Genomic DNA, 57671 nt, shown 5'->3' on the forward strand with positions numbered 1-57671 from the left:
ATTGATATTTTGACATATTTTTTCAATTTTTTTGACTGATTTAGCTATTGATTTAGCATACCAAGTAAGGAAGAACCAAAATGGGACTCAATGGTTGAAAAAAAATGTCAATCAAATGCTAAAACTTCGTTGTGCCTACCTCAACGACCTCTTAGCCATTTGAGGCTTTTGCAAAACCGGGATGTTCCCGTTGCAAAAGCCCTCGTCGAGCTCACGTTTACTATGAGTAAAAGCGTGTATCTAAAAAAAAATAGGCTAGCTATATTTCACAGCGCCTATCTCAATCAAAATTTTAATGGCTCCCCGCAACGCCGTCTTACCTCAGCTTTTGACCTGGTATTTTACCAGGTGGGTACCGTTGGCTCGGACTTAAAGTTTCTGGGTACAAGCCCAGTTTACTGCTGTCCAAACATCTTGATTCCCGAGAGTTAAGAGTTATAGATCAAAAAAACATTATTGGCAGTCACCAACGTCGCAGTAGAACCTTTATTTAATATATACCAACTAACCCGATTTTGGCAAGCTTCGAGCAATTTAACTTGCATACCAGATAGATTCAACGGTTTGAGCGATCGCCTCCGCTGACGATCGCCCCTGAGCCACCAAGTCCGCGTCGAGCACAACTGTAACGTGACCGAGTTTGCGGCCGGGACGCGATACTTTCTTACCATACCAATGGACAAAAGCACCGCTAATTTGTGCCAGTTGTTTTCGTTTGGCTAAATAATCGGACTCAGCCGACTCGTAGCCTAGCAAATTTACCATGACAGCGCCTGCACATTTCAGAGCCGAATTACCTAAAGGCAGTTGACAAACAGCACGCAAATGCTGTTCAAATTGTGAAGTTTCACAGGCATCGATCGTAAAATGTCCCGAGTTGTGGGTACGGGGTGCAATTTCATTGACTAACAGCTTATTATCGGCGGTTAAAAATAATTCAATGCCGAATACGCCGACAGCTTGCAAACTGTTGAGGAGAGTGCGGGCGATCGCACAAGCTTCAGTTTTCACATCTACACTAATATCAGCAGGTGCAATCACCAGGCGGCAAACTTGATTTTGCTGTTGGGTTTCTACGATCGGATAAATCGCAATTTCGCCAGTTGCCGATCGAGCCGCAATCACTGCCAATTCGCGATCGAAAGGCACAAACTCTTCCACCAGCAAAGACTGACCTTGGAGTTTAGCACGAATTGACTCAAAACTCCCCCGATCCTTAACAATAAAAGTACCTTGGCCGTCATAACCGTGGCGGCGAACTTTGACGACAAAGGGAAAGTCGATCGATCCAGCATCCGAGTCTCCTGCCATTTGCACGCTGTCGGAAACAGAAATTGCCGGAAAGTCGATCGCAACTTCCTTAAACAATTCTGGGGGCAAATCTGCGCTGCAATCCCATTCCCAAAACCTCGGAGTTGGCAAACCCAAACCTTGTAAATAACAGCGCTGAACGTACTTATCCAACAAAGGAGAAAGCGACGACAAACTCGGCTGAAATAACACACCTTGCTCTTCTAGCGGCTGCAAACCATCCAAATCCACAAACTCATTTTCAAAAGTAATAACATCGCAGCCAGCCGCCAATTGAGCCGTACCCAAAACATCATCAACAGCAGCCCCAATAGCACCAGCAGCAACAGAAACTGCTGGATCGGTAGCATTAGGAGTTTGTACTACCAATTCAATACCTAGCGCCCTAGCAGCATCCCCCATCATCGAAGCTAGCTGGCCGCCGCCGACAACGCCCACCCGCTTAAATTTGGCAGACGAACTCGCAGCGGTTTGATTAGATTTCATGTGAGTAAAATTTCGCAGAGTCAACCTGCCTATCTTATCGCTATTTGCCCCCGGATGAATTACAGTAATTGCAGAGTTAAAAGCCAAAAAATAGTTTTAATTGCCTGATTAAATCGAGGCAGAACCTAGAAAAATTGGGCAGCTAAAGTCTTTAATTATTGCACGCTCCCAGCCATTGAGAAACAGCCGTCGAACGCCACTCCTCCAGAAAAGTGCCACATCTAGCAATTCCCTAGCGCCAAGCATGGCATAATTGACAGCACTGCAAAAAGCAGATAGACAGATGCCAACACTGAAAATCAGACATTCAGGAAACAAAATTGATAGGTGAGGATACTGTGAAAGTTTTAGTTGTGGGAAACGGAGGGCGCGAACACGCGATCGCAAAAAAACTGCTAGAATCTACGCGGATTAAACAAGTATTCTGCGTGCCTGGGAACGGCGGCACAGCTACCACCCCAGGCTGTCAAAATCTGTCGCTCAACATCGACGACTTCCAAGGCATCGAACGCTTTGTGATGGTCAACAACATCGGATTAGTCATCGTCGGCCCCGAATTGCCCCTATCGCTAGGCATCGCCGACTATTTCCAACAGCGAAAAATGATGATTTTCGGCCCCACCAAAGCCGGCGCCCAAATTGAATCCAGCAAATCCTGGGCCAAAGAATTGATGCTCGAAGCAGGCATCCCCACACCCAAAGCTGCCGTATTTACAGACGCAGAAGCAGCAAAAGCATACGTTCTAGAACAAGGAACCCCGATAGTCATCAAAGCAGACGGACTCGCATCAGGCAAAGGAGTCACCGTTGCCACCACCGTCAAAATGGCTCACAGCGCCATCAACACCATTTTCCGAGGCGAATTCGGCACCGACAACATCCGAGTCGTCGTCGAAGAATTCTTAACAGGTCAAGAAGTCTCGATTCTCGCCCTCACCGACGGCATCACAGTGGAACCGTTGCTGCCGGCCCAAGACCACAAAGCTATCGGCGAAGGCGACAAGGGAGCCAACACCGGCGGTATGGGAGCCTACGCCCCAGCGCCCCTTGTCACCCCGGAACTAATGGAAAGGATTCAAGAAGAAATTCTCGAACCCACCCTCGCAGCACTGCAAAAACGCAAAATCGACTACCGGGGTGTACTCTACGCAGGTTTAATGATTACCCCCGACGGAGAACCCAAAGTCTTAGAATTCAACTGCCGTTTCGGAGACCCCGAAACTCAAGCGGTTTTGTCACTGCTGGAAACTCCTTTGGAAGATTTGGTGCTGGCCTGCTGTCAGCAGCGTCTCGGTGAAAATTCTATTCGCTGGAAGTCGGGGGCCTCGGTTTGCGTAGTTTTGGCTTCTGGGGGCTATCCTGGAAGTTATCAAAAAGGCAAAGTTATTACAGGTATCGAGGAAGCTGAAGCCAAAGGAGCAGAAGTGTTTCACGCCGGCACCCAGTTGAAGCAGCAGCAGTTGGTGAGCGACGGCGGTCGGGTTTTGGGCGTCACCGCGGCGGGAGAAACTTTGGAACAAGCTATCTCCAAAGCTTATGCAGCAGTTGATTGTATCCAATTTGAAGGGGTCTACTGCCGTCGGGACATCGGTCGCCGTGCTCTGGGCGATAAAAATTAGGAGTTGCGACATCGGCCGCCATCCGAAAGCCAAGCAATCTCAATGTAGAAATGTAACAATGAAGTTTGGTATCTCTGCGGTGGCGGTAGCGGACAAGTCGCATCAGAAAAGTCGATCGGGAGCCAACGGAATTGATCTTGCTTTTAATATTGAACGGGTGAACTGGTGAAATGCTGGCCATACTAAACAAAATCGGAGAAATTATTGCCCGCTGGTGGTCGGATTTTACCCTCCAGACCCGCCTGATGGCCGGTGCTACCCTCGTAGTGTCGTTAATTATGAGCGGCCTGACATTCTGGGCCGTGAATACTATCCAGCAAGACGCCCGACTTAACGATACTCGCTACGGCCGCGACCTCGGCCTGCTGTTGGCGGCAAATGTGGCGCCGCTGATTGCCAAAAACGATCGCTCCGAAGTCGCCCGCTTTTCCCGCCAATTTTACAGCAGCACCTCCAGCGTCCGCTATATGCTTTATGCAGACGAAGCGGGGGATATTTTCCTGGGGATACCCTTTTCGGAATCCGAGGTGGAGACTTCCCTGACGCTGCGCCGCCAGATCAAACTTCCGGATAATTTTCTCGCCGATATTGAGGCCAGAAATTTAACTTCTTTGCCTTTGGTGCGGCAGCATTTGACGCCAGATGGAGAAGTTACCGATGTATTTGTGCCGTTAATTCATGAAGACAAATATTTGGGAGTTTTGGCGATCGGCATTAACCCCAATCCTGCAGCAGTTATCTCTTCCAATCTGACTAGGGATGTCACTTTAGCAGTATTTGTCACTATTTGGGTGATGGTAATTTTGGGAGCTGTATTTAATGCCCTGACAATTACTCAGCCGATCAAACAATTAGTCTTCGGGGTTAAAAATATCGCCAGCGGGAATTTTAAGCAGCGAGTTGACCTGCCTTTAGGGGGAGAATTGGGCGAGTTGATTGGGAGTTTTAACGAGATGGCCCAGAAACTCGAAAGTTATGAAGAACAAAATATTGAAGAGCTGACAGCGGAAAAAGCTAAGTTAGAAACTTTGGTATCAACGATTGCTGATGGCGCGCTTTTATTAGACGCAAATTTGCAGGTAATTTTAGTTAATCCGACGGGGATGCGGATTTTTGGATGGGAAGGCAAAAATGCGCTCGGAGTAAATGTTCTCAACATTTTGCCTTCGGAAGTGCAGCAGGAGTTGGGGAGACCTTTGCAGGAAATAGCTGCGGGCGATCGCGAAGGCGGCGAATTTCGCATCTCTATGAGCGAACCAGTTAACCGTACAATTCGGATTGTTTTAACTACTGTCATTCTGCACAAAGCGCCCGGTGCTGAACCGCTGTGCAGAAGCTGCATCCGCCATGAGGAAGATACCTGTACAGAGCCACAACGCCCGGTAGCTGTAGAGTGTACTTTCTACGAGCAAACCTCCAAGCATCAAGGTTCCGGAAATTACCGAGAAAGTCTCAAAGGCATTGCAATGACAGTGCAGGATATTACTCGCGAAGTAGAACTCAATGAGGCTAAAAGCAATTTTATCAGCAATGTTTCTCACGAATTGAGAACACCTTTATTTAATATCAAATCTTTTATCGAGACTCTCCACGAGTACGGAGAAGACCTTCTAGAAAGCGAGCGCAGGGAATTCCTAGAAATTGCCAATCGAGAAACCGATCGACTAACTCGTTTAGTTAACGACGTGTTAGACTTATCGCGACTGGAATCCTGCCGAGTTTATCACTTGGAAGCTGTTGACCTCCCGCAAGCTGTGGAACAAACCCTGCGGACTTATCAGTTAAATGCTAAGGATAAAGGCATTGAATTAGAGCAAGAAGTTGACCCGTATTTGCCACCTGCTTTAGGTCATTACGATTTACTGCTGCAAGTATTTGCAAATTTAGTAGGAAATGCCTTAAAATTTACGCAGTCCGGCGGCAAGGTGGCAATTCGAGCGTATTTGCTAGAGCCGGAGGCGCCCACCCACAAAGACGGTCAATCCGTCAACCACAACTTGTCACCGGATGCCAAACATTTTCCAGTAGTGCGGATCGAAATTTCTGATACGGGAATTGGCATTGATCCTGAAGACCAACAAGCAATTTTCGATCGCTTTTTCCGGGTAGAAAACCGAGTACACACTTTAGAAGGAACGGGATTAGGTCTTTCTATTGTCAGAAACATTATTGACAAGCACCACACTAAAATTAATTTAGTTAGCGAAGTTAATGTGGGTACGACTTTCTGGTTCGACTTGGCAGTTTATCAGCCGAAACAAACAGTAGAGATGGAAAATTCTTGGCCAGTGGAAGCAACTGTGGAGAGCGAAACAAGTTCGAGTCATATTAGATCGATTCCGGTTGCACCCGAATGATTGTTTCCGGTGGATGGGGAATCAGGAAGAGAGCAGATTAGTTATATGGGGATTTTTTAACCGCAGATTTCAGCCGATGAACACAGATGAACGCGGATGGGATTTTATCTGTGTCTATGGGGGTTTATCTGCGGTTAAAATTAGATTCCTATTGTTTTCCGGGAGATGGGGTTCTAATTATGTCAAGACTTAAGAAAGAGTCTTTCTAGCACGTTCCGATCGCTCTTCTGCGGTATCCATAACATCCGCCATTTTATCCACCATTTCCCCTGGGTAATTTTCCAGTACCCGAGTAGAAAGCGAAATCCGGCCGCGACTTTCATCGAGGTCAACCACGATCGCTTTCAGGGGTTGACCGGGAGCAAACACCTTTCCAAGGTTATCAATATATTTTTGGCTCACTTGCTTGATGTGCAGCAAACCGCTAACTCCTTCCAAGTCCACAAACACGCCAAAAGGCTTGATGCTGCTGACTTTTCCTTCCACCAACTGACCAATTTGCAAATCCTTGAAGGCATTCGATTGAGTGGCCATCCGCTGGGAAAGTACGAGTTTTTCTCGCTCGCGATCGACCTCCAAAAAATTAACGCTCAAAGATTGACCGATCAGCGATTCTAGGTTATCGCGATCGACTAAGTGCGATCTGGGAATAAAGCCGCGCATTCCCTGAACATCTACTGTCACGCCGCCCTTATTCGCCCCAGTAACCCGCACCTGAAGAACTTTACCGGTTTCCTGCAATTCAACTAAATCTTCCCAAGCTTGCTGAATTTGTAACTGCCGCAGGGACAAAGTAACTTGGCCATCGGCATCTTGTTCGCGGATAATCAAAAAGTCCCGTTCCTCGTCCAGCGGAACCACTTCCGACAAATCCGTTACTGTTCTCAAAGCAGCCTCTTCGATCGGCAAAAAAGCCGAAGACTTGCCGCCGATATCAACATACGCGCCGTTTGAGTCGTACTCGAACACTTTGCCGCGCACTACTTGTCCCTTCTGGAACTCGTAATTGTGCTGTTCGAGGGCTTTAGCAAAATCATCCATTGAAAAGGATGCTTTTGCGCTTTGAGAACCTGTAGATTTGGAATTCATGTCAGTTTAGTTGTCAGTTGTCAGTAATTTAGTTGGCAGTCGTCAGTAGAAAAAATTTTCCCACTCTCCCCATCTCCCTATCTCCCCATCTCCCACTCTCTAAGCTGGTTGAAGTTGCTGATGAAATAGCTGCTTTACCTGCACCCACGAGTCGGCTGCTGCCGTAGCGTCGTAACTGCCGCGGTGGTCGCAGAAGAAGCCGTGATCGGCATTGTAGCGGAAAATTTGGTGAGAAATACTGTGTTTTTGCAATTCTGCGGCGATTTGGTCAACTTGTTCTAAGGGAATGCTGGCGTCTTGGGTGCCAAAAAAGGCGTAGAGAGTGCCTTTAATGTCTGCTGTGCGGGCGATCGTGGGGGTGCCGCCGCCGGGGGTTTGGGTGGCGATACCGGCGCCGTAGAACGACGCTGTAGCCTTGATTTCGGGCAAAGTAGCGGCAAGGTAGGCGACGTGTCCTCCAAAGCAGAAACCGATGCAGCCAAAACCTTCTTGTTTGACAGAGGGTAGAGTTTTGAGGTAATCGATGGTGGCTTGGATATCGCTGAGAAGTTCGGAAGCCGTGGTTTTTTCTTTGTATTCTCTGCCGATTTGGATAGCTTCGGGTGTGTAGCCGGTTTCAAAGCCGGGGGCTTGACGCTGGTAAATGGCTGGGGCGATCGCCACATATCCTTCTTTTGCTATTCTTTCTGTAACTTCGCGGATGTGCGAGTTGACGCCAAAGATTTCTTGAATTACGATAACTGCGGGAAATTGCCCTGGGGAGGCTGGCTGGGCTAGGTATGCAGCTATTTGCAAATCCCCGTTAGGAACTGTGACGTTTTTGGTGCTAATTTCGGCTTTTGTCATAGGTAGTTTTAAGGTAAATGCCACTCTACTGATTTTAAGTTAATTTGGGGATTTTTTAGGCAATTCGCCAATAATATTTTTCGGAACCGCGAAGCGCAAATACCTCAAATATAGCAAGTAAAAATTCGATAATTATTGAAGGTTTAGATTTTGCTGAACAAGTGGGAGAAAATGACTCCTAGCAATTAATTGGGAATTCAATTTCGGTAAAATATAAGTTATGGTCTGTGATTTTCTAAAGCATAGATTTTGATAAGTCTACGACTTGGCAGCTTTTATATGGCTTTTTCGTGAGGTTTTAGAGATAAGTGTCTAAGTCGTTAGCTGTTGAATATGAGCTAATTTTTTTTGATATATCGGAGTTGTGTTTTAATCGCTTTGCTTTCTGGCTGGCGGAATCGTTTGAGGAGATTGATGGAGGCTAGGACTCAAGTCTAAGTTACGATCGCCACGCCGAACAAAGTCATCGAACCAGTTGAGGAGATTGATGGAGGCTAGGACTCAAGTCTAAGTTACGATCGCCCTGCCGAACAAAGTTATCGAACCCAAGGAAGACTGTATTTTGTTTTTTCCGCTGTGCGCTGGCTGTCAGGCTAAGATCGAAGGTATTGGTGGCGTAGAGCCCGTTGAGCGCAGAATATTTTTTCCTTAGTTTGCGTCCATCGGTAGGTGTTAAAATCGGAGTATCAAATTTTTCGGCTCAAACTCATGTGCAGCAAGAGTTTGATGCCCCTAGGGTGAAAAAAAGACTGACGCAAAGTCTGAAAGCTTTACAGGATAGGGTTTTGGAGTGGGTATGGAAAGTCGGGTATTGACAAGCCGAAGGCTGGAATGGTACTTTTATCTTAGCTGGACGCAACTGCACCTTGAAAACCAAATACACCCTGGCTTCTGGAACGGGCGGCCGGAAAAAACCTAAAACCCTATCAGGGATTGAAACTTTAAATTGATATTATTAGTTTGTTATCCCACTTGCCGGAAAAAACCTAAAACCCTATCAGGGATTGAAACTTTGCCGTCAATATTAGTCTGCGAACGAATTGCCTTTAGCCGGAAAAAACCTAAAACCCTATCAGGGATTGAAACCGATGACCGTCCTCGCTAAATACAGATGCCAATGCCAGCCGGAAAAAACCTAAAACCCTATCAGGGATTGAAACATCGATTTCACAACCTTTAGCAGATTTAAAAATCAAGGCCGGAAAAAACCTAAAACCCTATCAGGGATTGAAACTTTTGGGAAACATTCGGCGATTAATCGCTGCGCTGCCGGAAAAAACCTAAAACCCTATCAGGGATTGAAACACGCCTCAACCGGCAAAACTGCCACTCAAAACAGCGCCGGAAAAAACCTAAAACCCTATCAGGGATTGAAACATACTGGAAGAAGTACCCGCAGGCGGTGGATTACCAAGCCGGAAAAAACCTAAAACCCTATCAGGGATTGAAACAAATAAATAAAATCACCGGGTTGAAGACCGAAGGCCTTACAGCCGGAAAAAACCTAAAACCCTATCAGGGATTGAAACGATTTATCGCAGCTTTTAGCTTATTCGCTAGCATGCCGGAAAAAACCTAAAACCCTATCAGGGATTGAAACTTTTTAGTGGCGGTCGGTGGATGAGAAGGCATTGAGCCGGAAAAAACCTAAAACCCTATCAGGGATTGAAACACGACTTTTTGGTGGCGGTCAGACCGCTGCTGGCGCCGGAAAAAACCTAAAACCCTATCAGGGATTGAAACTTTATTATAGTGCAATACACTGCAATAATGCAACATGCCGGAAAAAACCTAAAACCCTATCAGGGATTGAAACACCCCGTCGTACCCGAACCCCGATATTTCGATCGGGGCCGGAAAAAACCTAAAACCCTATCAGGGATTGAAACTACTTGGACTCTGCCACGACCGCACTCTGTTGTAGCTACCGAGCCGGAAAAAACCTAAAACCCTATCAGGGATTGAAACAATCACTTTGTACATAATAACTGTCACAGTGCCAGCCGGAAAAAACCTAAAACCCTATCAGGGATTGAAACGGATTGTACGGAGCGCTGTACGACCCAACGCATGCCGGAAAAAACCTAAAACCCTATCAGGGATTGAAACCCCTCGGACAAGATTCGCTATCAGCGATGCTGAGGCCGGAAAAAACCTAAAACCCTATCAGGGATTGAAACGAAAAGGACAAAGGAGCCTACGAATCTCCCAAAAGCAGCCGGAAAAAACCTAAAACCCTATCAGGGATTGAAACTGATTATGGCTGCCTTAACTTTGGGTTTAAATTTTAGCCGGAAAAAACCTAAAACCCTATCAGGGATTGAAACTTATCAAATACGGCTCGCACATCATTAAATTGAGCCGGAAAAAACCTAAAACCCTATCAGGGATTGAAACCACGAACGCCGACCTATTTTACTTTCGGCAGATTGGGCCGGAAAAAACCTAAAACCCTATCAGGGATTGAAACAATACCCTTATTCCCGATGGATGCAACCTGATATATATAAGCCGGAAAAAACCTAAAACCCTATCAGGGATTGAAACGCTTCCAAGTAATACCGCTATCTAAGTCGCCAAAAGCCGGAAAAAACCTAAAACCCTATCAGGGATTGAAACAAAAGCACTAATAAATGAGCCCACAAAAACTCAATAAGCCGGAAAAAACCTAAAACCCTATCAGGGATTGAAACTAAAGGGGATGGCTCTTTGGAATATGCACAGTTAGCCGGAAAAAACCTAAAACCCTATCAGGGATTGAAACCAAGCAAGGACAAGAATATGAGCACAGTAGATGTAGCCGGAAAAAACCTAAAACCCTATCAGGGATTGAAACTGATTTTAAGAATCAAAAAGATAAACGTACAATGCCGGAAAAAACCTAAAACCCTATCAGGGATTGAAACCCGCACTCGCCCTACCAGCAATATTCGGCCGAGCCGGAAAAAACCTAAAACCCTATCAGGGATTGAAACGTCAGAATTGCGATCGCAACTTGCAACAGCAGAGCCGGAAAAAACCTAAAACCCTATCAGGGATTGAAACGGAGGAAGCGGCCGGCGACAAACAAGTCGCTCGATTGCGCCGGAAAAAACCTAAAACCCTATCAGGGATTGAAACATCAACCTTGGGTAACTCCGCAGAATTACCCGCGCCGGAAAAAACCTAAAACCCTATCAGGGATTGAAACGGGTAATTCTCTGCTGGCAGTGGCTGATTTTTGTGCCGGAAAAAACCTAAAACCCTATCAGGGATTGAAACATTTGCTCACAAGGCCTAATGCCTTGTGAAATCGCCGGAAAAAACCTAAAACCCTATCAGGGATTGAAACTGGGTTTGCTTGCTGTTTTGAAGGTCGCCGCTGCGCTCTGAGCCGGAAAAAACCTAAAACCCTATCAGGGATTGAAACTCTAAACTTGAGTTTGTTTAGCACTTTAGTAAATAGCGCCGGAAAAAACCTAAAACCCTATCAGGGATTGAAACTTCGAGTTCTTGGCGCCTGTGTTCGTCAATATCCTGCCGGAAAAAACCTAAAACCCTATCAGGGATTGAAACTACGGCGCGCCATCTGCCAACCTTCCCGGTTCAAGCCGGAAAAAACCTAAAACCCTATCAGGGATTGAAACCCCGTCGTTCCCGCCCCGCGCTACTTTGACCGCGGCCGGAAAAAACCTAAAACCCTATCAGGGATTGAAACTCGCAGTTTTCAAAGTGTCCGAAATTTCGGACACTTTTTTGCCGGAAAAAACCTAAAACCCTATCAGGGATTGAAACTCGCACGTTTACAATGGTGTTGATAAATTCTGTACGCCGGAAAAAACCTAAAACCCTATCAGGGATTGAAACGGGAATTCGCATTGAGACGTACTGATTGAGCAAGGCCGGAAAAAACCTAAAACCCTATCAGGGATTGAAACGTCGCAGCAGGTCGATCGGCACAAATTTCCACTGCCGGAAAAAACCTAAAACCCTATCAGGGATTGAAACCACGGCACACTCTCTATTGATAACACTTTTGCATATATTGCCGGAAAAAACCTAAAACCCTATCAGGGATTGAAACCTAAAGCCTGATTTCTGAGAGTATCCTTGGGCATATCGCCGGAAAAAACCTAAAACCCTATCAGGGATTGAAACTATGCCGGCCAGTGGCTACCCGGTCAGGGATTTCAGGCCGGAAAAAACCTAAAACCCTATCAGGGATTGAAACTCTATGTGTTTCCATTGCAAGCCGATGGCCTCAGCCGGAAAAAACCTAAAACCCTATCAGGGATTGAAACGGAGCAAATAATTATGCTGCCGTAGAAGTGCGCGCTTGCGCCGGAAAAAACCTAAAACCCTATCAGGGATTGAAACAAAAGCGATTCAGGCAAGTCCGCAACAGGCGATCGCCGGAAAAAACCTAAAACCCTATCAGGGATTGAAACGCTGTGTGGGGTGTCTAGTTTGGCAACTTTGAGCCGGAAAAAACCTAAAACCCTATCAGGGATTGAAACTTGTTGGGCGATCGGCACAATCTAGAATCTAAAGCCGGAAAAAACCTAAAACCCTATCAGGGATTGAAACGAAACAAAAGAGCAGATGGCGCGCGATCGATTTAAGCCGGAAAAAACCTAAAACCCTATCAGGGATTGAAACATGATTTCAGTTAGACTGACACCCTTGCTAAGCGTGCCGGAAAAAACCTAAAACCCTATCAGGGATTGAAACACGAATTGTAAGAGTTAAAAACGCATAATTTTTCGCCGGAAAAAACCTAAAACCCTATCAGGGATTGAAACTACTGGACTCATAGCACTACGGGTTCTACTTACTGCGCCGGAAAAAACCTAAAACCCTATCAGGGATTGAAACGTAAGCTTTTGTAGTTCATTGATAGTGAAAGAAAGTTCGGCCGGAAAAAACCTAAAACCCTATCAGGGATTGAAACTTAATAGCCCAAGGGAAACTGGCTAAGCAATTAGAAAAGCCGGAAAAAACCTAAAACCCTATCAGGGATTGAAACATGGTCTAACTGGCAGCAGAATCCATTAGGAAGAGCCGGAAAAAACCTAAAACCCTATCAGGGATTGAAACGCCGGGTGCATCGCTTCCTCCCTTCTGGGATGGATTGCGCCGGAAAAAACCTAAAACCCTATCAGGGATTGAAACTCAAATTGAGCAGGATCGCCTAGAACTTCACTTGCCGGAAAAAACCTAAAACCCTATCAGGGATTGAAACTTCGCGGGTGACGCTTGCAGATGTTGAAGCAATATTGCCGGAAAAAACCTAAAACCCTATCAGGGATTGAAACAATAGTAGGCTGATCCAAATAAGTAGTAATGCACAGAGCCGGAAAAAACCTAAAACCCTATCAGGGATTGAAACCCCAGAATTCTTGTGACAAAAGGAGTTGTTGTTAAAGCCGGAAAAAACCTAAAACCCTATCAGGGATTGAAACCACGATGACCCCAGCGGCCAGACTTGGCGGCCTTCGCCGGAAAAAACCTAAAACCCTATCAGGGATTGAAACCTCTCGCAATTAGAGGCGAGAATCTCCGAGCATTATGGGCCGGAAAAAACCTAAAACCCTATCAGGGATTGAAACTTATGGTTACAGGGGTAGTCATACTAACGGAGTATGCCGGAAAAAACCTAAAACCCTATCAGGGATTGAAACTATTGATTGATTGAGGGCTTTAATGGATGCCGATAGAGCCGGAAAAAACCTAAAACCCTATCAGGGATTGAAACCTACCCTTGCACCCGCTCAAATGATTGTAGATGCTCAAGCCGGAAAAAACCTAAAACCCTATCAGGGATTGAAACTAAGGGAAAAAATGCTAGTAAAAATAAAAGCAAAGCCGGAAAAAACCTAAAACCCTATCAGGGATTGAAACGTAAAATCACTTCAATATAATCAGGAGACAACTCGCCGGAAAAAACCTAAAACCCTATCAGGGATTGAAACAAGAGAGGCACAGCAAAAATTCAATAATTAGTAAGCCGGAAAAAACCTAAAACCCTATCAGGGATTGAAACTGACAGTGTGAAAAACTATCGCAGCATACCAGCCGCCGGAAAAAACCTAAAACCCTATCAGGGATTGAAACACGCTTATATCACGCTTGTATCATGCTTTTGTTATTGCCGGAAAAAACCTAAAACCCTATCAGGGATTGAAACGTGACAGACTCATTGCAAGAGGCAGAAGCTTTAGCCAGCCGGAAAAAACCTAAAACCCTATCAGGGATTGAAACCACTGATGAACTCGCTCATGCTTCCCGCTGTCGAGCCGGAAAAAACCTAAAACCCTATCAGGGATTGAAACTAGTTACAACTTAGGTGTATTTTTATAATTAGTTAAAGCCGGAAAAAACCTAAAACCCTATCAGGGATTGAAACGGATATGTAGGTAGCGGCCGATTTGTCTTTAAGGGCGAGCCGGAAAAAACCTAAAACCCTATCAGGGATTGAAACAATAACACAACACCACCCAAACCACCGAGAGACAGCGCCGGAAAAAACCTAAAACCCTATCAGGGATTGAAACCTAGTTCTGCCAGTGCCTGAGTGTTGGCTGAGTGAGCCGGAAAAAACCTAAAACCCTATCAGGGATTGAAACGAATCCCAAGCTTTCATCACGGCCCAAAATGCAGGGCCGGAAAAAACCTAAAACCCTATCAGGGATTGAAACTTTTGCTGCATTAACTCCAACTGCTGCTGCATTAACGCCGGAAAAAACCTAAAACCCTATCAGGGATTGAAACTGGGTATTGATAAAGCCGAGAATGATGCGCGAGTAAGCCGGAAAAAACCTAAAACCCTATCAGGGATTGAAACGAGTGACGTACCCGATAGCGTATAGAAGGTAGATTGCCGGAAAAAACCTAAAACCCTATCAGGGATTGAAACTCCAGCAATTTATCTCACTTGGTTTGGCTTCTCTAAGCCGGAAAAAACCTAAAACCCTATCAGGGATTGAAACTCGTGTATAGTGGTAGCGGCCCCTTGAAAAAGGGTGCCGGAAAAAACCTAAAACCCTATCAGGGATTGAAACATACTTGGGGTGATTTTTGCTTCAGACTTTCTGCCGAGCCGGAAAAAACCTAAAACCCTATCAGGGATTGAAACGCTGATATTGATTCTGTATCAAAAGCAATTTCTAGCCGGAAAAAACCTAAAACCCTATCAGGGATTGAAACCATCTATAGCCGTGTATTTGCGCGTTTAACCAGCCTCACGCCGGAAAAAACCTAAAACCCTATCAGGGATTGAAACATAGGATGCGTCTGCTTGTGATTTAGGAAGCGTTCTGCCGGAAAAAACCTAAAACCCTATCAGGGATTGAAACTGATGAAGACTTTTACCCCGGCAAAACATTTTCGCCGGAAAAAACCTAAAACCCTATCAGGGATTGAAACCGTTGTTGTGAAGTTGTCCACTCTTTGTATTTAGGCCGGAAAAAACCTAAAACCCTATCAGGGATTGAAACAAAATGCTTATTGGTGTATTAGCTGGGAGGTTGTGATAGCCGGAAAAAACCTAAAACCCTATCAGGGATTGAAACTGTCAGGTCTAACCCGTCTTCTTCATTTTTAGCGCCGGAAAAAACCTAAAACCCTATCAGGGATTGAAACGGATCAGAACACTTGAAGCAAAATTAATCATGACGCCGGAAAAAACCTAAAACCCTATCAGGGATTGAAACACATATTGGCTGGGGTTCCACTGCCGAAGTACCAGGGCCGGAAAAAACCTAAAACCCTATCAGGGATTGAAACGGACGGTCGCCGCTGCATAAATTTGTACTCAATCCGCCGGAAAAAACCTAAAACCCTATCAGGGATTGAAACCTTAATTCTTTTAGCTTGATAATCATTTTGGTTCCCTGCCGGAAAAAACCTAAAACCCTATCAGGGATTGAAACAAGAAAGAGCGTAATCTGATATCGAGCTTGCAAGCCGGAAAAAACCTAAAACCCTATCAGGGATTGAAACGCACTTGCTAAATATTTTGGCTTATCAGGTAAGAAATGGCCGGAAAAAACCTAAAACCCTATCAGGGATTGAAACAACCTAAATGTTCCATGACGATTCTTAAGTTCTCTAAGCCGGAAAAAACCTAAAACCCTATCAGGGATTGAAACAACCCTCAAAACCACTAATCAACATGACCACAAAGCCGGAAAAAACCTAAAACCCTATCAGGGATTGAAACGCGGCAGAGGCTTAGATATGAATACAAATAGCGACCGGAAAAAACCTAAAACCCTATCAGGGATTGAAACTGGGAGAAAGAAGCGATTCGCCCAGAGTTGGAAAGCCGGAAAAAACCTAAAACCCTATCAGGGATTGAAACCATTTTTTTATGAACAAGGAAGAAATACCTCTTGCCGGAAAAAACCTAAAACCCTATCAGGGATTGAAACTGCGTATTCTATGCTCTTGGTTACTATTTCAGCTTGCCGGAAAAAACCTAAAACCCTATCAGGGATTGAAGCGTAGTGTATTCTGCGGGTTGCAAGGTAGAGATTGACCGGAAAAAACCTAAAACCCTATCAGGGATTGAAACATCTGCTGCACCTAAACCAGTAGGTGCGGCAGCATCTTCGCCGGAAAAAACCTATTTCCCCATCTAGGGCTTGAAACGCCCAAACTACAAAATTATTGGCTCAAAAATAGACTTGTCCTCTCTCTTTCTATCTCCTCCCATAACCTCAAGCAATCGATCGACTACGCGCCTCCAAGTAAAATTTTCAGCCACAAAAGCCGGGCCCGCAACCCTCGCTTTCGCAGCGATTCCAGGCTGTTCGATCGCCCTTTGCATCAAATCAGTCAAATGTTCCCACTCAGGAGCTAAGATAAATAAGGTTTCCCCGTCACTCACGACAGCCGTAAATTTACTTTCGATCCGCTGTGCAAAGTCCGATCGCGTAAAATCATCCGTAGGGCCGCCCCCAGTGCAAATAACAGGCAAACCGCAAGCTGCAGCTTCCAACACCGGCAGATTAAAACCTTCTGCCAAATAGGGAGAAACATAAACATCTGCTGCTTGGTAAAACTCTGCTATTTGAGCAAAAGATAGCTGGCTACCCGTATAAATTAATCTTGGTAAAACCCTCGCTCTTTCCGCATCGTTGAGCACAACTCGGCAGGCTTGGGCAATCTCGTCTCTCGACGGATAAAGCAGTTCAGAACCTTTTAAAACTAATCTCGCATCTGGATATTTGTCAACTACCGCAGCGAAGGCTTTTAATAAAGGGCGAATACCTTTGCGATCCGTTTGCCCTCCGATGTTTAAAAATATAAAATAGTTTGACCAGCCCAAGCTTTGGCGCAGTGATTGACGCCGATCGCCCGCAGCAGGATAATAAATCTGAGGATCGACTCCCAAAGGTACAACGGCAATGCGATCGGCCTCAACTCCGCTGCGAATTAAGCCGGCTTTTGACCAAGCTGAAGGTGTAATAATTTTCGTTTCTGAGTTAACCGGGGTTTCGGCGATCGACTTAACACCCATCGCCTGTAATACTGAACTCGTAATAATCCCCCATTCTGTGGCTGCAAATACCCAAGTTTGAGCGCTGCTGGATGCCGAGAAATCCCACGGGCAGTACATTCGCAGGGTAACATCCGCTGACTGATTTACCCCAGGGCTCTTAATGCTGCGAAGTAATGTTTCATTTGGGCGATCGAACAAACTAATTTTCGTCTCCCAAGCTGCGTCAATGTAGGGCATATCGCGGTGGAAAAGCTCAATTTGTCCTCGCGGGCGATCGAGCATTTCCAGCAGTTGAAATTGATTGGCTACGCAATAGGAATGATAAATAAAACGCCAGCCTTCAACAATAATCTGCAATTCAAAACTCCCGCTTTTGGAATTAAAAATTTAACTAATAATCAGAAATTGGTAATTAGTAATTAGCCAGCAAAAATTACCAATTACCAATTACCAGAAAGAATAGGTTTACAGCCAGAGCCCCGATCAGGAGAAATTAAAAGAAGACTGTTCATTAAGCTGTTGGGCATCTAAATTGTATTTTTTGGGCGGGCGAGACGCCCACCCCACAAGACTTTTCTTAAATTTGACTCTACAATTTAAATGCACTTCAGCTTACTCCAATCCTCTTCCTTCCAGGTAGATGTCGGTATCCCAGGTCAACTGTCAACTGTCAACTGTCAACTGTCAACTGTCAACTGTCAACTGTCAACTGTCAACTGTCAACTGTCAACTATCAACTGTCAACTGAACAATTCCTTACTTAATCACTTGCCAATCCATAATCCGCCACTGTCCCTCTTGACGGATCAAGTCGTAGCGCACCCGCAGGTTTTCATTGCGCGAAGAAACGAGTTGAGAACGATCGAACACTTCGGCTTTTTCCGAGACTTGGGCATCTACTTGGGCGCGATCGGGATTAGTCGGATTTGTGGTAACTCCATTAACTTGCAGCTTGTGTACATAACGCTGGTGCGCGTTGTTACGCTGTTGAGCTTCTGCCATCAATTGCCAGCGAGACAAAGCCGGTTCTGTCAGAACTTGCTTTAATTCTTCGACAGCGTGATTGGGGCCCAAAGCCGCTGCTTTCGCCGATAGCCAGCCTTGAACTAAGTCTTTTGCTGCTACCTCATTGATTTCTCCCGACACTGCGCCTGCTGCGCTCGGCTCTGGGGTCGGGGCCACGGCAGGGATTTCCAGCGGCGGTTCTTCCAGGCGGACGAGGGCTTGCTCTCCTTGGAGGGGGCCCGATAGGGCTTGCATCGCGCTAGCCAAGAGACTGAGTATTAACCACAAAAGTAACAGGCTCACGACACCTGCGACTAGAAACAAAGCCAGCCTGTTTGGAGGCATGGACTTGACTTGGGCGGTAATTTCTGCTGCCTTGGTGCGCGCTCGATCGGCAAAATCGCCCTTTAGCCCATTGCCGCTTGCTCCGCTTCGCCCTGAATGTTGGCGTCTGCGATGTTTGGAAGTCGATTCTGCAGGGTGTGGCACTGTAGCTATCGGGATAGACACGGGGGCAACAGCGCTAGGCGCGGCCACCGTTGCCTGGGATTTCGCGCCCGAAGCTGCGGTGGAAGCGTCGCCCGGTACGGGGGTCAAGGTGACTGTACTGGCTCCCTGCTTCGCTGTGGGTGGCTGTGGGGGTATGGCAGCCGGCGATCGGCCTGCTGTCGGTTGCAGTCGCCCTGGCTGCTTGCCGGCGCGGGGCTGCACGACGACCCATTCGTTGGCGGTTTCTGCGTCCTGTGGCAAAGCTTCTAGGTAAGCTTGTACTTTCGGGTCAGCAAAGTAGTCTTTCAATGACACTGACTCGTTGGCCAAGTCGCGGAAGTGGGGAAACACTTCTTCTTGTAGCCAATGTTCGGCGTACAAGCACAGTCCGGGCAACAAGTCGGGTGAATCTTGGGAATGCTCGCGAATGAAGGCCAGGGGTTCTTTTTCCGAACTGAGTTCGAGGGCTCTGCTGGCTTCTTCTGTCTGGCCCAGCAGCAGGGAACAGACGGCTTTTTCCAGGTGAACGTCTTGGCGGCGACCGAGCTGCATCAGCATCAGCTTTGCCCGACGGATCATCGATGGCTGTCTGGCGGCAAATCCTTGGGCTAACAGGGTGTAGACCGAGAGGTAAGTGGCGACTGCGGAGGGGCGGCCGGCTTCGGCTTCAAATAGCGCCTGCTGCTCGCTGCTGGTTAGGTGTTTACGCATTTGCTGCACGAACCGGAGGAAGTCTTCTATTCCTAAACCCGATCGATCGTCTCCCGAACCGTCGATACCGCCTCGTTCTTGAAGCATTTCTCGCAGGATTTGCAGTCCCTTGCGACGCTCGGCGACTTTTTCTTCGGGAAGCGATAATAGCTCTAAAATGTTGTACGGACGGAGTTTGTATATGTCGGCTTGCATTTCACCCCTCACGCTTGCAAATAGGCTTTCGCGCAGCAGCAATTCTTGACCTGCTTCTAATGATTTTGCGGCATTTTCGTACTGACCTTGCTGCCACTGTTCGCGGCCGAGTTCTAGACAGGCAAGGCTGACGGTTAAAACTATATCTGGCCTCACGAGCTGAGGGTCGCCGAAACGACCTTCTGCGATCGCGATGCTGCCATTGTTAAGATACGGGCGACCCAGCTTCTGTACGAGTTCGTATTCTCCCAGTTCTTGCAGTATGAGCAGGGCTCCTACGAATTGGTTGTCATCGATTTCAATACTTGGAGTGTGGGGGTCGGGAGCAGCCTCTAAAGCCTTGGACTCTGCCGGAGCGGTTTCTCCTGCGTCTTGCAGGAAGGTGGCCGGGCCTGCTGAGGTTTTTGACCTCTGGTGCTTGGCTTCCTGTGCGGCTTCCGACTCTCGATCGTAAGTTTTGGCTAAAAAACTGGCATCGTAAGCTTTGCGCCCCTCTGAGTCTGACAGAACGGCGCAGGCTTCATCGAGCAGTTGTTTGCGGGCGACGATCGCAACTTCAGAATACTCCCTGCGCGGAAGCTGTAAAGTTCGATCGCGGTGAGCCTGCTGCAACTGTTCGGCAGTAGCTTGAATCGGTAGACCCAAAATCCGGTAGTAATCTAGTGGAATTAACACTGTCCACTTCCCCAAAGCGCTAGCAACTGAATTAGCCTATCTTAAGTGACATACTCCCGCAAACCAAATCAAAAATTCTGGTGTTGGCTTCCAACCGCCCCATTCACGGTATGTTGGACTTGCCGTAGAGAGCCTCTGATTTTTTTCCCTCTACAGCGTTTTACAGTGAGGAAAATGGAAAGCCCCACTGCCCGTCAGCTAAATGAGTGGTTTGACTCTTGAGCATTTTCGGGTTTGAGAGTAATGGAATTATATCATTCGCGTGCATGGGGTTTAGATGGGAGTTGGTTCTCCGAGTCCCGGCAATCCGCCCCGCCTGCCAAACTCATTTTAACAATTGGTGAACTGCTGCACAGAAAAGGTGCGATCGTTTTCTGCTGCGCTTGTGTCCCATCTGGGTTTAAATTTAGATGTCTAGGAAGCCGATCGTCGGGTATTAATTATTTATGGTTCAGGAACGGACTTTACCAGTTTTTGACGCGCAAAGCGTAACCATTTCTCGGGATGAGGGCTTGATGCTCTACGAGGATATGGTCTTGGGGCGCTACTTTGAGGACAAGTGTGCTGAGATGTACTACCGGGGCAAAATGTTTGGTTTTGTCCACTTGTACAACGGTCAGGAAGCTGTGTCTACTGGCGTGATTCGATCGATGCGCCGGGATGACACTGATTACGTCAGCAGCACCTACCGCGATCACGTTCACGCTTTGAGCGCGGGCGTCCCGGCGCGGGAGGTAATGGCGGAGTTGTTCGGGAAGGAAACAGGTTGCTCGAAAGGCCGCGGCGGTTCGATGCACATGTTTTCGGCCGAACACCGACTATTGGGAGGTTATGCTTTTGTGGCTGAGGGGATTCCTGTAGCTACGGGGGCGGCTTTTCAATCGAAGTACCGGCGCGAAGCTTTGGGGGATGAAAGTTCCGATGGCGTGACAGCTTGTTTTTTCGGCGATGGTGCTGCAAATAACGGGCAGTTTTTTGAGTGTTTGAACATGGCGGCTTTGTGGAAGTTGCCGATTATTTATGTTGTGGAAAACAACAAATGGGCGATCGGGATGGCCCACGAGCGAGCTACTTCTGACCCGCTGATTTACAAAAAAGCTCATGCTTTTGGCATGGCTGGTTTTGAGGTTGATGGGATGGATGTTTTGGCGGTGCGGGAAGTGGCGAAGGAAGCTGTAGCGCGGGCGCGGGCCGGCGAGGGGCCGACTTTGATTGAGGCTTTGACTTATCGCTTTCGCGGCCATTCTTTGGCAGATCCTGATGAGTTGCGTTCTAAGGAAGAGAAGGAATATTGGTTCCCCCGCGATCCGATTAAGAAGTTGGCTGCTGAGTTGATCGATCGAACTTTGGCGACTGCTGAAGAATTGAAAGAGATCGATAATAAGATTCAAGCAGTAATTGATGATGCAGTCGATTTTGCTGAGAAAAGCGCCGAACCAGATCCTAGCGAATTGTATCGGTTTATCTATGCAGAAGATGAGTAAGCTGTTGTGCATTTAACTTGTATGTTTAGGGCGGGCAGGATGCCCAACCCCTACTCCCCACAAGAGTGATATATCCCCGTAGGGACACGGCGAAAGCCTTTGTCCCTACTGCACTTCCTAAACCAGAAATACGCTGTAAGACTTACCTACAAACTCTACTTGTAGGGTGTGCAGTGCGAACCTTACAACCATAAATTGTGGCTATAATCAAAGGTAGACTTTCTAGACGAAAAGAGGCGATATGATAAATCTCGATCGCGATCTAACTCAAGCCAGCAAAAATATGGGTGCAGTTCGAGTCAAAGTCAAGCTAACGAATGCCATTGATGAAGCCTTAGTGAGCCGAGGAGTGCTCAATCCAACTCTGTTGCGCGTATACGAAGCAGAAGCACTGATAGATAGTGGCGCAGTCAGAACTGCGTTACCTGCGGATGTAGTAGAGCAGCTCGGTTTAAGAATTCGGAGTCAGGAAATAGCAAAATATGCTGATGGCCGACAAGAAACAGTAGGATTGACTGAGCCTGTTATCATTGAAATAGAAGGGCGCGAGACAATTGAGGCGGCAATGGTTTTAGGCGATATGGTACTCATCGGTCAAACAGTGTTAGAAACTTTAGATTTGCTGGTAGATTGCAAAAATCAGCGTCTAGTTCCCAATCCCGAAAATCCCGAAAGACCTGTATTGAGAGTTTAATACTCCATCCCGCTTAAATACCTCCTTGATTTATGGGGTTTCAACCGCCTTGAACCTTTTTTAGTATTTATTAATTAAATAGCTAAAATATATCGTGTTATATAAATATATAATTCAGTTATTAAATTCGTATTAAATTGTTTGATAGCTGATGGTAGTTGGTAATGATTAAACTCAAAACTTGAATATGTGGCTGCAAAGTCAGTCAATCGATTTTAGATTTTAGATTTTAGATTTTAGAGGCGACCCCACGGATAAATGCGGGGGCTCTTCTGATTTTCGATTTTCGATTTTCGATTGATTCCACGGATAAATCACGGGGCGGGTACCACCTTTGAAATTCGTGGTCAAGAAACTTATGGTTTAATTATTGCGAAATAAATCGACCGAGAAAGGTACGGCCCGGCTCGCCGGAACCTGTGGAACTAAATTCTTGGGAGATTGAATTTCATCAACGCTTAATGATACCGCAACTGCGGTATAACATTTTATACCAGGTCTCAACTCCCGCAAACTACCGCAAGATTACCCGATCGCCCATCCTGTATATCGCAGGAAATGCAGCGCCACCCCCAACCCGCAAATCTCCCTTGCAGAAAGTAGCACAAACGTGATACGGTATAAGCTTGTGTCCAAATAACACCAGTTCATGCCAAAACTCAAAACTCGCAAAGCAGCCGCAAAGCGCTTTAGAGCGACCGGCAGCGGTAAAATTGTGCGCCGCAAAGCTTACAAAAGCCACTTGCTACAGCACAAAAGTTCAGCTCGCAAAAGCCGTCTATCTAAGCTGGTCGTCATCGACGAAACCAACGATGCTAACGTGCGGTTAATGCTTCCATACTTGTAAAGTTTAACGGAAATTAAAGATGACACGGGTAAAACGCGGTAATGTCGCCAGAGCGCGCCGCAAAAAAATTCTCAAATTAGCCAAGGGTTTCCGAGGCGCACAGTCGAAACAGTTCCGCACAGCTAACCAACGGGTGATGCAGGCCCTGCGTAACGGTTATCGCGATCGCAAAAAACGCAAACGCGATTTCCGCCGCCTGTGGATTGCTCGGATCAATGCCGCATCGCGCCAGCACGGCACGAGCTACAGCAGACTGATCGGCAACATGAAGAAAGCCAACATCGAAATCAACCGCAAAATGCTGGCACAAATGGCGATCATTGACCCGGCAACATTCGGTAAAGTCGTGGAAATGGCTAATCGAGCCGGAGCCTGAAATTTAGCTTGATTTTCAGAATGCACAAAGCAGAAGTAAGAAAGATTTAACTGTCTGCCAGAGAAGGAAAACTCCTGATGAATTTAGGAGGTTGAGACCAAGTTTCCTTCTTTGTTCTTACTTCTGGATTTTTGCTTTTTCAGAAATCGCGATCGGGCCGGTCGATCGCTATTTCCTTGTTTTTTATACAGTTGCAGAGGCAAATCTCAGAGATTGCTAGCGCCTTAAAATAAATAAAACCTTCCACAGACATACCTAAATTTAAGAAAAACATGGATAGTAATTTGCTCATTGTTTACCTGACAGTCCTGCTCGCTATACTCGGCAGCAGTTCCTGGTTTGTGGTGCGCCAGATTCTCAAAACTCGGAAGCTGGAAATGTCTCTGGAACGCTTAGAAAATAAGCTGACAGTAGAAAAAGGAACAGCACAGGAATACTACGAATTAGGAAGTATCTATCTAGATAAGAAGCTTTACTCGCAGGCGATCGTACTGTTTCAAAAAGCCCTGAAAGCCAAAGACTTAGAAGGCGAAGAAAATCAAGCTGTTATTTACAACGCCCTCGGCTTTGCACACTTTGGCCAAGAACAGTACGACATCGCGATCCGCCACTACAAAGAAGCTCTGAAGTTGCAGCCAGAATACGTTACATCTCTCAATAATCTGGGTCACGCCTACGAGCGCAAGAAATTAACAACTCAAGCCTTGGAGATGTACGAACAAGCTCTCGCCTGCGATCCAGACAATACCACGGCCAAACAGCGAGTAGAGTCCCTCCGGAAGCGTTTGGTCATCTATAATTGAGTGCCCTTGTTAGAGCAATAGAGATCCCGCAAACCTGGTTTCATTCAGAAACCGGGTTTTTTCTTAACATAGTCCAAGATACTAAACTATCCCACACATTAATGCGTTAGTTTTTAAGAACAGGAATTCCGAGTGAAGCTCGATCACACACCGTCCCAGCACTTTAAATTACTGTCAAAATAAAAGCAGTACCTGCAACGCCGGTCAGTCCTAAACAATAGAAGGAGGAGAACGTAGTGACATCAATTCTCGTTGTCGAAGATTCGTGGTTGACTCGCAGGGTAATCTGCAAAATCCTGCGAGCAGAAGGATACGAGACTTGGGAAGCATCCAGCGGCCCAGAAGCTCTAGAACTGCTCGGCACTAAAACCCCAAACTGTATGCTATTAGACCTGCTGATGCCGGAAATGGAAGGTAGGGAAGTCCTGCAAGCCATGCGCGATCGAGGATATAAAATTCCAGTGATCGTAATTACCGCAGACATCCAAGCAAGCACCCGCTCCGAGTGCATGGAACTCGGAGCCCTGGCAGTCATTCACAAAATGCCCAACTCAGACGAACTAATCGGGTGGATCAAAAAAGCTCTTAGTGTCAGCGAGGAGAGCACACAATGAAATTAAGCACTCGACAGCTCGATGCTTTGCAGGAACTCGTCAACATCGGGATCGGTCAAGCCGCAGGGGTTTTGAACGACATGATCGACTCCCCGATTCGCTTGCAAATCCCCTACCTTCAAATCCTGACTCCCATCGACGTGGAAGAAGAGTTAGAGCAACACCTCAACGGCGAGCAAATCGCCGCTGTCCAGCTCAAATTCACAGGCTCCTTTGGAGGCATTGCCCAGCTAGTCTTTCCCACAAACAGCGCTGCCCTGCTGGTGACAATGCTTACAGGGGAAGAAGCTGGAACTCAGGATCTCGATTCAGTCAAAATTGGTACGCTAAGTGAAGTGGGAAATATTGTAATTAATGGGGTCATGGGTGCAATCAGCAACGTACTTCAGCAGCGCCTGAACTATTCAATTCCCACTTATAGCGAAGGGACGATTGCTAGTTTGCTGATATCTGGCGGTTTAGCTACTGATACAGTTGTTTTATTAGCCCAGACCAGTTTCATGATTGAAAGGCTTCACATTGAAGGAGATATCATTCTTATTTTCAATGTTAATTCCTTTGACACCTTGTTGACTGCTATCAATCAACTTGCCGGGGGTCTATGATTGAGGAGAGCAAAAGTATTAAGGAAAAGTTTGGGGTTCTCGACAGCGTACCAGTCGGCGCCTGCTTGCTGCAAGATGATTTTGTGGTGCTGTTTTGGAACACTTGTCTGGAAGAGTGGACTAAAATTCCCCGCAGCCAAATATTGGGAACAAAGATCACAACCCATTTTCCTCACCTGAGTCAGTTAAAGTACGCCACTCGCTTCAAGCAAATCTTTGCAGGAGGCCCGCCAACAATTTTTTCTTCTCAAATTCACAAACACCTGATTCCGGCAACTTGGCAAGACGGCCAGCAGCGAATTCAGCAAACTACTGTGACTGCTGTGCCGGCACTGGAGGCTGGCATTGAAGAACAGGAGATTAGAGACTGGATTCTCCATACTCTTGAGTTGGAATCAGAGGGTAGTGTCGGAGTCGGCTCATCAAGAAGTGCTTTTTTGTCTAGGGAATCTCCACCCTCAGCTTCGTCATCAATATGGCCGGGGGTCAATGCCCCATCGTTCTACGCGCTGCTGGTGATTCAAGACGTGACCGACCTCACCCATCGCATCCAAGCTTACCGCACAATGCGGGATCAAGCTGTGGAAGAAGTGCAAGTGCGTCAGCGGGTGGAGGAAGAATTGCGATCGAGCCAGCATTTCATCCAGCAAATTGCTGACGCGGCGCCTTATTTGCTCTACATCTACGATTTGACAGAACAGCGCAACGTCTACGTCAACGGTCAAGCTTCTAAATTGCTGGGTTACACTCCCCAAGAAATTTTACAGATGCAAACTGCTTTGTACTCGAGTTTGGTGTACCCAGAAGATTTGCCGAGGCTCAAAGCCCACCAGAAAAAATTTCCCTCGACTCAAGACGGGCATATTTTGGAGTTGGAGTATCGGCTCAAACATCGATCGGGCGAATGGCGCTGGTTTCGCTGCCGCGACCAAGTTTTCGCCCGCACAGCCGACGGCTGCCCCAAACAAATTTTCGGCACCGCTCAAGATATCACCGAGTACAAACGGGCACAAGAGGCGCTGCGGCAGCAGAACGAACGAGAACTGCTGATGGCGACGATTACTCAGCATATCCGCCAGTCTCTGGATTTGGGCGAAGTGCTCAGCACGACAGTGACAGAAGTGCGTCAGTTCCTTCAGGCCGATCGAGTGATGATCGTCCGCTTCAACCCCTGTACGGGCAGTGTCTGCGCCGCCCCGGCGACGGGGGCGGTAACAGTGGAATCTGTAGCTGCCAACTGCAAGCCCATGTTGGGGGAAACCCTGGAAAAATTCTGTTTTGACCAGTTCTATCTCGAAGCGTACCAACATCGGGCGATCCGACCGATCGCCGATGTCTTGGCCGCCGATTTGCCGCAATATCAAATTGACTTGCTCGCCCAATTCGCGGTGAGAGCTTATTTGGTTGTGCCTTTAGTGCAAGGAGAGGAGTTGTGGGGGCTGCTGATGGCCCACCAGTGCAGTCCCCGGCAGTGGATGCAGTTGGAAGTAGAGTTGCTGTCTTCTCTGGCCACCCAGTTGGCGATCGCCATCAAGCAAGCAGAACTCTACCAGCAGTTGCAAGCAGCCAACCTCAAGTTAGAGCGCTTGGCTACTTCGGACGCACTCACGCAGCTAGCAAACCGCCGACGGTTCGATCAGTATTTAGAAATGGAGTGGCGCAGACAAGTCCGGGAACAAACGCCCATGTCCCTAATTCTGTGCGATATTGATTCTTTTAAAAGTTACAACGATACTTACGGGCATCAAGGCGGAGACGAATGTTTGCGACAAGTCGCCGCGGCGATCGCCGATGCAGTCAATCGCCCCGCCGATTTAGTAGCTCGCTACGGAGGCGAAGAATTTGCCGTTATTTTGCCAAATACCTCGATTCAAGGCGCAGTGATCGTAGCCGAACACATACAGCTCACAATCGCAGCTTTGCAGCTTCCGCACGCTGGTTCTCAGGTGAGCGAGTACGTCACTCTCAGCCTGGGCGTAGCGAGTATTGTTCCTGGATCGGAATCGGGAGCCGAAATTCTGATTGCCGCAGCCGACCAAGCCCTGTATCAAGCTAAACGACTTGGGCGCGATCGTATCGAACTTTACCAGCCCGATCCTGCTGCTGGCAAGCCCAATGGGACAGGCACTTCGATGCTTCCTGTGGATTTTTCTAGACCCAGTAATAATTTGCCATCTCCCACCAGCGCTTGAGGAATTGCAATATTTGTGCATTCTGAGTAGTTATACCACTCCGCAAAAAAAATGCCACTGTAAGCCTGTGATCCAAACCCTGATATCCCTCTTCTGTCACTCTGCGGATTAAAGAAGTAAGAAATAAGCCAGCTCATCTAGAAAAATAAAAGGGTTGGAATTGATTTATTGGATCAATTAAATCGTTGAAGCCAATCAATAAATTAGGATTTGGGAATATTTGTAATCAAGGATAAATCAACCTAAATATAAGCTGTTGTGCATTTAAACAGTGATACAATAATTACCCTTGTTTGTGTTTTTAGTCTCCAACTAATAATTAGGGCTTGCTGAATAATCGATCGCATATTACGTGGTCTGGGTTAAGAGATAGTGCGATCGAGAGTGTCAATCTCAAACGCAACATTTGTTCTTGAACACTTGGGTTTTAGCACCTGCTTATACGTCCGGTGAGCCTGGCAACCACCGCCACTAACTCAGCAGCATCTACGGGTTTGGTCAAATGTATCTGAAAACCTGCTAATAGTGCCTGCTGACGATCGTCATTCCGGGCATAAGCCGTCAGCGCGATCGCCGGTAGCCTACCGCCCCGCTGCACTTCAAGTTGACGCAACTTGCGGATCAGGGAGTAGCCATCCTCATCCGGCATCCCAATATCGCTCACTAAAACATCGGGGCTGCGATCGCTTGCGGTTTCGATAATGGTCAAGGCGTTCTTTACCGAAGCAACAGCCATGACATCAGCACCATACTTTTCGAGAATCGTGCTCAGCAACTCTAGCGCGTCAGCCTCGTCCTCTACCACTAAGATTTTTAAGCCTTCAAGGGTCGGCGATCCCTGAAACCTCCCATTCGCCTTGACGATCGAGTTTAAGGGCTCTGGAGCGCTGGGTGGTAGATGGATAATCGTCACAGGCAGTTTGACTGTAAAAGTCGTCCCCTGTCCTATCCCTGGACTCACTACCGTTACAGTCCCGCCATGTAATTCAACTAATTGACGCACAATGGCTAACCCTAAACCCAACCCCCCATAACTGCGAGTGGTCGTGCTGTCGTGCTGGCTGAAGCGATCGAAGACAAACGGTAGAAATTCCGAGCTGATGCCTGCTCCAGTGTCGCTGACAGTAATTTCCACATGGGAATTAACCCGCTGCAAACGAATCTCGACTCGCCCGTCTTTAGGCGTAAATTTGAGGGCGTTAGAAAGTAGATTCCACACAACTTGCTGCAACCTATCGGCATCACCCAAGAGCGGGCCAACTTCAGAATCGAGTACGCTTTGCAGGCGAATTGACTTTGCCTCAGCCGCCAAGTTTACAGACTCAATCGCCGATTCAATCACCGGCACGAGGTTGACAGGACGGACTTGGAGGCGCAGTTTACCCGTGATGATGCGAGAAACATCGAGGATGTCTTCGATGAGCTGGGCTTGAGACTTCGCGTTTCGCTCGATCGTCTCCAAAGCCCGCGCCACCTTATCCTCACTCAGGTTTTTCTGCCTTAACATCGTTGACCACCCTAAGATCGCATTGAGAGGAGTTCTGAGTTCATGAGAAAGAATCGAGAGAAACTCATCCTTGGCACGGTTCGCTGCCTCTGCGTCTGCCCGAATTATTTGTTCACGCATCAATAATTCGTCTTTGGTGCGATTAGAGGCTTCCAGTTGGGCAGTGCGTTCATGCACCCGTTGCTCTAGCTCCACATTAATCGCCTGGATACGGCGGCGACTCTCTTCTAGTTCCTGGTTTGTAAGGGCGAGTTGGGCTGGACTTGGCGCATCGAGCGCCACTGGAATTAAGGGAATCAGTAAAAAGGTGAATGTATAGAAAGACCAAACACCAGTGAGAGCTTTGATCACTCCTGAAACCCAATAAATGGGGTGCCAAAGTGTCACTATTCCCATCAGGTGCGTCGTGCCACATAAGGCAAAGATAAAAAAGAAACCAACCAGCAGCATCACCGTGTGGGCAGGCAGATCCTTACGCCCATTCGTAAAGTAAACAATGGCAACCGCCACCGAGTAATAAGCGAGGGTAGTCAAGGCATCTGAGGTTAAGTGGAGCCAGACTAACCCCGGTTTCCAGAGGTAACAATGCCCGTGAGGAATGAAATTACTAGAAAAGAAGGTGCTTAAGAGGTTAGGCATATTAGTTTACGGCACTGTCAAGTTAATTTAGGGGTGTCATCAATTCAACCCGATGACGGCAGCAACCAGAAGAATCGCACGCCGGAAAGTTCACCGCCCTAGGGTGATAGCGCGTCGCGATTCCCTGATACTGCTTCAGCTTGGGAAAAAAGTTCTCAATCAAATGACGGGCTTTGTACAATTGAGCATCCTAAGTTTCCAGGGTCTTGCAATTGCGACGAGAGGAAATCACGGTGATCTTCCCCTCGGCATTGAGGCGGTCAATCACGCGCTGATCTGGATCATAGCCCTTGTTAGCCAGCAGTGTATCCGCCACCAGTAATGGCTGCAGTTGGTCGCCTCCTGCTCGCGTCACCAGTTTGTCGGGGGGTGAGGTGAAACCCCAACGGATTGCCCAACGCATCCACGCGATCGCATGAATCTTGTTACTCAATCGCCCTTTGCTGCGTCCAATTGCTTCATTCCTACGCTCCTCAAAAAGCTCAGCAGGAAGATGTTTCTTTCAATTGGGAAAATGCCTGAATTAAAACTAAGTGTACCGCCGGGAAATAGTAGGTAAATGTGCTTTAATATATGTCGTCAAAATTCGCTCCTCAAAACGAAAATAAAAAATGTTAGAGTTCGATCGCCTATTCCAAACAATCGAAGAATTAGTAATGCTGCACTCACCCAGCGGTGCGGAATCGGAAATTAACCAGCGGTTGATGGAAAAATTCGCCGCCCTGGGAGTGAATGCTTGGCTCGATCGCGCGGACAATGCGATCGCCCTAATTAAGGGTCGCAATCCCGAAAAGTCGATCGCCATTACCGCCCACAAAGACGAAATTGGCGCCCTAGTTAAAACAATAGGCGAGAGGGGCCGGGTGGAAGTCCGCAGATTGGGGGGCGCATTTCCTTGGGTTTACGGCGAAGGCGTGGTGGATTTGCTCGGAGACAAGCAAACAATTAGCGGCATTCTCAGCTTCGGTTCGCGCCATGTTTCTCACGAATCTCCTCAGAAAGCTCAGCAGGAAGATGTTTCTTTAAAGTGGGAAAATGCCTGGATCGAAACTAAGTGTACCGCCGAGGAATTAGCCGAGGCCGGAATTCGACCGGGCACGCGGATGGTGGTGGGAAAGCACCGCAAGCGCCCGCTGCGGTTGAAGGATTGGATCGCCAGCTACACTCTGGACAACAAGGCTTCAGTGGCGATTTTGCTGGCTCTGGCGGAATGTTTGAAAGAGCCTGCGGTGAATGTTTATTTGGTAGCGTCGGCGAAGGAGGAGGTTGGGGCGATCGGAGCTTTGTATTTCACCCAGCGCCAGCCGTTGGACGCGCTGATCGCTTTGGAAATTTGCCCTCTGGCGCCGGAATACCCGATTCGTGACGGCGAAAACCCGGTTTTGCTGGTTCAGGATGGCTACGGAGTCTACGATGAGGGATTGAACGCCCAATTGCGCGCAGCAGCCACAGCAGCCGATGTAGAGGTGCAGTTGGCGGTAATTAGCGGTTTTGGGAGCGATGCTTCGATCGCCATGAAGTTCGGCCACGTAGCCCGCGCCGCTTGTTTGGCTTTCCCCACCCAGAACACCCACGGCTTTGAAATTGCTCATCTCGGGGCGATCGGCAATTGCGCCGCCATCCTCAAAGCCTACTGTGACGAGCTTTGGGACGAGTAGAAAAAAAAGTTTCGCAAAGTAGTTGACAGATTGGGAAAGATTAGTTAAGGTAATAAAGGTGCGGAACACAAGCAAACGCAACGACGCGCCCCCATCGTCTAGAGGCCTAGGACACATCCCTTTCACGGATGCGACGGGGATTCGAATTCCCCTGGGGGTATTGAAAATTTAAGTCTGATATCAAAGTGATATCTAGTATGTGGGGTGGGCATTGTGCCCGCCCTTATTGCTATTAGGACTTACGCACGGATAGCCAGAAACCGGGTTTTTGCTGAGAAGACACGTGAGATCCCGCAGCAACGGCAAAAATCGGCTTGATTTAGTTTGGTTCCTGGTGCATTGTTGAGCGATTTACCCCGGATTATTGAGCGGATACATAGGCTCAATATAGTTGAACACTTAGACAGCCAATAGCAGCAAAGGGGAGTGCGATGTACATACCTGTTACTTTCGACCACAGCGGCATCCAAAGGAACGAAGCAATAGAAATAAAAGTTAGAAACTTTAAAGACTTAAACTTACAGGAAAGACATATTGAAGAGTTCTTACGCAAAAACATTAATTTGCTCTTTGGGGATGACCAAACTCTTCTAGTTGTAGGTCAACAAGTTCGTAATGCGAGTAACGGGATTAGCGACTTAACTGCCATTGATGCAGATGGCAATATTGTTCTAATCGAGATTAAGCGCGACGTACAAGACATCAAAGCCAGGAAAGAACCTTTTGAATTTCAAGCTATCAGGTATGCCGCGAGTTATGCCAAAATTTCTACACCTGAATCCCTTGTAGATTTGGTCTATAGCTCGTATATAGAGATCCACAAAGATGAGTATGAATTAGGTGATTTGACCTCTAGTGAAAAAGCGAGACAAGAGTTGAATAAATTCTTGTCAAGCAATGACGCACTCAAAACCTTTAACAAAAAACAACGAATAATACTTATAGCCTCATCCTTTGATGAGCAAACTCTTTCTGCTGTTGCTTGGTTGATTGCAAATGGGGTAGACGCCATCTGTCTTAATATCACTCCTGTTTTTATAGGACAGCAAGGTTTTTTGAGTATGGAGAAAATTTTGCCTCCGGCACAACTGGATGATTTTTACGTGGGTTTAGCCGGAGGAGGTTCTACAATCAAGGGAGAAATTATATCCAGTGCTTCTGCCATTGAAAGAACTTTTCTACCTCGAATGGACAAGTTGTTTGATTGGCAAATAATCAAAGCTGGCGATTGCCTTGAGATTAAAACATTTGAAAGCTCTGAAGCTATAATAATTGATCCTACATTTGTCAAATTTAATGGGGAAGAAATCTCCTATAATAAGTGGGGAAAGAAAGTTACTGGTTGGTCTTCTATAAATATTTATGAATGGGCAAGGCTTAGTTCGATTAAGAAGACATTACATGAACTAAGGATGGAAAAAATGGCAGAGTTGGAAGCAAAAGCCAGTCAAGGTGAAAAAGTTCAAAACGAAGAGGTTGGATAGATTACATACAAAATTGTGAGAAGGGCTCTTAGATCGTGTCCGCTCGATCGAAATTCCTGTAGTAGGTTGGGTTGAACTTAGTGAAACCCAACAACAGTTGATGTTGGGTTTCATTATTATATAACAATCATCAATCCTGCGACTTCAGCAACGGTTCAATCTGCTGCCTTTGAAACTGCAATTCATCCGCCAAAGGCTGGTAAATTTCTCGATCGCCCGATTCATTGCAATAATCCCACAAACCATTGTAACAGTGCCTGTCGTCGTCCCAACCCGGATGGTTAACAATCGGATACAAGCAGATTCCCTCTATCGGAACTCCTGCTTTCATCGCCGCCACTACCTCAGTGCACACATAATTAAACCAGACAGGTCTAAACTCGTCTTCAGTGCCTGTTTCTGCTATGAATAAGGGGCGACGGTAGCGCTCATACACTTCTTGCAGCAGTTCGCGAAACGGGCGGTACAGCGGATCGGTGTATTTCATCGGCTCTTCATTGTGAATCCACTGATTGCGATCGTAATAATTCACCCCAATAATATCGAGATATTTTTCCTTGCCGCCGAGTTCGGGGCGAAAGCGTCCAGCCAACATATCCCAAGCTTGATATTGAGATAAGCGATAACCTTCGGCCGCGTCCCGATCCTCCGGTTTGTCAGGATCGGCAATAATGTTAATTGTGGGGTCGATTTGAACGATGCGGGTGTCGGGATTGACTTCCCAAACTGATTCTATCGCTGCGATCGCAGCTTTGATTAACTGGATTTTTAGCTCGTCTCCCCGCCCTTTTGCAAACGGATTGATGTAGGCAACATCGCCGCCGGCCCAAGCAATAAATGAAATTTCATTGACAGGTGTTACAAAAGGTGTTTGGTCGGTTTCGTTCGCCAGCACTTCCATAAAAGCGCGCACCATGTTTGCAAACCTGGACACAAATTCGGGACTGAAAATATCAATATCGTCTGGCCAGCCGTAGTGAAACAAATCCCAAATTACCTGCATTTTCATGTCGCGGGCGGCGCGGATGATTGGCAGGGAACTGGAAAAATCGTATTTTCCGGGTGTCTGTTCGATTAAGTGCCAGCGGAGGCCTTCGCGGACTGTGTAAATGCCTTGCTGTTGCAAGCGTTGGTAGTCGGCTGCTGCAAATTTATCGTGACCGGTGGCGGCTGTGACATCGAGGCGTTTTCCAGATTGCACTCTGTGGGTGGAACATTCAAATCCGCCCATGAAAAAACTTTGAAACATCAATCGAATGGGTAATGGGTAATGGGGCATTGGGCATCGGGCATTGGGCATCGGGCATTGGGCATTGGGCATCGGGCATTGGGCATTGGGCATTGGGCATTGGGCATTGGAAGAGGTTCATAAATGATTGAGACTTGTTATATCCAATAACTTGGAACTGCGGGCAATTATTACCAATCACCCATCACCAATTACCAATTACCAATTACCCATCACCAATCACCAATTCCCAATTCCCTAGGCCCCATGCCCCATGCTCTGTTTGGCCAATTAGCCGTGAGTAATAGCTGGCGGCTGTGAACTTTCTTCGGGAATATCCCAGCCGAGAGTTGCCGCCGAGATGACCTCTAGGGGAAACTTGGGAGTGCGATCGGCATACAGCAAACCGTTAGCTTCTTGGAAAGTATCGGTTAACTGCGTGTAACAAAATCCGCTGAACATTTCCACTCGGTTTACCACCTTTAACAGCGCGGTGTAGCGCCTTTGGAGTTCCACCGTGTCCGACGCGCGCACGTAGCCCCAAACCCTGAAAAAATCGGGGTTGTCGCGACCGGCGCAGGCGATGCCACCGAATTCTGTCAGCATCATCGGCTGTCCTTGGTGCGGGTGGCCGTCGAGGGTGAGGACTCGCCCGCCAGGACGCCCGCGATTAAACAAATCGGATAGCTGGACTTCGGGCCCGTAGCGCTTGGCTAGGGTTTGCGGGTTGTTGTCGTAGTCGTGAATCGCCAGGATGTCGGTATCGATACTTTCCCAGCCGTCGTTACCGATGACGGGGCGAGTCGAATCGAGGGTTTTTGTCAAGAAATACAGCGCTTGCACGTAGTTGCGGTGGGCTGCGGCTTCGACTAAATTCGGAACTCCCCAAGATTCGTTGAACGGCACCCAGACTACGATACAGGGGTGGCTGGCGTCGCGGTCGATGACTTCCGTCCACTCGCGCGTCAGCCGTTGCACGGCTTTGGGAGTGAAGCGGTAGGCGCTGGGCATTTCTTCCCAAACTAGGAGCCCCAGCACGTCAGCCCAGTACAAAAATCGGGGGTCTTCGATTTTTTGGTGCTTGCGGACGCCGTTGAAACCCATTGCTTTGACTAATTCGACATCGTGGCGCAAAGCTTCGTCGTTCGGGGCAGTCATCATGGTGTCGGGCCAGTAACCTTGGTCGAGCACCAGTCGCAAATAGTAGGGGCGGCCGTTTAGCATGAAGCGATCGCGCTGGATGCTGACCGTCCGCATGGCGGTATAAGATTTAACCTCGTCGAGTAGTTTGCCGTCGGCCCACAACTGTACTTGAGCGTTAATTAGCGTCGGCTTTTCGGGACTCCACAGCAATTCGTTGCGGTAGTCGTCGATACCAGGGTCGGAGAGGGCGATGCGGCGGTGGATTTCGCCGTTGATGACTTCGTAGGTGTCGTTGACCAGCAGCATACAGCCGATCGACAGTTTAACTTTAATTTGGATTCCCGACTGGCGATCGCCGGCGACAAACGCTTCAAAACCGATTTCCCAGCGTTCAAACTGGGGAGTCCAGCGGATGCGCTCGATATAAGTGTGAGGCACCAATTCTACCCAGACTGTCTGCCAAATGCCGGTCGTGCGCGGATACCAAATACTGTGGGGCTCTATTTGCCAGTCTTGCTTGCCCCGCGGTTGCTCCAAATCTTGCGGGTCGTCGTGGGCCCAGACTGTCACCCGCTGCGGCCCGTTGAGGTTCACAACTGGTGTAATGTCTACGCTGAAAGGAGTGTGTCCGCCTTCGTGTTCGATGACAAACTGACCGTTCACCCAGACGCGGGCGCGGTAGTCTACGGCCCCAAAGTGGAGGAGAACTCTGCCTTCTGTGTGGGGTACGTCAAATTCGCGTTCATACCAGCAGTTGGCGTGAAAATTCGTGTCGCCGATCCCGCTTTTTGCCGATTCTGGAGCAAACGGCACTTCTATAGTGTGAGTCCACTCAGAAATATCGATCGGCTGCACGCAGTGGCCTGCGTCATCGTAAGCAAATCTCCACTGACCGTTGAGACAAATCCAGTTGCTCCGGCGCAATTGGGGGCGCGGATAACCTGTTTTCCGCCCTTGAACTGTCACCTTACTATCAAGAGTTGCAGACTCTTCTATCTCGCAATTTTCAAGTGCTCTACCTAACCAACTCATCGGCACATCTACCCAAAGTTATATTTATAGGTTAGCGACAATTACCCCGACTTTGACAAGTTTTTTGGTGATTAATTTGCAAAACTTCTGCACCTTAAAACAGGCTCATCTGAAGGATCTCTTGTGCTGAAGTCATTAGTCAGAAGAAGGAAGAATAAACCAGGAAGAATAAACCAAGAAGATTTTTCCTATCCCCCTGTCTCCCCCTGTCCCACTCTCCCCCTCTTCCTCTAGCTAGCAACACTTTGTAAACCTCCTAACGGTTCAGTTAGCTCACTTTTGAGAGAAAATTCTTCGGCAAACGGCAAACAATGAAATATTTGCTGTAGTCCCGTGAGTTCAAATAAAATTCTAACTTGTTCGCTCATGGCAGAGATCAAAAGTATACATTTGCTGTCTCTAACTAATTTTACGATCGCCACTACAGCCATTAACTCGGAATTTTTCAGGAAATTTATTTTTGAGAAATCCAGCATAAGAATTTTGCCGCCACTTTCAATGAGGCGCTGTATTTCTTTCTGAAACTGAGCAAATTGAGAAATTTCCAAAACCTCATGAGACAAAACAATTTTCACTAGAACGTTCATGTTTACCTCAATGCTTGTTTGAATTATTAAATAACTTTTGAGGAAAACCGAGTAAGGTGCTCTGTGGGCACCTTACCGTTTTACCCGTAACTCGCAGCTTCCAGCTACTTGCTAGCAGATTTCCCGTTGCCGTTGCTGTTGCCGTGGTTGACAGCAGCGACTTCTAGAGAAGTTGCGCCGGGGCGATGGGCGACTCCATTGGATGTGCTGACATTAGAGGCAGAACCGTTAACATTTTCTACCAATTCAATCACCGGCTTGGTAGTAATTTGTTTGTAAGTTGTCAGAGCTTGAGCGACCACTTGATCCATGTTGTAATACCTGTAAGTCGCCAGCCTTCCCACGAAAGAGACTCCCGGAGTTGCATCAGCCAAAGCCTTATATTTCTTGTAAATTTCGGCATTTTCTGGACGCGGAACCGGGTAGTAAGGGTCTCCCTCAGCTTGGGGATATTCGTAGACAATGCTAGTTTTTAGATGCTCTTGTCCCGTGAGGTATTTAAACTCGGTACAGCGAGTATATAAATGCTCGTTGGGGTAATTTACCACCGGTGCTTCTTGGTGTACGGCTACGTTCAGTGTTTCGTGCTTGAATTCCAAGGAACGGTAAGGAAGTTTGCCGTAGCAATAATTGAAATAGGAATCGACAGGCCCGGTGTAAATCATTTCCCCGTAAGGGATAAAACCCTCAATCTCCCGGTAGTCGGTATTCAGCATCACCTTGATGTTTGGGTGAGAAAGCATCTTTTCAAACATCCGAGTGTAGCCGTGCAGGGGCATTGCTTGATAGGTATCGGTAAAATAGCGATCGTCCCGATTAGTGCGAGTGGGTACGCGCGCAATCACTGAGTTGTCGAGTTCCGACGGGTCCATTCCCCACTGTTTGCGGGTGTAGTTGCGGAAGAATTTCTCGTAAAGTTCGCGACCGACTTTGCTGACAACTACATCTTCGGAAGTGCGAATGTAATCCTTTGGTTCTGCTACTTTTGCGAAGAAATCTTCTACTTCAAATGAGGTGAGATTCAGTCCGTAAAGTTTATTTACGGTGTTGAGATTGATCGGAATTGGCAGCAGTTGACCGTCAACGCTGGCGAGGACGCGGTGTTCGTAGGGCCGCCACTCGGTGAAGCGCGAAAGATACTCGAAAACTGGGCGCGAATTGGTGTGAAAAATGTGGGGGCCGTATTTGTGTACGAGGATGCCATGATTGTCGTAGTGATCGTATGCGTTGCCGCCGATGTGGTTGCGGGTATCAATTATCAGGACTGTTTTTCCGGCTTCATTTGCTAGTCTTTCGGCAATGACGCTACCTGCAAATCCGGCTCCGACGATTAAATAGTCAAACATTGAAACACCTCTAATTGTGGGTAATGGTAAGGGTAAGGAATAATTGGTAATTGGACATAAAGCGAGGAGTGTTGAGTGTTAAGTTTTGAATCCGTAAAGTGTAATTCTTTAACTTCAACCTCAACATTCCTAACTTAAAACTTTCATCCTGCCTTCGGCTTTCTGCCTTTTATCGTCGATCGCACTTTCGATCAACCCCAGCATTTCGCCCCAGGTATTGTCCCAAGAATTGTCTGCTAAAAAGGCATCTACTTCACTCAGCCACTTGGTGCGAACGTCCGAACTTTCGCTGAAGATTTCTTCGGCACAAGCAACGAATTCTTCAGAATTGCTAGCAATCCGAACCAAGCCGTTTTCTCCGTAGGGCCGCACCACGTCGCGGATAGGAGTAGAAATCACAGGTTTGCCGGCAGCGAGGTATTCTGGAGTTTTCGTGGGACTAATAAACTTAGTCGATTCGTTAATGGCAAAAGGCAGCATTGCGATATCCCATCCGCCAAGATACGCTGGCAGTTCTTGATAAGATTTGCCACCGAGATAGTGGATATTTGGGTGAGTTGGCAGAGTTGCCGGATCGATTTTCACCACCGGGCCAATGATGACTAAATGCCAGTCCGGCCTTGCTTGGGCCATGCCCGCTAGGAGTTCGAGATCCATGCGTTCGTCTATAACGCCATAAAATCCCAAACGTGGGTGAGGAATGTCTTTTTGATCCGCCGGTTCTTCTGAAAGATTCCTGGCTGTCGCAAAGTGTTCTTTTTCGATACTGCTGGGGAAGGGGTGAATATTTTCGTGCTGGTGCTGTTTGGCTTCGTAAAGGTTGTGACCCCCGGTAAATACTACGCTGGCGCGCTTTAATAATTGGTTTTCATTGGCTTTTAAATCCGGGTGCGCGCCTTGGAATGCTGACAGTTCATCCATGCAGTCGTAGACTACAGCTAGCGGCTTTAAGTGGCTTGTGAAACTGACAGCCATTGGTGTGTAATACCACAGAATGTACTGGCTAATTTCGGCCGCTCGAAACAAATCATCTAGCATGGCTTGCTGAGCAGTTTGTGCTGTTGCTTCGCTGGTTCCTTCGGTCAGGTGCGGTACTATTACCCAAACTCCGCTTTCGTGGATGCTGACATCAAGCCACCAATCTGTAGCTGCGCTAAAAACAGGTTCTTCTACAAAGAAGACGCGACGACTTTTGGCACAACGACTCAAGAGATGTTGCGGACGCTGATAGACAAAATTCCACCGCAAATGAGACAGGCAAACTAAATCTGGTGCATCTAAAGCCTCAGTTTTTGATAAGTTGGCGCGCAATGCGGGCGAGGGAGCGAATTGAGAGGGCGATTTGGCTGGATCTATAGAGGTAAATCGGATCTCCCATGCTCGCTCTTTATTGCTATAATTATTGTTTACTGAGTGTTCTGGGGGCGACATATTAGCCTCTGGAATTTGTCAAGGAAAATTTTTCCGTTAAAATTGGTCAATAGGATATATTTCTCAGCAGTGTCTTACTGAAAGTCACAAGCATAAATCTGAGAAGTTTTATTGACGAGCAAGCGCCGCATTCATTGAGCAAAACAAAGAAACTGTTTAGCTGCGGAAAAACAGGCTTATCTGCTTTTTTCAGAAGTGAAACGGGGAGATAAGTTAATATTGTTTGACTTGCTATTGCTGTTAAATATAACGCAGTTTTTCGGCCCTAACTTCTATCTGAAGGATGACTTTTATCTCAGGAGACACCTAGCTTGCACGCTGGGTTCAAAAGCCGTTAAAATGCCGATCGACCTTGTAAAATGACTTTTAACGGGCCGGTACGGGGTGAAAAAAGAGCGAGTTTTATTGCTTTATTGGAAGATGAGAGAAAATTTGCCATCAAGTTTATGTTGCTTTTTGATTTGACAAACCTTGCTTTTTTTTAACTCATCGGATCACTAATTTGGGAAAATTGTATCCTAATATACCAAGTAGCCCCAGAGATATCTGACTTCCGATAGATTAACAATTGACTGTTTATGCACTGAGGTTAAACTCACCGAACAGCACCTGTCTCAACAATACCATAGAAACCAGGCAACCGCAACGATAAACCTAAGATTTTGCGCGAGTATGTGGCAAGAAACCAAGGTGATGACATTTGCGCTGTGGGCGTGAGTTTAACCTCGCGCCCACAGCACAAATGTCAATCATCCCTCTAAGGGCGGGTTCGCCGATATCTGCAATCAAACGCCAAATATCCACGTAAACCCGCGACTAGAAAATAGCAGCAACTTTACAGTCGGCGGCTGTCAATCTTGGCGAGTCCTCCTCCAAAGGCAAAATCTTGCACCGTCGAGCTCTTTAAGAAATCGTGAGGGAAACCCAGTTCAATTGCACTTACTTTGTCTAACTGCTGCATTTGTTCGGGAGTTAATTCAAACTCCAAACAAGCTAGATTTTCCTGAAGTTGCGAGAGTTTGCGCGAACCCACAATCGGAATAACTTCGACTGGTTGTTGGATCAGCCAATTTAGGGCTACTTGAGAAGCAGGTTTGCCAATTTCGGCTGCTATTTTGCTAACTTCGTCAGCAATTTTGAGGTCTCGTTCGTTAATTTTTCCCGATTCAGGTGAATTCAGCCGTTTAGCTTCGCTGGCTGTTTCTGAAGTGTTGTATTTTCCTGTCAGCAAACCGGCTGCTAAGGGACTCCAAGCGGTGACGCCAATATCAAATGCTTTTGCCATAGGGATCAAATCCCGTTCGGGAGTTCGCTCTTTTAAAGAATACTCGATTTGCAAGCCGATAAATGGTGTCCAACCGCGCAGGTTGGCGATCGTATTTGCTTGAGAAATAATCCAAGCAGGCGTATCGGAAATGCCGATATAAAGAATTTTGCCGGCGCGCACCAAATCGTCAAAAGCGCGCATCACTTCTTCGACGGGTGTGGTAAAATCCCAAGCGTGCAGCCACAACAAATCTATGTATTCAACTTGCAATCGCTTCAAACTTGCTTCTACTGCTTGTACCATATTTTTGCGGTGGTTGCCGAAACCGTTGATTTCGCCATTCTTCATGTTGAGGCTATACTTAGTGGCAACTACCCATTTTTCGCGATCGGCTGCGATGAAATCGCCGACATATTTTTCGCTAGTACCGTTGGTGTAGAGATTCGCGGTATCAATGAAATTGCCGCCCGCTTCTGCAAAGGCGTCGAACATTTTCCGGCTTTCGTCGTAGGAACTCCCCCAACCCCACTCTTCCCCAAAAGTCATGGTTCCGAGGCAGATTTCGGAAACGCGAAGTCCGCTGTGACCTAGTAGTTTGTATCTCATGTCACCCTTCCCCTAGTTAATGGTTGTTAACAGTTTAGATCGGGATTTCCCAAACTGTTGCCATAAGTCGGGGTGGCGGGCTTTTGTAATGTGTTAGCGCTGCGCTGAATGTTAAATGTTTTGCCAAGTCAATCAAAATGTTGTAGCAGGGGCGAGGGTTCCGGGCCATTGCCCCTGCGTTTAGTTTTAACAGCGCAGGGGCGATCGTCTTACTAATGTATTTAGGATCACATCAACAATTTAAAATACAGTAAAACGGCAAAACAAATATCTACCTTTAGATAGGTATTTTATGGAATGAGTTAAATAAAAAAATGCTATCTTAAATATCACAAAACCTGACAGAACTAGAGAAAAAATTCATGTAGCTAAATTAACTTTTTAGCGTTATAGTGATTTATAGATTACAAAAACTAGGTGACTCTCTTGGCTGACATCGTTGATACCGCCGTTTCGGCAGGCTCTTTTACTACCCTAGTTGCTGCCGTCCAAGCCGCTGGTTTAGTAGATACTCTCAAAGGCGCTGGCCCCTTCACAGTTTTCGCTCCTACAGACGAAGCTTTTGCTAAGCTTCCCGCAGGTACTGTAGAATCACTGCTTAATGACATTCCTCAGCTCACAAAAATCCTGACTTATCATGTCGTTTCCGGCAAAGTTATGGCTGCTGATGTAGTCAACCTGACATCTGCCAAGACAGTAGAAGGTTCAGAATTGAAAATTGATGCTTCCAATGGCGTCAAAATTAATGATTCTACCGTTACAACAGCCGATGTTGCTGCTGATAATGGCGTCATCCACATTATTGATTCAGTCTTGCTTCCTGCGTAAGCACAGACGCAAGATAGCGCAATACTATCTTGAGGGCGGTGGCTATAGGTAGCCACCGCCCTGTTTTAGTTGATAGTTGAGATTTAAATATTTTACGCAGGTTGATAATTAAAATTATTATAGAGTAGCGGGAATTTGCCGATCGCACTGGGCTTGAGTCTGTCCCAAATTTGTCGCTGCTGAATTTACCGGGAAAACAGGTTGCAGGTAAACAGCGACAGGTACTCGGAAAAAAAATTATCAAAAAAATAAAAAAGTGCGATCGACAGCGTTAGCAATTGCCGATAATTAGCGGCCCACTTATTTTGCACTTTCGGGCTGATTCCCGGTTGATGCGTAGATACCATGCCACCAAACCCAACATTTCTCCGAGGAACTGGGTTTACGAGGCCTTGTCCTAATTAAGATACAATAAGAACCATAAAGAAAGTGCGATCGACATTATTTGACAGTTAAGCTATGCAATCTACAACTCAGTCCGAGACAGAACTGGCGATGGACGCTCCCAAACACGGCTTACCCGTTACAATTATTACAGGATTTCTCGGCAGCGGCAAAACAACCCTGCTCAACCACATCCTGACCAACCAGCAGGGTTTGAAAACAGCAGTTTTGGTCAATGAATTTGGCGAAATCGGCATCGACAACGAACTGATTGTCACCACCGACGACAATATGGTTGAGCTGAACAACGGCTGCATCTGCTGCACAATTAATGAAGATTTAGTTAATGCAGTTTACAAAGTTCTGGAACGTCAAGAAAATCTTGATTATCTAGTAGTGGAAACAACCGGACTCGCCGACCCGCTGCCAGTAGCAATGACTTTTTTAGGCACAGAACTGCGCGACCTGACTCGTCTCGATTCGATAGTTACAGTAGTAGACGCAGCCAACTACAGCTTAGATTTGTTCAACTCTCAAGCAGCTTACAGTCAAATAGCTTACGGCGATATAATTATCCTCAACAAAACTGATTTGGTTGAAGAAGCAGATTTAGATTTGTTGGAAGTTAAGATTCGCGATGTCAAAGAAGGTGCTAGAATTCTGCGAACCGTAAAATCGGAAGTTCCCCTACCGCTAGTCCTCAGCGTGGGATTGTTTGAATCAGACAAATATTTCCAATCTGAAGAAACTCCTAGCAGTCACGACCATCACGGTCACGAACATCACGACCATCACGACCATCACGACCATCACGACCATCACGACCATCACAACCACGACCATCACGACCATCATGACCACGGCCATCACGACCACTCCCACCATTTAGAAAATGACGGATTTACCTCAATTTCTTTCCAGAGCGACAAGCCCTTTTCTCTGAGGAAATTTCAATATTTCTTAGACAACCAACTGCCAACAAACGTGTTTCGCGCGAAAGGAATTATGTGGTTTGAAGAAAGCCCCAAACGCCATATTTTCCACTTGAGCGGCAAGCGATTTACGATGGATGACGACCAGTGGAAAGGCGAGCGGAAAAACCAGCTTGTTCTCATCGGTCAGGGTTTGGATACCGAGACTTTGCGATCGCAACTCGAAAACTGTCTTTGTATGCCTTCAACCAGTCGCGGTAAAGGTTTTGGGAAGAACTAACAGTAAAATATTCTTTTCACCTAAACCAAAGAGTGTCGCGGTCTAATTGTTTTCGCGATCGCGAACTGGAGATGGATGGGGACAATGAAGGCCGATCGCCCTCCAAGAAAAAGAGTGCCCTCGAATAAAAAGAGCGATCGACCTATTTTATTGTTGCTAACAAAAACAGAGCCGCACACTTATACTGTCCGCCGATCTCAAAAGCACGATCGCCAGTGCTTTCAAAGGTGCAGAGTTGCGTTGGTTTTACGTAATCTCTGCACCTTTATGCTGTTCGCACTACCTCTCACCACTCCTACTTCCCACAAGCAGCGCAATAGTTGGCAAACTCAACGAGGTCTGGGAGTTTCCCTTGACCGTCTCACGTTCATTGTTTTCGGCTAAGCTATTACAACAAGCTTGCAAGGAGACGGGCTATGAGCAATCGGCGGCTAAAAAGAATTCGTGATTGTATTTCGCTCTTTTTATCACGACTCCAAAGGAATTTTTGGTGTTTTTGGGTAAAAATTCAAGATGACATTTTTCTTTTTTTTGCTAATTGTTTGTTAGCCCTTCTCAAATTGATTGGTTGCGCTGCCTTGTTTTTGGGTTTGATTTTAATGCTTGGTCATTTCTGTCTAGTTGACATACACATTAGCCGTGCGCGCATAACCCTCCAATCTCAGTGTCCTGAACCAGTGATCGAGCCTAAGCCTGCCGTGTCATTTAACACTCAGGCGGGTCAACTATAAACTTGCCTTTGAAGCCCCCACGCTTAATCTAAGATTTAGTGGTGAGTGGCTGACAATTTCATTTTCATCCCGACACGGCGGTTGCGCTGCTGTTGAAATAATCCTAGGACGCTACCAAAAAGCAGGTCAATGCGAGTCATCATCCAGCGAGTAAAATCATCTCAAGTCGAAATTGAAGGTCAAATTGTCGGCAAAATTGGCTGCGGACTTAACTTGCTTGTAGGTATTGCAGACACCGACACCGAAGCAGAACTCGATTGGATGGCTCGCAAATGCCTGGAATTGCGTTTGTTTCCCGACTCGGCCACGGATACCGGGCGCTGGGACAAGTCCGTACAAGACATCGGCGGCGAGTTGCTGGTTGTGAGTCAGTTTACGCTCTACGGCGACTGCCGCAAAGGTCGGCGACCTTCCTTTGACCGAGCAGCGGCTCCTGAAAGAGCGGAAATTTTTTATGATAAATTTGTCGAAAAGTTGCGCCAGAGCGGCTTAAAAGTTGAAACAGGCTTGTTTGGATCGATGATGCAAGTCTCGATCGACAATGATGGGCCGGTGACTTTGATATTAGAGAGAGAATCGGGGTGAGTTGGTTGACAGGCCTCTCTGTTCACCGCACCGCACCCTACTTTTCTTATCTTCCTACCCTACCCTTCGGGAACCCCTGCGGGGAACGGGAACGGCTTCGCCGAACGTGTCCTTAGCGTCTTCGCGGTTCGTTTAAAAAAAACCGTTGCGCGTTTTACTAAGAGCAAATTTTCAGATTAACCGGGTTTCCTAACTGCTGTTGCGTAGGTTCAGAAGATATGGGTTTTCGCTACATTTTCTCCCATCCCGATTCCAGAACCTCAAACCCTTAAAAAACCAGTTTGTAAATCGTCCACTCAGCGGCCCCGGAACACCCTCAATTTTCCTCGCGATCGCCCCACCCAAATAACTGCTCAGAATGCTTGTACAGTAAGGCTTTAACGGCAATAAAATCAATCTTCCACAGCCAGCGCTTAGAATCAGATTCAGCAGCCAAAAACTGTTGCATGAGAGAGTGGAACACTGGCATCACTGCGATGATGTTTATTTCCCTAACATTCAATGTATAGAGAGTTGAATCAGCACAGCAAGCGAAACCGCCAGCAACTGCCGCCTCACTCTCTGACAAATGTCCTCGCACACCCGCTGTGCCCTACCACCCGATAAATGCCATGACTGTCAAAACTGCCACCACCGTCAACTGCAACACCGCTTCTGGCTTCAACTGCATTCCGGCTACCTCCAGCGAACCAAACGCCGAAATCAATACTGTTCCCAGCATCGATATCCTCGCTTTGGCTGACTTCGCCCTCAAAGAATTGCAAGCCGAAATGAAAACTGCCAGCCGCAGCGCTCAAGCAGTGGCGATGCGGATTGCTAAGGAAGTCGAACGGATTTGCCAAAAGAGCGATCGCATCCAAATTTCCGGCGAAGTTGAAGCTTGGCAAATCACCTTGGCTGAGCACCGGTTGCAAAAAACCCTGCAATACTACCGCCTCGGTTCCAAACAAGGCCGCGTCGAACTGCACTCTCACCTCGCGGCGATGATTTACCGCCATGTTGCTTCTTTCCGATCGAACTTGAACTTCCAAGCTCGCTACAACATGATTGAAGACTTTTTGCAAGGCTTTTACATCGAATCTCTGCGAGCTTTCCGCCGCGAACACCAACTCGATGTCACCTACCAGCCCCGCACGCAGCTAGAATTGGCTGAGTACATGGCTTTCACCGAACACTACGCCAAGCGCCAAATTGGTTTGCCCGGTCGCAACCGCCAACGCCTGATCGTGTTGCGCGCTCAAGGATTTGCCAAGGGTCAACCTCCCGAAACTGCGATCGACATTGAAATGGCTGTAGAGTCGGGCAAGGGAGAAGATGCGGAAATGTACAGCCGCTCTCCGGCGCTGCAACAAGTGCGCGAGCAAATGGTATCGGAAACTGTCGATCCCGCTGATGCTGTGCTGCGCGATCGAGTAGTCTCGGAATTGATCGCCTATCTGGAATCGCAAAATCAGCCAGAATGCGTGAATTACTTAACTTTAAAATTGCAAGACCTTTCGGCTTCGGAAATTGACCGCGCGCTCGGTTTGTCTTCCCGCCAGCGCGACTACTTGCAACAACGTTTCAAGTACCACGTCGAAAAATTTGCCCGCACTCAAAATTGGAAACTCGTCCACGAATGGCTGGGTGCTGATGTGGATCAAAAGCTGGGAATGACTTCGGACAAATGGGAAGCATTTCGCGCTCAACTGTCGCCTGAAATGCAGCAACTGTTAGAAATGAAGCGGAATCAAGAAAGCGAGAAGGCGATCGCCACCGCGCTCAAATGCACTCCCAAACAAGTCCAAAAACGCTGGGCGCAACTGTTGGAGCTGGCTAGCCAGACTCGCAACAGCAGCCAAGCTTAATTGGTGCTCAAATATGAATGCAACTGTTTTCTTGAGACTGGAAAATGCGATCGGGTGCGGCATCTACACAGGACTGCCCGCCCCGGCGTCCGCTCTCAACTCAACAAGGGCTGCTACTAACTAAATTATCGCCGCTTTTTGGCAAATTCAATTTATTAAAACAACATTACTTTTTTTAATATCTTTCGTTCCCTGGTTAGACCAGGGAATTTGTTTTTATTAGTCATTAGTCATTAGTCATCAGTCATTAGTCATTAGTCATTAGTCATTAGTCATTAGTCATTAGTTATTAGTCATTAGTCATTCGTTATTGGAAATTGCTTGCTGAAGAGGCGACGTGGCATATTCATAATGATATTTAAACATAGGGAGTAGCATAATCAAGGCAAAGTTTTTCAAAGGTGTTTGCCCAAAATATCTCACATAAAAGTCTATTTTTAAAGTAATAAATTATGTATATAGCAATCCTAAATCATTCATGTAAATTTGTAGGGGTAGTGCCCCCGTGCCTACCCCCTATCTATCGGGGCAACCACGGGGGGATTGCCCCTACAATAATTACGCGAATGATTTAGGGTTGCTATATAATAATTTTTTTATTCGTTAATGTACAGTATCAAAGTCTAATTTCTAAAAGTATTTTTTTATAAAAATAGTTAGAAACCGATTGTGAAACTTGAGGGTGCGGAAGGTGGATGAAAAATGAAAAAGTCATCTATCCACAGACAGAAAAAGTTTAAAATAAATATACTCATCCTACTATTGTGTTTCACTTAATCCTTCATAAGAAGGAAGCATCAATTTTGATATCTATCTAAAATGGGGGCATAACTTGATGTAGATAAAAAGGGAAGGACTCCTATGTTACTTTACAAAATTGAAGATTTTAATCCCAACTACCGCGAAGCTGCTTTTAATGGCGAAGATATCAAAGGTCTGGATATCTATGCTGGAAATACAGATGAGAAGATTGGCTCCATCGATACCGCGCTAGTTGATGAGACAGGGCGTTTCCGATATTTTGTGGTTGACACGGGTTTCTGGATATTTGGCAAGAAGGTATTAGTTCCAGTTGCTCTTTGTAGAGTGGAGGTTGATGCAGAGCGCATCTACGCGACGGGTTTGAAGAGTAAAGACCAAGCAGAAAGACTACCCAGGTATGAGGATGGGATGGTGGTTGATTACGATTATGAAGAACAAGTTCGGGGTGTTTATCGTACTCTAACTGTAGAAGCGTCGGCACCTGTAGAAGCATCATTGCCTTTAGAAACCTCATTGCCTGTACAAGCATCTGCACCAGTTTCTATGTCGCGTTCTGTCTCTAACCAAGCTAGGGCTGCTGGTTATGACCGCAACACCTACACTTACGAACAAGAGCCTCAATTGTATCAGATGAACGAGCGCGAGCATCACAAATTTCGACTCTACGAAGAACGACTGGTTGCAGAAAAAAGCCGTCACAAAACTGGCGAGGTAGCAATTGGCAAGCGAGTTGAAACCGAAACGGCACGAGTTTCAATTCCCACAGAAAAAGAGCGAGTGGTAATTGAGAGTATAACTCCAGAAAATGCAGGTGCGCGAGTAATTCGGGATACTCCATTCAAGCAGGAAAAGGTGATGCGTATGGAAGTTTACGAAGAAACTGCTGATATCAAAAAAGAAGCTTTCGTGCGCGAAGAAGTTAATATCAGGAAAGAAGTTGAAACGGAGATTGTTGAGGCAAGGGAAACACTGCGTCGTGAAGAGTTGGACGTGAAGACGGAAGGGCGTTAGAGGGCCAATGAATTGAACAATGGTTTTTAGTTGCGCTGTCTTCGACCACATGAGCGTTGCAGCGCAAATACGCACCTAAACTATCACTAAGACTGCCAAAAAACAGGAGATTTCTCATGTCTAATTCCTGGCGTTGGCTGGGAATTAAGGGCAGCATTTTTAGCTTTGTCGTTTAGCATCTATGCGACCAGTTTTTTAGTAAAGCCTGAGCCAGTTGCAGCTCAACAAGCTCAGTAGGCATTTCCTGATGTTCCGCCTAATTACTGGGCGCGTCCATTTATTCAATCTTTAGCTGAAAAAGGCATTGTTACAGGAGAAGTTGATAGAAAATTTAGACCTAAACAGGCTATGGAGCGCGACGAATTTGCGGCAATATCCGCCCAGCCTTTGAGCGCGCAAAAATTAGGAACATATCCAATGTAAGTGGCTTTAACGATGTGCCTCAAGGCTATTGGGCAGAACCTCCCATTCAAGAAGCCTACTATAGGGCTTGCTGGATAAGTGCAGAAAGGTTACACGGCGCGGTTATACGATCGCGCGATCGAGAGTAAAGTCGCCGTGATAAACAGGTAAAATAGGTCAAAACCCGTGCATCACCACCTGCGATCGTGTACAAGAAAGCTGAGCTTGCTCTCCTCCCAGCCTTAGACTTTGAACTAGCCAACGGGTCTAAATTGTCTGCTGACAACCGTTGGGTAAAAATGGCCCAAATAATCCCGTGGTCTGAATTTGAATCAGAATATGCGGCCAACTTCCCCACAGAAAAAGGCGCACCAGCTAAATCATTTCGGATGGCATTGGGGGCATTAATTATCAAAGAAAAATTAGGAATTAGCGATCGCGAAGTAGTAGAACAGATCCGGGAAAACCCCTATCTCCAATACTTCATCGGTCAATCGAGCTACAGCAACGAGCTACCATTTGACCCATCTTTATTAGTGCACTTTCGCCAAAGAATTAGTCCCAACCTAATTAATCAAGTCAACGAACGCATGGTCGAAAAGATGCGAGAAATTACCCCAATCCAACCCGAAAAAAAAAAGGATTCGGACGCCAAAAATGAGTCAACCAATCGCGGTAAACTAATCGTAGATGCAACCTGCGCTCCCGCCGATATTACCTATCCGACCGACTTAGGACTATTAAACAGAGCCAGAGTTCATACAGAAAAAATCCTCGACATCCTGTATAAACAAATCAAAGAAAAAATCCATAAAAAACCAAGAACCTACCGTAATCTAGCAAGAAAAGACTACTTAGCAGTAGCCAAACAAAGACGACCCACCCGCAACAAAAGAAGACAGGCAATTAAAAAACAACTTCAATACATCAAAAGAAACGCTTCTCATATTGAACAGCTAATTGATGCGGGTGCGACTCTAGAAGCTTTGAACAAAAAGCAATATAAAACCTTGCTAGTCCTCACAGAGGTCTATCGCCAACAGCAATGGTTATTTGATAACAATAAACAGAGCATTGAGGATAGAATAGTAAGTTTAAGTCAACCCCATATCCGTCCCATTGTCAGAGGGAAAGCAGGGAAAAGTGTAGAGTTTGGAGCTAAACTATCAGCCAGTTGTTTTGAAGGATATGTATTTTTAGACCGGATGAGCTGGGATAACTTTAACGAATCAGGGGACTTGAAAGCCCAAGTAGAAGCATATCATAGGTTCACAGGATATTATCCAGAGTCCGTTCATGCAGATCGGATTTATCGAACAAGAGAAAACCGAGCTTGGTGTCATGAAAAAGGCATTAGAATCAGTGGACCACCCCTAGGGAGACCCCCAGCAAATGTCAGCAAAGAAAAAAAGAGGCAAGCGTTGGAAGATGACAGAATTAGGAATGCGATTGAGGGTAAATTCGGGGAAGGTAAACGAAGATTCGGTCTCAATCGTATCATGGCAAAACTTGATAATACTTCACAAACAACTATTGCTATCACTTTTTTAGTCATGAACCTTTCTACCTGGTGGCGCCGGGTTTTTTATGTGTTTTTATGTCGAGCGGATCAAACAATGCCTGTTTTTGGACTTAACATAACTTGCGCTTATGTTTCCCTCAAAATAAACCAGGAAAAACTCATCGTTAACGCTGCTTGAATATATCGATCACTCCCGCTCGCCAGAAATCGATCAATTATTCAGCAAGCCCTACTATAAAGATGCCGATAAAATTCCTAAAGATGCGGTTGATGAAGTGGCCGCAGCGACAAAAGCAAATATCCCGGTCAACTATCGAGATCCCAGAGTTCTTAATCCAACCGAGTTGCTCAGTCGGGGGAGTGCTACGGCGCTAATTCATAATTCATCAAGCTTTGGTTTATCAAGGTCTGCTCGAACCGCTGTCTAATAATCAGGAAGCTACGAAGTATCTTCCTGCTAGTGCTGCTAAAAGGAACAATTGATTTTGGAAGCAGTCTCAATCCTAAAGGCGATCGCATCTACATACTGATTTTCCACCATCAACTTTTTGTCAGCGCTGGCACTACTTTTTCGCCAAAGACCTCAATAAACTGCTCTTGTTCTCGGTTAACGTTGTGCAAAATTAGTTCATCAAACCCCAATTCAATATCTTTTTGCAACCACTCAATATGCTGATCTTGGTCTGCCGAGATGCGGACGTGTTGATATAACTCCTCTGGTTGCACAAACTCCCCGGCGGCATCAAATTGATCGGGTGTGATCAGTTCTGTCAGCATTTTGCTTTTGAAGATGTTACTACGCCATTGATGATGAGCGCCTTGTAGTGCTTTCTCTGCATTACTGTCATAGGAAAGCTGCACTTTCAAAATCATTGGTTTCCCTTCTCCGCCACCGCGACGAAACGCATCGACGACTTTTTTTAACTTTTCAGGTGGGCGAGAAGTCGTAATTAATCCATCAGCCCAACTGCCCACCCATTCTGCGGTTTCTGGGGTAACTGCCGCGCCGATAATTAATGGGAGAATTTGCGGGCGGGTATAGAGTTTTGCATCTTCTACGCACACTAAACCGCGATGGGTGACGGTTTCTCCTGCCCAGAGGGCGCGGATAATATCGACACATTCTTTGAGGCGTGTATTACGATCGCTCTTAGTAGGCCACTTATCCCCAGTAATATGTTCGTTCAACGCTTGACCGCTGCCAACCGTGAGCCAAAAACGATTGGGAAACATTTCTGCCAACGTTGCCGCAGCTTGGGCAATAATAGCCGGATGATACCGCTGTCCGGGAGCGCAAACAACCCGATAGGAAAGCCTCGGCGTTGCTTGCATTGCTGCACCCAACCAAGACCAAGCAAAACCACTTTGTCCTTGCGCTTCACTCCAAGGATGAAAGTGATCGGAAGAAAGGGCATGGGTAAAGCCAGCTTGTTCTGCCATTTGGACATATTTCAGCAGTTCACTGGGCTTAAACTGTTCGTGGGAAGCATGATAACCAATTTGTGCCATAAGTTTTTAGGAGTTTTGAGTTGAGTAGGGGCGGTGCCCCCGTGCCCGCCCTGAGTTTTGAGTTAAAATATCCCGACTTAAAAGCAGGTGATTTAATCAGGAAGCCTTGTAAAAGTTTTGAGCTTTGAGTTAGATAAGTTCTTAATTCAAAAAACTTGTTGTACTCACAACTCTCTGTATAACGGGCAAGCTTATGAGCGCAAAATTTTCCGATAGCGAGCTTGAATTACCGAGTAAATGCCATAGGCAATTAAACCCAAAGGTACTAGCCCCAAAATCACTGGACTAAAAGGCTGTTGTCCCAGAATTGCCAACACCTCGCCCAATCCCTTCGTTTGACTGGCATCTGATAGCTTGGCTGCTTGAATTAAGAAAATACCGATTATAACGAAAACAATCCCACGGGCCGCAATTCCGAATCGACCCAACCGTATCGCCCAAGTTTGCTCGGTTTGGCTCATTTCATCTAGCTTGAAATGGCGGCGAAATTTGGCTTTATATGCTTCGTAGAAATAAGAAAATCCTACGCCAATAACAATTGATCCTGCCAATCCTACCAGCCATTGTCCAAACGGTTGCGCTAAAATTTGGGCTGTCAAATCTTCGGTTGTATTGCTCTTACCACCGCCCGAACCCATTATCAGTTTTACAGCCGTTAAAGCCAAACCTGCGTATCCTAAAGCACTTAAGGCGTAGCCAATGCGTTGGGCAATTCGCTTGGCATCCATTTTGTCTCCTTGGTGTTCTGGGTCGAGAATTGTCTGAACGATACGCCAAAGGGCATAACCAATAATGCCAATCGTTACCAGAAATAGCAGAAATTTACCGAAGGGTTGGTTAACAATTTCTGATAATGCACCGCTAGTATCGGTTGTCCTGCCGCCCATACTAAAGGCTGCTTGTGCTGCTAAAAAACCGACAATAAAGTAAACTAAGCCTTTGGAAGCATATCCCAATCTTGCCAGTCGCTCAAACCACACATGAGAAGCTGCCTGTCCGATTGACTGTTTAATGCTGTCGGTGGGTGAGTTGGGCTGTTTCATATTTTTTGACAATTTAGTTGTTCACGACTGCTGCCATAGGCAATAGTGCATTCCTTTCCAGCTAACTGAGTTCTTAAACAGATAATTTATGTTATTATTTCTTAACTTAAAGATTAGCTTGTTTAGAAAGTTTTTAAATCTGTCTTGAGCGGGAGTGTCATCGGTTGATTGAGTAAGAAATTTCACATTTATTGGGCTTGACAAATATAGCTTTAGGGGCTATAAGATGGCTTGCCTGATGGAGGAGTCTGCCAGCGGTATAGTAGATTTTTGATGAAAACTTCTTTAACCCAAGTTTGAATAACAATTAGAGTTGGCGACGCTAAAAATAATGTCAAAAAAAATCAGAATGCTATCAAGAGCTAAGGTGTAAACGGAAAGCAAAAATACCTGCTTTTCCATAATGATATATCTGACAAATCTGCAATAGCTGCCCTAACTAGCTTATGGACGTTGCAAGAATGGATGCGCCCCAGCGCGGGAGTTGGGAATCCAGCATCTATCGCTAATACTCCGAGCGATCGCACTTAACTCAAAGCTGTATCATAAATTTTTCCTCAATCATCTTCCATCAGGGGGATATTTTCTTATGGCATCAGACAGATGGCAAGGTTGGGCTAGTTAGATTAAATAGAGATAGAAGCAAGATTTTGAGATGGTGAACAGAGACAATAGACGTTTTGCTTAAGTCGATTTTTAAGACTCTAAATTCCCATTGTCGCAAAAAGTTGATTGTTCAGAACCGGGAGGATTTTAGGAAAATCAAATCAACCACAACGGCACGGCCTGTGTTGAGTTCAACCTTTTATTTACCGGAAATTGCCGAATTCGGTTCCCAAACATCCGGCATCCTGTCCTGCCCTTAACTGACTTTTCAGGAAAACTTTAATAGCTAACCACAAGGCGATCGCTTGCGACAGGAAGACAAGCAGAACCTATTTCTTACGTCGTTTGCTTTGACGATCAAATTCAGCAATAAGGTGTATATAATGAATCAACTGAATCAACCAGAATCCTTGTCGCAACCCCTGACCCAAACCGAATTCGTCTCAACTTTTCGCTTGTTCAGTAGATTTAGCTTCTGGATACAGTTATTCTTGGGTGCTGTTTCCGGCATTGTTTTAGTATTTGCTATGTTGGGTCGCAACATGAGCGAACAAGCCAATAATGCAGGTATTGGTTTCGGGGTATTTTTAGCAATAATTGGCCTATTATTGCTGTGCTTTAGAATTTTTTGGGATTTTCGCTATAGGCTTTTAGGCAGACTTTTGCACGCCGAAAATTCCCAGGTATATCCCAGCAAAGAACATATTACTCACACCTTACGGATTGGATTAGTTTCTAGTTTGGTGGGCGTATTAATCGCGTTTGTCGCTTCTGAAGAAACAGTTGCTGTAGTCCTAGCAAAAACTCTTAGTCAGCCCCAAGCGATGGCAGCTTATGCGCCAGAAAATGTGATTCGTTCCCTAGATATTTTTGTGACGATGGCAAACGTCAATTTGATTGGCGCTCACTTTTTTGGAGCTGTTACTTCTCTTGGGTTACTCAATTGGGTAGAAGATTAGTTGGCAGAATTGGCGATCGCTAAAGGCAAACACCACTCCTATGTCGTTAGGATTGACAAGGGCTGACCGATTTAACTAAGGTTGGTGGCGAAAGCACTGTCTTGGCGAAAGAGAGCGAAGACAGTGCAGCTACAAGCTAAGCAAGGTGGCTATTGGGATGAACATCTAATCGGAAATTGGTAGCGATCGCTCCTGCTAATGGTAGTTAGCCTAATCAACCGTTTTTTTTTCGTAATTCATTTATTATATTGAGAGATATTTCATCTATTTTTAGATTGATAGATTTTGAATCTGGACAAACAAACAAAACTTAGGTTCGTATTCCGAAAGATGAGCTATACCCGTGGCATTCAGCTTGCTAAATAGCCATGTTGCCGTGTTTCTTAACACAGCCATGTTACACAGTTTCTCTATTAAGAAATAGACTGCAATGAAAGACCTCTGGTATAAAAACGCAATTGTCTACTCCCTCGATGTTGAAACCTTCATGGACTCCGACGGCGATGGTGTCGGCGACTTTCAGGGACTTATCAACCGCCTAGACTATTTATCAGGACTAGGAATTACTTGTTTGTGGTTGCTGCCGTTTTATCCTTCCCCTAACCGCGACAATGGTTATGACGTGATGGATTACTACAACATTGATCCGCGACTGGGAACCCTGGGAGATTTTGTCGAGTTCATGCACCAAGCAAGGGAACGAGGAATTCGCGTGCTGATCGATCTGGTAGTAAATCATACGTCCAATCAGCATCCGTGGTTTGTTGCAGCTAAAAGCGATAAAAACTCCAAGTATCGCAATTACTACGTCTGGTCAGAAAATCCACCCAAAACTGATCCAGAACAACTGATATTTCCCGATGTCGAGGACAGTATTTGGGAGTACGATGAACAAGCAAAAGCTTACTATTTGCATCACTTCTATAAAGAACAGCCAGATTTGAATATTGCCAATCCGGCGGTACGAGAAGAAATATGCAAAATTATGGGTTTCTGGCTAGAACTGGGCGTGTCTGGATTTCGCATTGATGCTGTTCCCTTTTTAATTAAAGGAATTGGCATCGAAGGTGCAGACCCCGAAAGCCTGCGAGGTTTCTTGGAAGAAATGAGAAAGTTTGTGTCATCGCGTCAGGGTCATGCTGTGTTGCTGGCAGAAGCAAATGTCGATCGCGATCAAATTCCTGTCTACTTTGCTAAGGGCGACAGAATGCACATCCTGTTCAACTTTTTGCTGAACCAGCATCTGTTTTTGGCCCTGGCGCGTCAAGAATCCACAGCATTGCGCGAGGGACTAAAAACCTTACCGGATATTCCTCCTATTTGTCAGTGGCTTAATTTTGTGCGCCACCATGATGAACTGACGTTAGACCGCATTTCTTCATCGGAACGAGAGGAAATTTTTGCAGCGTTTGCCCCTGAGAAAACTATGCAAATTTTCGGGCGGGGGATTCGTCGTCGCTTACCACCGATGATGGGAGGATCTCGCCGCCGGATTGAACTGGTGTACAGTTTGCTTTTCACCCTGCCTGGTACACCCATGCTGCGCTATGGCGAAGAAATTGGCATGGGCGATGACCTTTCGCTGGAAGGTCGAGACAGCGTGCGGACGGTGATGCAATGGTCAGATGCCGCGAATGGTGGCTTCTCGACGGCTGCAACTGATGCCCTTGCCAGACCTGCGATCGCCAACGGAGAATACGGTTACAAACAAGTCAATGTCGCCGCAGCCCAGCGCGATCCTGGCTCATTAATTAACTGGATGGAACGTGCAATCCGCATCTGCAAGCAATGTCCTGAGTTGGGTATGGGCAAGTGGCACATTCTGGAAACCGACTCTCCCTCGGTTTTAGCCCACTGCTGCGACTGGGAAGGCAGGATGGTGATTGCTGTGCACAATCTAGCCGACAAGCCTTGTACCGCTACGCTCAAATCTAACGAATACAGCAATCTGTTCGATTTATTTGGCGATCGTCTCTATGAATCTATCGATGCCGACTCGCCCTCTATTCCCTTAGAAGCCTACGGCTATCGCTGGTTTCGATTGAAATACTCACCGACATGAAGGTGCGGTGATTCTTGACGCTTCACAGGGTTCTGCTAACCGTTGCTAGTCTAACAATCCCTCTGCGCCCGTTTATAGTCGGGGCGATTCCCCATCCCGACTTTCTCTATGTTTCTAGAAGCATTTTTATCTCTATCTTGCTCAGTATAGACCTTCGCTAGTCTCTCCGCTCTCGCACTTTTTGAGGTACTTAGTCTAAACTCCAAGTTTTAGATGTCACTTTCAATGAAGAGCGATGTCGCATTCGGTCGTTGAATAGCCATCGGAACTTGGCTGCGCTCAGACGGATGTCCCTGAATGCGGTCAATCAAGAAACCACTCTCAAGCGTAGCTTGCGACAGAAAAGGAAACGAGCTGCAATGAATGATGAATACATGATGCTTCTTCTCAAATCCTTA

The 57671-nt window shown here is 46.6% G+C and carries 37 protein-coding genes, 1 tRNA gene, 1 other RNA gene, 1 pseudogene and 1 CRISPR repeat array; of the genes and pseudogenes, 22 read left to right on the forward strand and 18 right to left on the reverse strand.

Going from position 1 to position 57671, the window contains the following annotated elements; genetic code table 11:
- Positions 1–296 precede the first annotated feature (296 nt).
- Both ssrS and QUB06_RS06465 read right to left on the reverse strand, forming a co-directional pair.
- A non-coding RNA gene (gene ssrS, locus QUB06_RS06460) (6S RNA) lies at positions 297–484 on the reverse strand.
- Between the two features lie 50 nt (positions 485–534).
- Positions 535–1797: a 5-(carboxyamino)imidazole ribonucleotide synthase gene (locus QUB06_RS06465; RefSeq protein ID WP_333434592.1), complete on the reverse strand. Its 1263-nt coding sequence runs from the start codon at positions 1795–1797 to the stop codon at positions 535–537.
- 338 nt (positions 1798–2135) lie between these two features.
- On the opposite strand from QUB06_RS06465, the gene purD reads away from it, so the two are divergent.
- Positions 2136–3416, forward strand: coding sequence for a phosphoribosylamine--glycine ligase (gene purD, locus QUB06_RS06470; protein ID WP_333434593.1), 1281 nt, complete (start codon positions 2136–2138; stop codon positions 3414–3416).
- A gap of 170 nt (positions 3417–3586) precedes the next feature.
- The gene (locus QUB06_RS06475) at positions 3587–5773 is read left to right on the forward strand and encodes an ATP-binding protein (RefSeq protein ID WP_333434594.1); all 2187 of its coding nucleotides are present in this window, start codon (positions 3587–3589) and stop codon (positions 5771–5773) included.
- Positions 5774–5962: 189 nt separating this feature from the next.
- Here the strand turns inward: QUB06_RS06475 and QUB06_RS06480 are convergent, their stop codons facing one another.
- From QUB06_RS06480 to QUB06_RS06495, 4 genes are all read right to left on the reverse strand, one after another.
- Complete coding sequence (locus QUB06_RS06480) at positions 5963–6862, reverse strand: S1 RNA-binding domain-containing protein (RefSeq protein WP_333434595.1); 900 nt, start codon at positions 6860–6862, stop codon at positions 5963–5965.
- A gap of 99 nt (positions 6863–6961) precedes the next feature.
- A complete protein-coding gene (locus QUB06_RS06485; protein WP_333434596.1) occupies positions 6962–7708 on the reverse strand; it encodes a dienelactone hydrolase family protein in 747 nt (248 codons plus the stop codon).
- Between the two features lie 903 nt (positions 7709–8611).
- Positions 8612–16262: a CRISPR direct-repeat array (repeat unit 37 nt; unit sequence GCCGGAAAAAACCTAAAACCCTATCAGGGATTGAAAC).
- A gap of 84 nt (positions 16263–16346) precedes the next feature.
- Positions 16347–17549 carry a glycosyltransferase family 4 protein gene (locus QUB06_RS06490; RefSeq protein WP_333434597.1) on the reverse strand — a complete coding sequence of 401 codons (1203 nt, stop codon included), beginning with the start codon at positions 17547–17549 and terminating at the stop codon, positions 16347–16349.
- Between the two features lie 399 nt (positions 17550–17948).
- A complete protein-coding gene (locus tag QUB06_RS06495; protein WP_333434598.1) occupies positions 17949–20267 on the reverse strand; it encodes an IMS domain-containing protein in 2319 nt (772 codons plus the stop codon).
- Between the two features lie 446 nt (positions 20268–20713).
- Between QUB06_RS06495 and pdhA the strand changes: the two genes are divergently transcribed.
- The 8 genes from pdhA (at position 20714) to QUB06_RS06535 (ending at position 27882) form a co-directional block, all read left to right on the forward strand.
- A complete protein-coding gene (gene pdhA, locus QUB06_RS06500) occupies positions 20714–21751 on the forward strand; it encodes a pyruvate dehydrogenase (acetyl-transferring) E1 component subunit alpha (protein ID WP_333147130.1) in 1038 nt (345 codons plus the stop codon).
- A 241-nt stretch (positions 21752–21992) separates the two neighbouring features.
- Positions 21993–22445 carry a retroviral-like aspartic protease family protein gene (locus QUB06_RS06505; protein WP_333408666.1) on the forward strand — a complete coding sequence of 151 codons (453 nt, stop codon included), beginning with the start codon at positions 21993–21995 and terminating at the stop codon, positions 22443–22445.
- A gap of 649 nt (positions 22446–23094) precedes the next feature.
- On the forward strand, positions 23095–23292 hold the full coding sequence (gene rpmI, locus QUB06_RS06510; RefSeq protein ID WP_006634164.1) for a 50S ribosomal protein L35: 198 nt from the start codon (positions 23095–23097) through the stop codon (positions 23290–23292).
- A 19-nt stretch (positions 23293–23311) separates the two neighbouring features.
- On the forward strand, positions 23312–23668 hold the full coding sequence (gene rplT / locus QUB06_RS06515) for a 50S ribosomal protein L20 (RefSeq protein WP_006634165.1): 357 nt from the start codon (positions 23312–23314) through the stop codon (positions 23666–23668).
- 272 nt (positions 23669–23940) lie between these two features.
- Complete coding sequence (locus QUB06_RS06520; RefSeq protein WP_333434599.1) at positions 23941–24471, forward strand: tetratricopeptide repeat protein; 531 nt, start codon at positions 23941–23943, stop codon at positions 24469–24471.
- A 236-nt stretch (positions 24472–24707) separates the two neighbouring features.
- Positions 24708–25085, forward strand: a complete 378-nt coding sequence (locus QUB06_RS06525) for a response regulator (RefSeq protein ID WP_333164983.1) — start codon at positions 24708–24710, stop codon at positions 25083–25085.
- Positions 25082–25690 carry a chemotaxis protein CheC gene (locus QUB06_RS06530; RefSeq protein ID WP_333109043.1) on the forward strand — a complete coding sequence of 203 codons (609 nt, stop codon included), beginning with the start codon at positions 25082–25084 and terminating at the stop codon, positions 25688–25690. The genes QUB06_RS06525 and QUB06_RS06530 overlap by 4 nt, the downstream gene beginning before the upstream one ends.
- Entirely contained in the window at positions 25687–27882 is a 2196-nt protein-coding gene (locus QUB06_RS06535) for a diguanylate cyclase domain-containing protein (protein ID WP_333434600.1), read from the forward strand. The genes QUB06_RS06530 and QUB06_RS06535 overlap by 4 nt, the downstream gene beginning before the upstream one ends.
- A 427-nt stretch (positions 27883–28309) precedes the next feature.
- Here the strand turns inward: QUB06_RS06535 and QUB06_RS06540 are convergent, their stop codons facing one another.
- Complete coding sequence (locus tag QUB06_RS06540) at positions 28310–30028, reverse strand: ATP-binding protein (protein ID WP_333434601.1); 1719 nt, start codon at positions 30026–30028, stop codon at positions 28310–28312.
- A gap of 190 nt (positions 30029–30218) precedes the next feature.
- Positions 30219–30461: a hypothetical protein gene (locus tag QUB06_RS06545; protein ID WP_333434602.1), complete on the reverse strand. Its 243-nt coding sequence runs from the start codon at positions 30459–30461 to the stop codon at positions 30219–30221.
- 178 nt (positions 30462–30639) lie between these two features.
- Between QUB06_RS06545 and QUB06_RS06550 the strand changes: the two genes are divergently transcribed.
- From QUB06_RS06550 to QUB06_RS06560, 3 genes are all read left to right on the forward strand, one after another.
- Positions 30640–31686, forward strand: a complete 1047-nt coding sequence (locus tag QUB06_RS06550) for a M42 family peptidase (protein WP_333434603.1) — start codon at positions 30640–30642, stop codon at positions 31684–31686.
- 87 nt (positions 31687–31773) lie between these two features.
- Positions 31774–31846: transfer RNA gene (locus QUB06_RS06555), tRNA-Glu, on the forward strand.
- A gap of 271 nt (positions 31847–32117) precedes the next feature.
- Positions 32118–33170, forward strand: coding sequence for a hypothetical protein (locus QUB06_RS06560; protein WP_333434604.1), 1053 nt, complete (start codon positions 32118–32120; stop codon positions 33168–33170).
- 130 nt (positions 33171–33300) lie between these two features.
- Here QUB06_RS06560 and QUB06_RS06565 read toward each other — a convergent pair whose 3' ends face one another.
- The 6 genes from QUB06_RS06565 to QUB06_RS06590 all read right to left on the reverse strand — a co-directional run bounded on the left by QUB06_RS06565 (position 33301) and on the right by QUB06_RS06590 (position 41810).
- Positions 33301–34419, reverse strand: a complete 1119-nt coding sequence (locus tag QUB06_RS06565) for a beta-glucosidase (protein WP_333434605.1) — start codon at positions 34417–34419, stop codon at positions 33301–33303.
- A gap of 270 nt (positions 34420–34689) precedes the next feature.
- A complete protein-coding gene (locus tag QUB06_RS06570; protein ID WP_333434606.1) occupies positions 34690–36573 on the reverse strand; it encodes a glycoside hydrolase family 2 TIM barrel-domain containing protein in 1884 nt (627 codons plus the stop codon).
- Positions 36574–36803: 230 nt separating this feature from the next.
- Positions 36804–37160 (reverse strand): STAS domain-containing protein, encoded by a 357-nt coding sequence (locus QUB06_RS06575; protein ID WP_333434607.1) that lies wholly within the window; start codon positions 37158–37160, stop codon positions 36804–36806.
- 104 nt (positions 37161–37264) lie between these two features.
- On the reverse strand, positions 37265–38506 hold the full coding sequence (gene glf / locus QUB06_RS06580) for a UDP-galactopyranose mutase (RefSeq protein ID WP_333289636.1): 1242 nt from the start codon (positions 38504–38506) through the stop codon (positions 37265–37267).
- Positions 38507–38635: 129 nt separating this feature from the next.
- Complete coding sequence (locus QUB06_RS06585; RefSeq protein WP_333434608.1) at positions 38636–39937, reverse strand: glycosyltransferase family 1 protein; 1302 nt, start codon at positions 39935–39937, stop codon at positions 38636–38638.
- 835 nt (positions 39938–40772) lie between these two features.
- Positions 40773–41810, reverse strand: a complete 1038-nt coding sequence (locus QUB06_RS06590) for an aldo/keto reductase (RefSeq protein WP_333434609.1) — start codon at positions 41808–41810, stop codon at positions 40773–40775.
- A 426-nt stretch (positions 41811–42236) separates the two neighbouring features.
- On the opposite strand from QUB06_RS06590, the gene QUB06_RS06595 reads away from it, so the two are divergent.
- Positions 42237–42638: a fasciclin domain-containing protein gene (locus QUB06_RS06595; protein WP_333434610.1), complete on the forward strand. Its 402-nt coding sequence runs from the start codon at positions 42237–42239 to the stop codon at positions 42636–42638.
- A 185-nt stretch (positions 42639–42823) separates the two neighbouring features.
- Here QUB06_RS06595 and QUB06_RS06600 read toward each other — a convergent pair whose 3' ends face one another.
- A complete protein-coding gene (locus QUB06_RS06600; RefSeq protein ID WP_333434611.1) occupies positions 42824–42985 on the reverse strand; it encodes a hypothetical protein in 162 nt (53 codons plus the stop codon).
- 112 nt (positions 42986–43097) lie between these two features.
- Between QUB06_RS06600 and QUB06_RS06605 the strand changes: the two genes are divergently transcribed.
- Together QUB06_RS06605 and dtd are read left to right on the forward strand one after the other, a co-directional pair.
- Entirely contained in the window at positions 43098–44234 is a 1137-nt protein-coding gene (locus tag QUB06_RS06605) for a GTP-binding protein (RefSeq protein WP_333434612.1), read from the forward strand.
- Positions 44235–45094: 860 nt separating this feature from the next.
- Positions 45095–45550, forward strand: a complete 456-nt coding sequence (gene dtd, locus QUB06_RS06610) for a D-aminoacyl-tRNA deacylase (protein ID WP_333434613.1) — start codon at positions 45095–45097, stop codon at positions 45548–45550.
- 316 nt (positions 45551–45866) lie between these two features.
- Here the strand turns inward: dtd and QUB06_RS06615 are convergent, their stop codons facing one another.
- Complete coding sequence (locus tag QUB06_RS06615; RefSeq protein ID WP_333434614.1) at positions 45867–46118, reverse strand: hypothetical protein; 252 nt, start codon at positions 46116–46118, stop codon at positions 45867–45869.
- Between the two features lie 43 nt (positions 46119–46161).
- On the opposite strand from QUB06_RS06615, the gene QUB06_RS06620 reads away from it, so the two are divergent.
- From QUB06_RS06620 to QUB06_RS06630, 4 genes and pseudogenes are all read left to right on the forward strand, one after another.
- Entirely contained in the window at positions 46162–47397 is a 1236-nt protein-coding gene (locus tag QUB06_RS06620; RefSeq protein WP_333434615.1) for a HetZ-related protein, read from the forward strand.
- 861 nt (positions 47398–48258) lie between these two features.
- Entirely contained in the window at positions 48259–49170 is a 912-nt protein-coding gene (locus tag QUB06_RS06625; RefSeq protein ID WP_333434616.1) for a DUF2382 domain-containing protein, read from the forward strand.
- A 252-nt stretch (positions 49171–49422) separates the two neighbouring features.
- Positions 49423–49593 (forward strand): annotated as a pseudogene (locus QUB06_RS34665) (S-layer homology domain-containing protein); the annotation flags it as partial.
- 185 nt (positions 49594–49778) lie between these two features.
- Entirely contained in the window at positions 49779–51272 is a 1494-nt protein-coding gene (locus tag QUB06_RS06630) for an IS5 family transposase (protein WP_333434617.1), read from the forward strand.
- Positions 51273–51634: 362 nt separating this feature from the next.
- Here QUB06_RS06630 and QUB06_RS06635 read toward each other — a convergent pair whose 3' ends face one another.
- Both QUB06_RS06635 and QUB06_RS06640 read right to left on the reverse strand, forming a co-directional pair.
- Complete coding sequence (locus QUB06_RS06635) at positions 51635–52603, reverse strand: TIGR03885 family FMN-dependent LLM class oxidoreductase (RefSeq protein WP_333434618.1); 969 nt, start codon at positions 52601–52603, stop codon at positions 51635–51637.
- 191 nt (positions 52604–52794) lie between these two features.
- Positions 52795–53646, reverse strand: a complete 852-nt coding sequence (locus QUB06_RS06640; RefSeq protein ID WP_333434619.1) for a DUF1206 domain-containing protein — start codon at positions 53644–53646, stop codon at positions 52795–52797.
- Positions 53647–54635: 989 nt separating this feature from the next.
- Between QUB06_RS06640 and QUB06_RS06645 the strand changes: the two genes are divergently transcribed.
- Positions 54636–55211: a DUF3611 family protein gene (locus tag QUB06_RS06645; protein WP_333434620.1), complete on the forward strand. Its 576-nt coding sequence runs from the start codon at positions 54636–54638 to the stop codon at positions 55209–55211.
- Positions 55212–55641: 430 nt separating this feature from the next.
- Positions 55642–57273 carry an alpha-amylase family protein gene (locus tag QUB06_RS06650; RefSeq protein ID WP_333434621.1) on the forward strand — a complete coding sequence of 544 codons (1632 nt, stop codon included), beginning with the start codon at positions 55642–55644 and terminating at the stop codon, positions 57271–57273.
- Positions 57274–57671: the final 398 nt, after the last annotated feature.

It is taken from the genome of Microcoleus sp. D2_18a_D3 (genome assembly GCF_036702455.1).
Classification (GTDB): domain Bacteria; phylum Cyanobacteriota; class Cyanobacteriia; order Cyanobacteriales; family Microcoleaceae; genus Microcoleus.

Excerpts from the sequence above, each read along its gene's own strand:
- QUB06_RS06530 (WP_333109043.1), top strand. The coding sequence starts at position 25,082 with ATGAAATTAAGCACTCGACAGCTCGATGCTTTGCAGGAACTCGTCAAC.
- QUB06_RS06480 (WP_333434595.1), bottom strand. The coding sequence starts at position 6,862 with ATGAATTCCAAATCTACAGGTTCTCAAAGCGCAAAAGCATCCTTTTCA.
- QUB06_RS06650 (WP_333434621.1), top strand. The coding sequence starts at position 55,642 with ATGAAAGACCTCTGGTATAAAAACGCAATTGTCTACTCCCTCGATGTT.
- QUB06_RS06475 (WP_333434594.1), top strand. The coding sequence starts at position 3,587 with ATGCTGGCCATACTAAACAAAATCGGAGAAATTATTGCCCGCTGGTGG.
- QUB06_RS06590 (WP_333434609.1), bottom strand. The coding sequence starts at position 41,810 with ATGAGATACAAACTACTAGGTCACAGCGGACTTCGCGTTTCCGAAATC.
- pdhA (WP_333147130.1), top strand. The coding sequence starts at position 20,714 with ATGGTTCAGGAACGGACTTTACCAGTTTTTGACGCGCAAAGCGTAACC.
- QUB06_RS06585 (WP_333434608.1), bottom strand. The coding sequence starts at position 39,937 with ATGTCGCCCCCAGAACACTCAGTAAACAATAATTATAGCAATAAAGAG.
- QUB06_RS06640 (WP_333434619.1), bottom strand. The coding sequence starts at position 53,646 with ATGAAACAGCCCAACTCACCCACCGACAGCATTAAACAGTCAATCGGA.
- QUB06_RS06540 (WP_333434601.1), bottom strand. The coding sequence starts at position 30,028 with ATGCCTAACCTCTTAAGCACCTTCTTTTCTAGTAATTTCATTCCTCAC.
- QUB06_RS06520 (WP_333434599.1), top strand. The coding sequence starts at position 23,941 with ATGGATAGTAATTTGCTCATTGTTTACCTGACAGTCCTGCTCGCTATA.
- QUB06_RS06570 (WP_333434606.1), bottom strand. The coding sequence starts at position 36,573 with ATGAGTTGGTTAGGTAGAGCACTTGAAAATTGCGAGATAGAAGAGTCT.
- rpmI (WP_006634164.1), top strand. The coding sequence starts at position 23,095 with ATGCCAAAACTCAAAACTCGCAAAGCAGCCGCAAAGCGCTTTAGAGCG.
- QUB06_RS06600 (WP_333434611.1), bottom strand. The coding sequence starts at position 42,985 with ATGGTATCTACGCATCAACCGGGAATCAGCCCGAAAGTGCAAAATAAG.
- QUB06_RS06635 (WP_333434618.1), bottom strand. The coding sequence starts at position 52,603 with ATGGCACAAATTGGTTATCATGCTTCCCACGAACAGTTTAAGCCCAGT.
- QUB06_RS06535 (WP_333434600.1), top strand. The coding sequence starts at position 25,687 with ATGATTGAGGAGAGCAAAAGTATTAAGGAAAAGTTTGGGGTTCTCGAC.
- QUB06_RS06605 (WP_333434612.1), top strand. The coding sequence starts at position 43,098 with ATGCAATCTACAACTCAGTCCGAGACAGAACTGGCGATGGACGCTCCC.
- QUB06_RS06625 (WP_333434616.1), top strand. The coding sequence starts at position 48,259 with ATGTTACTTTACAAAATTGAAGATTTTAATCCCAACTACCGCGAAGCT.
- QUB06_RS06465 (WP_333434592.1), bottom strand. The coding sequence starts at position 1,797 with ATGAAATCTAATCAAACCGCTGCGAGTTCGTCTGCCAAATTTAAGCGG.
- QUB06_RS06550 (WP_333434603.1), top strand. The coding sequence starts at position 30,640 with ATGTTAGAGTTCGATCGCCTATTCCAAACAATCGAAGAATTAGTAATG.
- glf (WP_333289636.1), bottom strand. The coding sequence starts at position 38,506 with ATGTTTGACTATTTAATCGTCGGAGCCGGATTTGCAGGTAGCGTCATT.
- QUB06_RS06575 (WP_333434607.1), bottom strand. The coding sequence starts at position 37,160 with ATGAACGTTCTAGTGAAAATTGTTTTGTCTCATGAGGTTTTGGAAATT.
- QUB06_RS06565 (WP_333434605.1), bottom strand. The coding sequence starts at position 34,419 with ATGTTTCAAAGTTTTTTCATGGGCGGATTTGAATGTTCCACCCACAGA.
- QUB06_RS06645 (WP_333434620.1), top strand. The coding sequence starts at position 54,636 with ATGAATCAACTGAATCAACCAGAATCCTTGTCGCAACCCCTGACCCAA.
- QUB06_RS06560 (WP_333434604.1), top strand. The coding sequence starts at position 32,118 with ATGTACATACCTGTTACTTTCGACCACAGCGGCATCCAAAGGAACGAA.
- QUB06_RS06485 (WP_333434596.1), bottom strand. The coding sequence starts at position 7,708 with ATGACAAAAGCCGAAATTAGCACCAAAAACGTCACAGTTCCTAACGGG.
- QUB06_RS06505 (WP_333408666.1), top strand. The coding sequence starts at position 21,993 with ATGATAAATCTCGATCGCGATCTAACTCAAGCCAGCAAAAATATGGGT.
- QUB06_RS06620 (WP_333434615.1), top strand. The coding sequence starts at position 46,162 with ATGACTGTCAAAACTGCCACCACCGTCAACTGCAACACCGCTTCTGGC.
- dtd (WP_333434613.1), top strand. The coding sequence starts at position 45,095 with ATGCGAGTCATCATCCAGCGAGTAAAATCATCTCAAGTCGAAATTGAA.
- rplT (WP_006634165.1), top strand. The coding sequence starts at position 23,312 with ATGACACGGGTAAAACGCGGTAATGTCGCCAGAGCGCGCCGCAAAAAA.